This window comes from Microcoleus sp., from assembly GCF_041354475.1.
GTDB lineage: Bacteria > Cyanobacteriota > Cyanobacteriia > Cyanobacteriales > Microcoleaceae > Microcoleus.
In genome coordinates this window covers 1-57,671 of the sequence record NZ_JBGJZU010000005.1, presented here as the reverse complement: position 1 = coordinate 57,671, position 57,671 = coordinate 1, and the positions used below count along the sequence as shown (strand labels likewise).

Genomic DNA, 57,671 nt, shown 5'->3' with positions numbered 1-57,671 from the left:
TTGCGTCCCACGCAGCTACCGAACCACAAGCGGGGTCTGATATCTATAGTCTCAAGACAACGGCTCAAAAAGATGGAGATAAATACATTCTCAACGGATACAAACACTATGTAACCAATGGAACCATTGCAGACCTTTTCATCATTTTTGCTACTGTAGACCCAGCTCTTGGGAAAGAGGGTTTGACGACTTTTATTATCGAAAAAGATACACCTGGTCTCATCCTTTCAGAGCCTATATCTAAAATGGGAATGCGTACAGCAGAAGTACCAGAACTCAGGTTAGAAAATTGTGAGGTACCTGCCGCTAATCGCTTAGGTGAAGAAGGGACAGGGCTAGCCATATTCAATCATAGCATGGAGTGGGAGCGGGGATTTATTCTAGCCTCTGCTGTGGGAACAATAGAACGATTGTTGGAGCAGTCTATTCGTTACGCTAGAAGCCACAAGCAATTTGGTCAAGCGATTGGAAAATTTCAATTAGTTGCCAACAAGTTGGTGGAGATGAAACTGCGGTTGGAGAATGCCAAGTCATACTTATATAAAGTTGCTTGGATGAAACAAAATAAGCAAATGGCTCTGATGGAAGCCTCCATGGCTAACTTGTACATTAGCGAAGCTTGGGTTCAGTGTTGTATGGAAGCAATCGAGGTTCACGGTGGCTATGGTTATTTAACAAATACAGAGTTAGAGCGAGAGCTGCGAGATGCTATTGGCAGTAAATTTTACTCTGGTACCTCTGAAATTCAACGAGTCGTCATTGCTAAATTCTTGGGATTGTAAAGCAAGGTCATCATGCCATATCTACTGCAACATCTGTTAACAAGTAGCGCTCGAACCCATAGCGATCGCGTTGCTGTACAGCAGCAAGAACACACGATCACGTATCGTCAGTTGGACGAGAAAAGTAACCAACTGGCACATACCTTGATAGATGCAGGTATAGAACGGAGAGACCGAGTTGGCATTTACCTCGATAAGTCAATTGAAGCTGTTATTGCTATCTTTGGCATATTAAAAGCCGGTGCCACCTATGTACCTCTAGACCCTTACGCTCCAATAAAGCGGATTACCTTTATCATTAACAACTGTCAGATCAAGTTCCTGATTTCGACACAGCAAAGAATAGATGCTTTAGGAACCAACTCCCTAGAAGAGTTGCAGAGTCTCAACAGTGTGATTCTGACAGATGAAGACGATCGAGCAACGCAGTGGTTGGGAAAAATTGTCAGATGGTCAGAGGTTTTACAAGCTTCTTACAGTCCACCCCCAGAACCAAATCTGACTGAAAACGATTTGGCTTATATCCTTTATACATCTGGCTCGACAGGAACTCCGAAAGGGGTGATGATTAGCCACCGAGCGTCTCTTACCTTTGTGAATTGGGCCTATGACACATTTCAGGTAACAGCAGAAGACCGTGTTTCCAATCATGCGCCGTTTCATTTCGATCTTTCCATCTTTGATATCTTTACAACTATCAAAGCTGGGGGCACGACAATTTTACTCTCAGCCGCTTTATCGGTCTTTCCAATTAATCTGGCTAAATTCATAGCCCAAGAAAGAATTTCGATCTGGTATTCAGTCCCCTCTATTCTCACAAGTTTGGTCTTATATGGTCGATTAGAGCAACATACCTTCCCCGCTTTAAGAACCATTTTGTTTGCGGGTGAAGTTTTCCCCATCAAATATTTGCGTCAGTTGATGGTGCATATTCCCCAGGCCTCCTATTGCAACCTCTATGGCCCCACTGAAACGAATGTCTGCACCTATTACCAAGTTTCACCACTTGATATTGAACTAACCGAATCACTTCCACTTGGCAAAGCCTGCGCTAATACTGAAGTTTTTGTCTTGAGTACAAGTAATGAATTGGTAGCTAAAGGTGAGGTGGGTGAGCTTTGCGTGCGTGGCCCTGGGTTGATGACAGGTTATTGGGATTTGCCTGAAAAGAGTGCTCAAGTCCGAGTTCCCTTTACTTTGCATCGTAGCTTGGGATCTGAGATGATTTACCACACGGGGGATCTTGTCAAAGAAGCCCCGGATGGCAATTATATCTTTTTAGGTCGTCGCGATCATATGATTAAGAGTCGGGGCTATCGCATTGAATTGGGTGAGATAGAGAGCATTTTGTACAGCCATCCTCAAGTGGAAGAAGCCGCAGTAATTCCCATTCCCGATCATGAAATCGGTAATCGGATCAAAGCTGTTGTGGTGCCACGTAGTAGTAACAATCTCACAGAAGGGATGGCTTCGGAAGTTCCTGATGTCTCAATACAGGCTTTAAAATTGTTTTGTGCAGATCGGCTTCCCAAATATATGGTTCCCGATTTGTTTGAGTTCCGTAGTTCCTTGCCCCACACTTCAACTGGTAAAATAGACAAAGTTCAGTTATCTCAAGAAACACAGCAATAACAGGAAACAATACAATGACAGAAGAAAAGATCGAACAAATGCTCAAAGAGTATATCACTCAAGAGTTGGCATACGACCAACCTAACTTGGTTCTAACTAATAGTTTAAAGATCGTAGAGCAACGGATCGTGGACTCAATGGATCTCTTTCGGTTGGTGCGCTTTGTCGAAGAAGAATTTGGAATTTTTTGGGAGCCTGAAGAACTCGTATTAAAAAACTTTGAAACGATTGACCATATCAAAGCTTATATACTTGGTAAATTGGCGTCACAGGTATGAAGGAAGAAGGTATTATTCCCTGAGACAAAAGTAAACATAGGATTTAATCGTTCATTTCTTTGTAATTGACTCCAACTCCACATTGGAATTTTCTGACCGTTCGTGTCTATCCTAATTTGCAATAATCTTAACCCTTCTCAAAAAAATCAATCATGAACAAAATCACTCATCCTAACCATGATTCTGATATCGAAAATCCTCAGAAGGAACCAATCGCGATCGTTGGGATGGGATGCCGTTTCCCAGGAAATGCCGACACCCCAGAAGCATTCTGGGAACTGTTGCGTAATGGCGTAAATGCTGTAACAGATATTCCCTCTTCTCGCTGGGATCTAGAGAGATACTATGACCCTACTCCTGCACCGGGCAAGTTTTATGTGCGTTCTGCGGCTTTCTTAGATACAAATGAGATAGAACAGTTTGATGCCGAATTTTTTCGGATGGCATCGCGAGAAGCGGCGAACTTAGATCCACAACAACGCTTGCTTCTAGAAGTAAGTTGGGAAGCTCTCGAAAACGCGGGAATTGCACCTACATCTTTGGCGGGTAGCCAGACAGGTGTATTTGTCGGTATTCACTGGGATGATTACTCGGCAGAACGCTTTTATATGGTGAATCCTAGTGAAATCAATGCTTACCCTACATTGAGCAATTTACGAAGTTTATCAGCAGGGCGAATTGCCTATGTATTGGACTTGCATGGGCCAACAATGCAAATTGATACAGCTTGTTCCTCAGCATTAGTTTCCGTCCATTTGGCCTGTCAATCCCTGCACGATCGCGAGTGCAATCTGGCTATAGCTGGTGGTGTCAGTCTGCTACTCTCTCCGAAACTAACAGTTGGCTTCTGCCAAATGAAGGTTTTAGCCAAAGATGGTCGCTGCAAAACATTCTCGGATTCAGTAGATGGATTCGTACAAGGAGAGGGCTGTGGTGTTGTTATTCTCAAACGTCTCTCCGATGCTATTCGCGATCGCGATCCGATCTTGGCCACGATCAGAAGTACAGCAATCAATCACGATGGTTACAGTTTAACCCTGACAACACCTGCTAGTGCCGCACAGGAAGCAATGCTGCGCCAAGCCGTAGAAAACGCGCACATTGAGCCGCATCAGGTGCAATTTGTGGAGACACACGGAACCGGAACGCCTTTAGGCGACCCAATTGAAGTTATAGCCTTAGCAAAAGTATTAGGTAAAGATCGTCAAGATCCATTAGTAATTGGATCGATGAAGACCAATATGGGGCATTTAGGGGCAGCCGCAGGTGTAGCTAGTTTAATGAAAGTTGTACTTTCACTTCAGCATGACCAGATTCCCCCCAACTTACATTTTGATAGACCTAATCCGCGTATTCCTTGGCAGAAATTGCCAATTACTGTAGCAAATGAACTGATGCCTTGGCCAGAACATGAACCAAAACTGGCAGGCCTAAGTGCATTTGGTATGAGTGGAACCAATGCCCATGTAATTGTTGAAGCAGCCCCACAGCTACCGCAAGTTGAGTCTTCTGGCGAGGGAATTGAACCTTTATACCATCTACTTACTTTATCTGGTAAGAGCGAAAAAGCTCTCACCGATCTCGTCCATCGTTATTTAACTTTCTTGGACAAGACAGAGGATTCTATAGCAAATATTTGCTATACAGCCGCCGCTGGACGCACCCATTTTGCCAATCGGTTAGCTATTGTGGCTAACTCGAAAGCAAATATATCCCAACAGCTTGATGCTTTTATCAAGGGTAAACAAATTACAGGCACGATCCAAGGTGATACTTACCAAGGAACGCCTAAAATCGCTTTCTTGTTTACTGGACAAGGTTCCCAATACGTTGACATGGGACGCGAACTTTATGAAACGCAACCTACTTTTCGCCAAGCGTTGCAGCAATGCGATGAAATTCTGCGTTCTTATTTAGACCGACCCATTGCGTCAATACTTTATCCCGATCAACCAGAAAACATCATCGATCTCACTGTCTATACGCAACCTGCGATTTTTGCCTTTGAATACGCTCTCTTCCAGTTGTGGAAATCCTGGGGCATCGTACCTGATGTTGTGATCGGACATAGTGTAGGCGAGTATGTCGCGGCTTGCGTGGCAGGGGTGTTTAGCTTAGAAGATGGCTTAAAGCTGATTGCAACTCGCGGACAACTAATACAGCAATTGCCCCACGAAGTGCATGGCAAAATGGTCAGCGTTATGGCAAGCGAAGACCTCATAAATCTAGCGATCGCGCCCTACGGTACACAGGTGTCTGTAGCCGCAGTCAATGGCCCGCAGAGCATAGTCATCTCCGGTCATAGTAATGCCATAGATGCGATAGTCGCCGAGCTGAAAACCAAGCAGATCAAAACCCATGAGCTAACAGTTTCTCATGCGTTCCATTCACCGCTAATGGAGCCAGTATTAAAGCCCTTTGCTGAAGTCGCTGCACAGGTGACATACTCTGTACCCACAATACCCCTGATATCTAACCTCACAGGCGATCGAGTAACGGACGATGTAGCAACCTCTGATTATTGGACTCGCCATATTAGTCAGGCCGTGAGATTTGCCGATGGCATGAATACCCTACAAAAGATGGGGATAGAATGCTTTGTAGAAATCGGGCCTAAACCAATTCTCTTAGGTATGGGAGCTAGTTGCCTGGTTGATGAGGAAAAACGCCTTCTATGGCTACCTAGTATCCGTCCTGATACAGAATCATCCACTGTAGTGGAAAGTTTAGCTCAATTGTATGTTCGCGGTGTCAATATCAATTGGAAAGAGTTTTTCCAAGCCCAACACCGTAGCAAAGTGGTATTACCAACTTATCCCTTTCAAAAAGAGCGCTGTTGGATTGATGTCAGACAAGAGCGTATTGCCAGAAAGAGCAGTGAAATCTGTGCACATCCCTTACTACAAGAGAGGATTTATTCATCCGTACTCAAACAAGGAGAAGTTCAGTTTGAGGCTTACCTTTCTACCGACGATCTGCCCTACTTAGCAGAACATCGTGCTTTCGGTCAAGCAATTATGCCAGCTTCCGCCTACTTTGAGATGGTTTTGGCAGCGGGAAATCAACTTTTTGGAGACCGTGCGATCGCCTTTGAAGATGTAGCAATTGAAAAAGCTCTCAAGCTAGAAGAACCTCAAACATTGCAACTGGTCTTGACCCCCGATCCCGAAGGCTATTCATGGCAAATTTTTAGTTTGGTCTTCATTAACGAAGAAACAACTTGGACGCGCTACGCAGCAGGAAAGATTAGCGTAGGGAAAGAGCTCCCAACTCCAGACAATAAAGCAAATTTAACTGCTTTACAAGCTGACCTCCAAGAACACAAGGACATAAAAGCTTTCTATGAGCAAGTCGCCACCCGAGGGATGGTCTATGAGGGAAGCTTCCAAACTGTGCGTCGCTTGTGGCGTTCTGAAGGAGAAGCCCTCGGACAAATTCAACTGCCCAAAAATATTCTCAACCATCCCTATCATTGGCATCCGGCTCTGTTAGATGGATGTTTCCAAATCCTTTTAGCAGCTCTGCCTACTGACTTTGCAGAAACTTATTTACCTGTTGCCTATCCGCATTTTACATTTTGGCAGCATCCTACCCGCGAGGTTTTCAGCTACGTTAAACTTCATGGAGAGCCCGGTCAAGAAACCCTGAAGGCAGACTTGCAGTTAATTGGGAAAGATGGTCAAGTTTATGTCGAAGCGATCGGTCTGCAACTGAAAAAGGCTCGGTTGCAAGCATTACAGCAGAAGCAACCCTGGAAAGATTGGCTTGTGCAAGTTGCCTGGAAAGAAGTCCAAAAAACAGCAGGAACTGCAAGCACAACAAACAAAGGCGATTGGTTAATTTTGGCAGATCGCACTGGTGTAGCCGAAACCTTAGCTGACTTGTTGAAGGGAAGCGGACAGCGATCGCACCTCGTCTATGCCAAAACAACTGATGGGAACTCCAAGCCAGAGCAATATGCTATTAACTGGACAGACCCAACCGACTGGCAGCAATTGTTGGCGAGTAAATCCTATCAAGGCGTAGTCTACCTTTGGAGCCTTGATGAAAATGACTCCTGCGATTCAAGCTGCGAGCAAGTATTGCATCTAGTTCAATCTCTGACTTCAGCAAAGACTTCCCCTCGATTGTGGTTGGTTACGCAAGGGGCACAGTCGGCGCTCAAGGATGATACAGTTGCTTTCTGGCAAACACCGATCTGGGGACTAGGTAAAACGCTATCTCTAGAACACCCCGAATTTTCCACCACCTGTTTAGACTTACCATCCGATCGTCACTCCGATGAAACGGTTGAAACGGTTAAGTCTTTACTCCAAGAACTACTCGCACCTGATCTAGAAGACCAAATTGCTTATCGAAACGGGACACGCTATGTAGCTAGATTAGAGTCTTTCCACCCCACACAGGCACCAAGCATTGCTCCTGTAGCGTTGAAACTGACCAGCTACGGCACGCTCGACAACTTGACTTTGGTTCCCGCTTCTGCCCCAACGTTGGCACCTGATGAAGTCGAGATCAAAGTTCGGGCAAGTGGACTTAATTTTAGAGATGTGCTGCGTGCGTTAGGCATGATGCGCGAAGTTGAGGAGTCTTTAGGTATTGCTGCAACAGCCAGCGATATATTGTTCGGCTTTGAATGTGCAGGCACGATCGAGCGCGTTGGCAAACAGTCGTCTGACTTTAAAGTAGGCGATGCCGTCATTGCCTACACATCAGGTAGTTTGGCAACTACGGTTAAGGCTAAAGCAAAATTGGTAGTTCCTAAACCATCCGAACTCAGTTTTGAAGAAGCAGCAACGATTCCTGTTACTTTTTTGACAGCCTATTACGGCCTAGTCAAATGCGCTCAAATTGGCCCAAATGATCGAGTATTGATTCATAATGCGGCTGGAGGTGTAGGTCAAGCGGCTGTTCAATTAGCCAAGCTGAAAGGAGCAGAAATTTTTGTGACAGCTAGCCCCCCCAAGTGGGATTTTTTAAAGTCCCTTGGTGTTAAACATATATACAGCTCGCGCAACCTTGATTTTGCCGAACAGATAATGACTGACACCAATGGAAAAGGCGTGAATGTCATCCTCAACAGTCTAACTGGCAAGTTTATCGATCGGAGCTTTGACGTACTTACCCAAGGAGGGCGCTTTGTAGAAATCGGTAAACTTGGCATTTGGGATGAGGAGAAATTGCAATCACAGCGCCCTGATGCTACTTATTTCCCCTTTGATTTAGGAGAGATGGATGGGGCCCAAATTTCTTCAATGTTTCTGGAATTGATGACTATCTTTAAGGAAGGTAAGCTCAAACCATTACCGGCCAAAGTTTTCCCAATTACCGAATTTGTAAATGCTTTCCGCTATATGCAGCAAGCTAAGCACATTGGTAAAGTGGTGTTAAGTTTTCAGACTCCAGAAAATGTAAGGGTTCGCCCAGACAGCAGTTACCTAATTGCGGGAGGATTGGGAGCATTAGGATTAAAGGTGGCTGAGTGGCTGGTAGAACAAGGTGCTAAACATCTAGTTCTGACAGGACGAAGCAGTGTCAAACAGGCAGCAAATGAAGCTATCAGAAAATTAGAGCAGGCAGGTGCTAAAGTCTCGGTAATTAATGCCGATATTTCTAATCAGGAGGATGTCCAAAAAATACTGAGTGAATGCCCTAATTTACGTGGAATTGTTCATACCGCAGGTGTTTTAGATGATGGTTTGTTGAAGGAGCAAACACCTACTCGCTTCAAAAAAGTCATGGCATCCAAAGTACAAGGAGCTTGGAACTTGCATACCTTGACTCAAGATTTATTCTTGGACTTCTTTGTATGTTTTTCCTCCGCTGCCTCTTTGTTGGGGAATGCAGGTCAAAGCAACTATGCCGCAGCTAATGCCTTCCTTGATGGTTTAGCTCATTATCGGCGATCGCAAGGTTTACCAAGTTTAACCATAAATTGGGGGCCTTGGGGTGAGGTAGGAATGGCAGCAGCTTTTGCTAGTCGTTTGAAAGCCCAAGGTTGGGGTATTATTCCAACTGAACAAGGCTTGCAAGCATTAAACTACTTGGTCAAAGACGAAGACTGCGATCGAGTAGGGGTACTGCCTATGAACTGGTCGAAATTTTTGGAACGACTACCAAAAATTACGCCATTCTATGAAAACTTCCAGACAACTGTTACACCATCTGAAGAACGACCAGCTTTAGTTTCCCAACTAAAAGCTACTCTGGCTAACGAGCGCCGAACAATTTTGATGGATCATGTTCGTTCCACCATTAGAAATGTAATCGGATTAAATGCCAGTACCAGGATTGAGCCGCGCCAGTCTTTATTCGACTTAGGGCTTGACTCCCTAATGGCGGTGGAATTGAGAAACTATCTGGAAAAAAGTGTCGAACATTCTTTGCGCTCAACTCTACTCTTTGACTATCCAACCTTAGAAGCGTTGGTGAATTACCTGCTACAAGAGGTTCTAGTTCTAGAGGATATGAGTGTCCAGCAAACAGAAGACCAAACGACATCAACCCAAGTATTTGAAGAACTTCCAGAAGAGGAAGCGGACATTTTACTTGCCAGCAAGTACGAAGAACTCAATAAACTACTAGGTAATATTTAACATGACACAAACTCCCGCCAAACCAACAACAGTACAGTTGCTCAACGCCCTGGAGGAAGCACGTACCAAACTACAGGCAGTTCAGCAAGCAAAAGAAGAACCGATTGCCATCATTGGCATGAGTTGCCGTTTTCCCGGTGCAAAAGATCTAGATTCTTTTTGGCATTTGCTATCGAATGGCGTAGATGCAATTCAGGAAGTACCTTCCAACCGATGGAAGATTGATGCCTGCTACGATCCCAATCCAGATGCGCCAGGAAAGATGTCTAGCCGTTATGGTGGCTTTTTATCGGAAGTGGATAAGTTTGACGCTCACTTCTTTGGGATCTCGCCTCGCGAAGCAATGTCTCTTGATCCGCAGCAGCGGCTACTGCTAGAAGTAAGTTTTGAGGCCTTAGAAAATGGCGGTCAGTCATCAGAAAAGCTATTTGGCACTCCCACTGGCGTATTTATTGCCATTAGCACCTTTGACTATGCTATGCGCCTGTCGGAAGCGCCATCGCAAATCGATGCTCACTTAGGCACAGGAACCCTTTTGAGTCCAGCAGCAGGACGCTTGTCTTATAGTTTGGGACTGAAAGGAGCAAGCATGGTAGTAGATACAGCTTGTTCTTCCTCCCTCGTGGCGGTGCATCTGGCTGCAAACAGCTTGCGTAACAAAGAATCCGACCTAGCTTTAGTCGGAGGTGTGAACTTGCTGCTAGGACCAAGCCTCAGCATCAATTTCACAAAAGCCCGGATGCTTGCTCCCGATGGTCGTTGTAAAACCTTTGATCAGAGTGCAAATGGGTATGTCCGCAGTGAAGGTTGTGGTGTTGTTGTTTTGAAGCGCCTTAGTCAAGCCATCCGCGATGGAGACAACGTTTTAGCATTAATTCGAGGTTCCGCCCTCAATCAGGATGGGGCAAGTGGGGGCCTCACCGTACCTAGCGGCCCTTCTCAGGAAGCAGTAGTTCGTCAGGCATTGAAAAATGCCGGTGTTAAGCCGAAGGAAGTTAGCTATATTGAAGCGCATGGTACGGGTACTTCCTTGGGAGATCCAATTGAAGCAAATGCTTTGGGTAGCCTCTTTAGCGATCGGGAAGAACCCTTGATTGTAGGCTCCGTTAAAACTAATATCGGACACCCAGAAGCAGCGGCTGGTATAGCAGGTCTGATCAAAGTTGTTCTCTCCCTACAACACAAAGAGATTCCGCCTCACCTGCACTTTGAGAAACCGAACCCTTACATTGCTTGGGAGCAACTACCGATCAAAGTGCCCACTGAATTAACTCCTTGGTCAACAGTCAATAAACAACGAATTGCTGGAATCAGCTCCTTTGGGTTTAGTGGCACCAATGCTCATATAATCCTTTCCGAAGCACCGCCAGTTGCAGCAAAAAGCGAGGGAGAAACAGCCCTACGCCCCCAACATCTGCTCACCCTCAGTGCCAAAACCAAACCCGCACTCGAACAGATGGTTCGCAACTACTCAGAACACGCTTCCGCTCATCCCAACTTAGAGTGGGCTGATGTCTGTTACACAACTAATACTCGGCGCACTCATTTCCACGAACGCTTAGCTGTGGTTGCCGACTCAGTTTCTCAAGCACAGGAAAAATTATTAGCTCATCTGGCAGGAGCGGAAACCACTCATCTGTACGGAGGCAGCAAGAGCGAAAGTCAACCTCAAATTGCCTTTCTATTCACAGGTCAAGGTTCCCAGTATCTAGGGATGGGACGGAAGCTATACGAAACACAACCAACATTTCGGAAATCCCTAGAGCGCTCTCAGGAAATTTTAAATACCATCGGCAATCAGGAGCGATCGCTACTCTCGATCCTCTACGAAAATGACGACAATTCCCTTTTAGAGCAAACTGCTTACACCCAACCAGCCTTGTTTGCCATAGAGTACGCCCTAACCGAATTATGGAAGTCTTGGGGCATTGAACCAAGCGCAGTCATCGGTCATAGCGTTGGGGAATATGTCGCGGCTTGCGTAGCAGGGATTTTCTCCTTAGAAGACGGCTTGAAAATGATTTCAGCCAGAGGCAGTTTAATGCAAAAACTGCCATCCAACGGCGAAATGGTATCGCTATTAGCTTCTGTTGAACAAGTAGTAGAAGCACTGCAAGGACTTGACTCAGTAAGCATCGCAGCCATCAACGGGCCTGAAAGCGTCGTCATTTCTGGTGCAGGGGAAGCAGTACGTCGGGTAGTGCAGGAATTAGAAAGCAAGGGAATTAAAACTAAGCGATTAAAAGTTTCCCATGCCTTCCATTCAGCATTGATGGAGCCAATGCTGGCAGATTTTCGCCAAGTAGTGCAAGAGGTAACATTCCACCAACCAAAACTCAACTTTATCTCCAATGTCACGGGCAATTTTGAGCGCGTTTTACCCACAAACCCGGAATATTGGGTAGATCACGTCCTCAAACCAGTGAAATTTGCCTCTGGAATTGAGACATTACACAGAGAAGGAGTAGAGATATTTGTGGAGATGGGGCCTCAGCCAATATTGCTGGGGATGGGTCGTCAGTGCTTGCCATTAGGGTATGGAACCTGGCTGCCGACGCTACAGCTAGAGCAAAGCGATTGGCAAGGACTGCTTCAGGCAGTGGGTCAATTGTATGTACGGGGTGTGGCGATAGATTGGGAGAGCTTCCACCGCGACTCTAGCCACCGCCCAGTGGGAGTACCAACTTATCCTTGGCAGCGAGAGCGCTACTGGATTGATGCTGCACAAAGACAACCACAGACGGAATCGGGAATGCAGAACGGGCATCATCCTCTACTGGGTCAACGAATTCGGAGTGCAGCGCTGAAAAATCAACAAATAGTTTTTGAAAGTCAACTCAGCTCAGATTTCCCTGCATATTTAGCGGATCATGCTCTCTATGAGAAAGTCATTTTCCCCACCGCTGCTTATGTGGAGATAGCGTTAGCAGCAGGAGCGCAAATCTTCGGAGCAGGGTCGCTGGAGAATCATCCACAATTAGTAGTTGAAGAATTTCTGATTGAGCAGTCGCTAGTTTTGAATCCTGAAGAAACAGTCTCGGTTCAATTAGTATTAACATCCAACGAATCCGGGTATGAATTTGGGATTTTCAGCCGCAAAAACTCAGATAATGTTGATGAGAATGAAACATGGACTCGCCATTCCCAAGGTTATCTTTTGAGTGCCCAAGCTCCGGTGGCAAAAGCGCCGCTAGATTTGGCTGGTGTTCAGCAAAAAGTTAACCAAGAGATTGAAATCAAGGGCTATTACCAAAAATTCAGCGATTTGGGAGTAGAGTACGGCCCGAACTTCCAAGTAATTGAGAAGTTGTGGCGTTCTCAGGGTGACTCACCAGAAGTCCTCGGTAAGATTAAATTACCTGAAATGGTAGAGAGTGGTGTAAATGACAGCTTACATCCGCTGCTGTTGGATGGTTGCTTGCAGCTTTTGGCGGCGGCTCTTGAAGATGGCCCTGATAGCGATACCAAGACTTATTTTCTAGTCGGTTTAGAGCGTCTAAATTTCTTCAAGCAGCCTAGTACAAGCATTTGGTGTCACGTTCATCAATCATCAAATCAGGGCAACTCTGGTTTGCTGACTGCTTTCGATTTACATTTGGTTGATGAGAATGGAATAGCAGTAGCCGATCTGATTAATTTACAGGTGCGGCGTGCTAATCAAACTGCGCTGCTAGCCAATCAAACAGATGATTGGTTATACAGAATTGGTTGGGAAGTAAAACCGCGTGTCTTGGCAGAAAGCTCGTCATTTGCTAAGACGAATAACAAAACCTCTAAAGCAGGCAGTTGGCTGATTTTCAGCGATGGGGGAGAAGTAAGCAACTCCTTAGCTGACCTTCTCAAAAAACAGGGCGATCGCTGTATTTTAATTTCACAAGGAGCGTCTTTTTCATTATTAGAGGGCGATCGCTATCAAATCAACCCCTCCGAACCAAAAGACTTCCAGAACCTACTTTCCGCAATAGTCAAGAAAGAGCAGTCAGTCTGCCGTGGGATAGTTTACTTATGGGGTCTCGATCGCAAGCTGGAGATATCAGATGTGCCAACAACAGCACTGGATCTATCTTCTAGTCTGTTGTATTTGGTTCAAGCATTATCTGCAATTCCTCCCCATCATTGGGGCAAAAAGATGCCTCGTTTATCCTTGGTAACTCGTAATGCCCAAGCAGTGACAAAATCCCCCTTACAAGTAGAACAATCGCCATTGTGGGGCTTAGCCCGCGTCATTGTTTTAGAACATCCCGAACTAGAAACCGTCTGTATCGATCTTTCCTCGCACCAAGTTAATGAGAGCGAAATCCTGCTCAAAGAAATCCTCTTCCCAGAGCAAGAAGAGCAAGTAGCTTTTCGAGATGGAAAGCGTTATGTCGCTCGATTGAAACGTGCTGATGCTAAAACTATCACCCACCTAGCAAAAATTGATTCATCAGGCAGTTACTTAATAACTGGTGGCTTAGGATCATTAGGACTCCAAGTGGCAAATTACCTTGTGGAACAAGGCGCACGCCACCTACTGCTAGTGGGACGACAAGGAGCAGTATCCCCAGAAGCACAAGCAGGAGTCAAGGAGTTAGAAGACAAAGGGGCGTTGGTGAAGATCGTCAAAACTGACATTTCTCAACCCGATAGTGTAGCAACGCTAACTGCCGCAACCGATATCCCCTTACGAGGAGTAGTTCACGTCGCAGGTGTTTTAGATGATGGGATGCTCAGGGATCAAAACCGGCAGCGCTTCTCAAAAGTCATGGCTCCCAAGGTTCAAGGTACTTGGAACTTGCACAAACTGACCAAAGAAATGCCATTGGATTTCTTTGTTTGCTTTTCCTCTATGACCTCAGTTATAGGTGCGCTAGGTCAAGGAAATTATTCTGCGGCCAATGCCTTTATGGATGCACTCTGCCATCACCGACACGCATTGGGATTACCCGCTGTCAGCATCAACTGGGGCCCTTGGGCTACTTCTGGGATGGCAACTCGATTGGATGCAAATATTCAAAGTCGTTGGGAGGCAATAGGTTTTGGAATGATTTCGCCGAGTCAAGGAGCGCATCTATTTGCTAACTTGTTCACCGCCAAAGCACCACAAGTGGGCGCGATGCCAATAAACTGGTCGAAATATACGGTAGAAAGTGCGTTCTTCACTGACCTCCGAAAAACTACCGACCAAAAGAAAGAGCAACAAAAAACTGCACCTAACTTCCTGGAAACGGTAAAGGCTGCTGAAAAAGAGCAACGCCAGGCACTTTTAGTGGCTCACATCCAATCTCAAGTATCCAAAGTCTTGGGCTACCAGAAAGATCGCGTATTCTCTGTTTCGGAAGGGTTTTTTGACTTAGGAATGAGTTCTCTGACATCTGTAGAATTGAGAAACAATTTGCAAAATAGCTTAGGCTGTCGTTTGCCCGCTACGCTAACTTTTGATTATCCAACTGTTAAAAAGTTGGTTGATTATCTGATGGCGGAGTTCATAGAAGAGGCTGATGAAGATGAGGATGTAGATGTCTCCGAGCAGTCTTTCCAGATAGATAGTAAAGCCCTTACATTCCAACCCCTAGAGGAAAATGATGATGCCGATGAAATTGCAAGACAATTTGCAGAACAATTAGGTATGCAATGGGTTAACTAGATGAACCCAAATCTAGATACTCATCGTTTAGATGAGTATCTAGATGATTGAAAATAATGAACAGCGCTATGTTCAGATCAATTCAATGAATGCAGAAGAATTAGGCAACATATAATGGGGTTAATCAGATGAGTGAAAGTAATGAACAACGCTATGTTCAATTGATGAAGGTAGCGTCGCAAAAAATAGCCGATTTACAAGCTGAAGTTGAGCGATTAAAGCAGAAAGAACGCGAACCGATCGCCATTGTTGGTATGAGTTGTCGGTTGGCAGAAGCCGATAATCCTGAAGCATTTTGGGAATTACTTTCCAATGGTGTAGATGCCATTCGAGAAGCCCCAAAGGGTCATCATTCATATCTAGATCCCTATTACGATCCAGATCCAGATATGCCAGGCAAGGTGTATATGCGGCGTGCAGGATTTCTCAACCAATCTCCCAAAGATTTTGATGCTAGTTTTTTCGGGATTTCCGCCAGAGAAGCAGCAAGTTTAGATCCCCAGCATAGACTGGTGATGGAAGTAGCTTGGGAAGCCTTAGAAAACGCTGGATTTGTCCCCGAAAAATTGGCAGGCAGCCAGACAGGTGTTTTTATTGGGATATGTGCCAATGACTACGTTTGGCAACTTGTCAAACAAGACCCTGTAGAAACAGATTTCTACATAGGATCGGGGAACGCCTATAGCCCAGTGGCAGGTCGCCTTTCTTACTTCTTCGACTTTACAGGTCCTTGTCTCGCCGTTGATACCGGCTGTGCTTCTTCATTGGCTGCAATTCACTTAGCAGTTGTCAACTTGCGAAGGGGAGATTGCAACCTGGCGCTGGCTGGAGGCGTACAGCGATATGTCTCGCCGGAATATTGGCTCAACCTTTGCAAATCCCGAATGCTGTCTCCAGATGGTCGTTGCAAAACTTTTGCGGCAGGAGCAAATGGTTATGCTCGCGGCGAAGGTTGTGGCATCATCGTTCTCAAACGTCTTTCAGATGCAGTAGCTGATGGTGACAATATTCTGGCCTTAATTAGAGGCACAGCGCATGGGCAAGATGGACGAACCAGCGGTCTAACTGTACCTAGCGGTTCTTCTCAGCAAAATGTGATTCGCAGAGCGCTTGCCAATGCAGGTATTAAGCCCAAAGATGTCAATTATATTGAGGCTCATGGTACAGGTACTTCTCTGGGAGACCCAATTGAAGCAAATGCTTTGATAAAGGTCTTTCGCCAACGGGAAGAACCTCTGATCTTAGGTTCTGCGAAAACTAATATCGGACACTTGGAAGGAGCCGCAGGCGTAGCAGGTTTGATCAAAATCGTTCTGTCCTTACAAAATGAGCTGATTCCACAACACCTACACTTCAAAGAGCCTAGCCCTTATATTGCTTGGGATGAGATGCCAATAAAAGTGGCAAGCGAACAGATACCCTGGCCAGCAACAGATAAAACTAGGTTTGCTGGAGTTAGTTCCTTTGGTTTTACGGGCATCAATGTCCATGCTGTTCTTTCAGAAGCACCACCAGTAGCAGCAAAAAGTGAGGCAGAAACTTGGAAGCGCCCCCTACACCTGCTCACTCTTAGTGCCAAAACTAAACCCGCACTCGAACAGATGGTTCGTAACTACGAGAAGCACTTAGCTACCCATCCCAACTTAGAGTGGGCTGATGTCTGTTACACAACTAATACTCGGCGGACTCATTTCCACGAACGTTTAGCTGTGGTTGCTGACTCAGTTTCTCAAGCACGGGAAAAATTATTAGCTGATTTAGCAGGAGCAGAAAACACCAATCTGTTTAAAGGTAGCAAGAGCGAAAGTCAAACTCAAATCGCTTTTCTATTCACAGGTCAAGGTTCCCAGTATGTAGGTATGGGACGGGAGCTATACGAAACACAACCAATTTTTCGTCAGGCTTTAGACCGCTGTCAGGAAATTTTAAATGCCATTGGGAAGCAGGAAAAATCGTTACTTTCGGTTCTGTACCAAAGCGATGACAGTTCTCTCCTAGAGCAAACCGCTTATACGCAACCAGCGCTATTTGCCTTAGAGTACGCCCTAGCCTCTATGTGGAAATCTTGGGGTTTAGAACCAACCGTAGTCATCGGTCATAGTGTCGGGGAATATGTAGCAGCTTGCATAGCGGGGATTTTCTCCTTAGAAGACGGATTAAAAATGATTGCTGCCAGAGGGCAGTTGATGCAAAAACTGCCATCTAACGGAGAAATGGTATCTCTGTTAGCTTCGGTTGAACAAGTGGCAGAAGCAATCAAAGATACGAACTTAGTAAGCATAGCGGCTATCAACGGGCCTGAAAGCGTCGTCATTTCTGGGGAAGGGGAAGCGGTACGTCGAGTAGTGCAGGAGTTAGAACACAAGGGAATTAAAACTAAGCGCTTAAAGGTTTCCCATGCCTTCCATTCAGCTTTAATGAAGCCAATGCTGGCTGAGTTTAGCCAGGTGGTGCAAGAGGTGACATTCCACCAACCCAAAGTCAATTTTATCTCCAATGTCACGGGCAATTTTGAGCCTGTTTTACCCGCAGACCCGGAATATTGGGTAGATCATGTGGTTAAACCAGTGAGATTTGCCGACGGTGTGGAGACATTGCACAGAGAAGGAGTAGAGATATTTGTGGAGATGGGGCCCCAGCCAATATTGCTGGGTATGGCACGTCATTGTTTACCATCTGAGTATGGAACATGGCTGCCGACGTTACAGCGAGAGCAAAGCGATTGGCAAGGGGTGCTTCAGGCTGTGGGTCAATTGTATGTAAGGGGTGTGGCGATTGATTGGGACGGTTTCCATCGCGACTATGGCCACCGCCAAGTGGGAGTGCCAACTTATCCTTGGCAGCGAGAGCGCTACTGGATTGATGTGACACATACACAACCTCTGACGCAATCTGGCACCCAGAGCGTTGCCCATTCGCTCGGTCAACCATCACCTCAGCAGCCCACTGGCAAAGATTTTGCCGATCAGGTGGTGTGGGAACCACAAGATAAACCTTTGATAGCTGGTATTCTCGAAAAGAAAGAGGGAGAAGGAACTTCACTCAATTTGGTCGAACAGTTAAAGGCAACTGAGAAAGAGCAACGTAAAGCACTGTTAATTGCTCATATTCAATCTCTATTGTCTCAGGTTTTGGGAGATAAACATGATAGGACTTTCTCCCTATCACAAGAATTTTTCGACTTAGGAATGGATTCTATGACATCCCTAGAGCTAAGAAATCGCTTGCAAAACTTGATAGGCATCCCATTGTCATCAACTTTGTTTTATAAATATCCAACAGCAGAGGCATTAGTTCATTATTTGATTCAAGATGTGCTTGCTACTTTTGTAAGCTTTGATGATGAATAGGGGTTAAGGTGCTCCCCGGAGTCGCTTCCGGGGCAGTGTTTTCGCCTACTATAGCGGTTCTCAGATAGATGAGGTATACAGAAACCCTGTATTGTCAAGCTTTCCAGGTTAAAATTCGTACCTCATCTACCTAAGAAAGGCTATAATTAGGGTTGGCTGAAAAAGTTGTCCGTGATATTGACTGAGCCACTATTTCTGGGGTTAACATGGTTTCACAGTGTCAGTTCCTCAATCACTATGGAACTGGGCACCAGCGTTAGTTCCTCAATCACTGCCGCATTGTTCAATTGAGCAATATGTAAAATTGACTGAGCCACCATTTCTGGGGTTAACATGATTGAACGGTCAAAGTTAGCTTGGACGGTTTCCGTATCCCAAAGTGGTGTATTGACAGCACCAGGACAGATTACACTGACGCGAATATTGTGCGCACGTTCTTCTACAGCTAGGGTTTGAGAAAGAGCCATCAACCCAAATTTGCTGACACAGTAAGCTCCCCATTCAGCAGTAACTTGTTTACCAGAATCGGAAGAAACATTAATTATTATTCCAGACCGACGATCGCGCATACCTGGTAAAATCCCCTGAGTACATTGGAATACGCTCGTGAGATTTAGATCAATAACCCTTTGCCAGTCTGCTAAAGGTGTTTCTAGCAATAACCCAGTATAACCCATCGCGGCGTTATTCACGAGAATATCGATCGGGTTGTAAGTGGTATCGATCGCCCTAATCTGTTCTCGCACTTCGTCAATTTTGGCTAAGTCTAAGGGAAAAGCTTTAGCCTTTACACCAATTTTTCTAGCTGCTTCTGCTACTTGTTCAAGTTTTTCGCCCGAGCGGCTTACCAGCGCTAAATCAATTCCAGCTTCGGCAAAAGCTAATGCTGTTGCCTTACCAATTCCACTACTTGCACCTGTAATGAGAGCACAGCGTTGTGTCTGACTATTCATACAAATCTCCAAATATTCAAATAATTTGACACTCCCCAGCCTAAAAGCGTGGGGATTCTTTGTTCATAGAGCCAACTTGCTCAGACAGGATTTCTCCAACCAGAGTAGAGGTCAATTCTCCCAAAACGTTGCTTGCATTAAGCGCAAAGGTTCCGGTATGCCCTACCGTACCCAATCCTCGACTCAGGATATTTCTAGCTGCGTTAAAATCTCTATCCATTACATAACCACACTGACAAACGTGTGTTCGAGTGGATAGCGTTTTCTTCACAATTGCACCGCAGCTAGAGCATTCTTGGCTAGTATATGCTGGGTTGACAGCAACCGTGACTCTTTGAAATACTTTGCCAAAATATTCAAGCAAAACACGGAACTTATACCAAGATGCGTCGTTAATAGACTTCGCCAGACAATGATTTTTAACCATATTTTTAATTCTCAAATCGACCTAGGCTATCAAGTCGTTTGACGCTCACTACGCACCTTGCAAGTTTGATTGCATGGTCTTTGCGCTGTCTACTTATTTTGAGGTGGCGTTTCCCTAAAATTTGTCTAGCTTTGCCTCGATTCTTTGAACCTTTAATCTTTCTGGAAACACGACGCTGAAAACGTTTGAGGACTTTTTCACCATGAAGGAGGAATCTCGGATTTTCCACCGTGATGCCGTTTGAATCGGTATAATATTCCTTTAAGCCCACATCTAGCCCAATGGTCTTCCCAGAAGGTGCTATGTTTTCCGAACGGTCAACATCAATACAAAACTGAACGTATATACCGTCTGCACGTTTCACCAATCTGACTCGTTTGATTTGGCTAAAGGAGTAGAAGTGTAAGTCCCGTGTTCCTTTTAGCTTAAGTTTGCCAATTCCTTTTTTGTCGGTGAATTTGATTGACTTTCGATCAACAGCCAGTTTCCATCCAGTTGATTTATACTCAACTGAGCGACAATCTCTCTGGAACTGTGGATATCCTTTTTTACCAATAATCGCCTTTTTGCAGTTGTCGTAGAATCTGGAGATAGCAGACCATGCTCGTTCGGCGCTGGCTTGTCTAGCTTGAGAGTTGAGTTCCGAGGCAAACGGAAATGATGCAGCCAAGACAGCGCAGTATTTGTTCAAATCGTACTTGTCTACTTTCTGGTTGTCCATCCAATAGCGTAAACAGCTATTTCTGACAAATTGGGCTGTACGAATTGCTTCATCTACTGCTGTGAACTGACTTGATTTTCCGTAGGTTTTGAACTCAAAAACTAGCATGGCCTTACCTCCTACCTTATACTAGATTCATTGGCACAAGATAGCAGGTATTGCAACAAAGCTTTACAATTAAAGCCGTCCTACAAGGACGGGGTTTTCAACCCAGTTTTCTGGTAAGTAGACCTTTTTGCAGCGTGATCGCAAAATTTATTGCTATACTTTATTTAATCCATATTCCTAATGATGAAAATAGCCTATGTCTTCCTCCGAAATGAACACAAATCCTATTGACGACAGCATCATCGCTACAAAGTCTGGTCAAACCAATCCTTCAATAAAACAGAAGGACATTCAGATCAGAACTGCATCAGCTTCCGACCAGAGATATATTACTGCTGCAATGGTTCTAGCCTTTAACAACGATCCTATTATCCGCTGGATGTATCCTGACCCCTATCAATATCTCACTTATTTCCCACTCCTGTTTGGAGCATATATGAACGAGTCCTTAGCCCACCAGACTTCTTATTATGTTGATGGTTATGGGGGTGCGGTGCAATGGATTCCGCCAGGGATAGAATGGGATGCAGAACCATTAAGGAAAGTATTTCAAGAAGGTATCGCTGAGTCACGCCAAGCAGAGGCATTTGAATTGTTCGATCGATTGGGGCATGATCATCCTAGTCAGCCTCACTGGTATCTGGCGTTTCTGGGTGTGGAGCCAATTCAACAGCGTAAAGGCTTTGGTTCAGCCCTATTGCGGCCTGTTCTGGGACAATGCGATCGTGATAGTATTCCTGCCTGTGTGGAATGTCTTACCAAAAACGTAGCATTCTATAAACAGCAAGGGTTTGAGTTAATTAACCAGTATCAAGTTGGTGATGCACCGATTATTGTCAGAATGATTCGCCAGCCACAATAGCGCGTTGGTGATGCCAAAAAAATTTCCCATCCCTGTAAGGGTAAAGGCTTATGACAACAGAAATGCCAAACAATCGAAGCCCCCATGGTTTAAGAAATGACTGTCTTTCCTATGAGGCAGTAATTGCTCAATCTATAGTCTTAATGTCACCTAGCCTAATCCCATCAACTATATTAAGCTTGATTTTTGCTAGTGCCGGAAATGGGACATGGCTAAGTTTTATCATAGGTATGGTTGGACTTTTATTTGTCAGTTTCAACATTAACCAATTTGCTTGTCGTTCCGCTTCTCCTGGTTCGCTATATTCATATATTATTAAGGGTCTTGGTTCTCATGTCGGAGTTTTTTGTGCTTGGGCTTTGCTGCTGGGCTATTTATTTGGAGCAATGGTAGGATTGTGTGCATTTGCCATCTTTAGTCAAAAATTATTAGGTGATATTGGTCTTACCACCCATGCTTTGACCTTATTTATCCTAGTTACTGTTGCAGCTTGCTATGTAGCTTTTAAGGATATTCGCTTCACTAAAATTCTCCTAGTAGTTCAAGGAGTCTGCCTCGCGTTGATCCTTTTATTGTGCTTAATTATCTTAGTAAAGAAAGGTTTTGTGATTGATTGGAATCAATTGAGCCTGCAAGGAGCGACTCCTGGGGGAATAACAATGGGACTTGTCCTAGTTATCCTCAGTTTTGCTGGCTTTGACAGTGCAACAGCTTTGGGTGATGAAGCAAAAAACCCCCTAAAGACTATCCCTAGAGCTGTGACGCAAAGCATAATTTTTTGTGCTATATTCTACATGATCACGACCTATATTGTGGTGCTGGGTTTTAGCGGTACTAATGAAAATTTAGGTAAAATAGAAACTCCATTAAATTTTCTAGCACATCAGATCGGATTAGACTTTTTAGGAGTACTAATTAGTATAGCTTTCTTACTTACTTTATTCGTTAGTATCTGTGGTGCTATTAATTTCACATCCCGAATATTTCTGTCCATGTCACTTCATGGTTGGTTTCACCATTCTTTAGGAAAAACCCATGATACTAATCTTACACCTCACAATGCGATCGCTTTATCAGGTTTTATTATCTTGATTATCCCCTCCGTATTCAAGGTATATGGCTATGATACGTTTGAGTTACAAAATTATTTTGGTATCATTTGCTCGTTTGGATTTTTGGTAATGTACATTTTGGTTTCCATTGCAGCACCAGTCTACTTGTTCCAACTTAATAAACTGAAACCAATAGATGTGCTATTCGCTATTCTAGCAGTTAGTTTTATGATCCTTCCCTTTATTGGCATAATTGGAATTCCTGGTAGTAGTCTATTTCCAGTTCCAGACTTTCCTCAAAATATTCTACCCTACTTGGTCTTAATGTACTTCATGACTGGGTTTGGATGGTTCCTTTTTCAGAAGAAACGTTATCCCAAAATCGTAGAAAATATGAATAATTCTATTGAGGAAATTCATACCAGGTTTAGTGATGAGGAAAATCTTTAACTAAGCAGTAAAACACCCCCGAAACCGTGTATTAGCATCAGAGAGTGGGTAGTCCCACCTCTTCATCACTCCTTTTATTTTGTAATGTAGCATCAGATGCGATCGCGATTGCCTCAATCACGATCTAATTCTGTAGATATTCTATAGTTTTCTCTAACTGCTAGGAAAATTAGCCACATCCAGATAAAATTAAATTGGTGAAGCTAGTTGGACAAAAATAAACAACGTCATTGCGTTGGCGTTACAGTTTAGGCTATAAAATTAACTCCGTAAGGAGAATCATATAAACAGGACTTTTTTATGAAAATTGGTATTGTTGGCAGCGGGAAGATTGGCGGCCCACTAGGAAGGCTCTGGGCACAGTCGGGGCATAACGTATTCTTTTCCTCGCGAAATCCCGATAGTCTACGCGCACTGGTTGAAAAGGCGGGTAACGGATCGCAGGCAGGAACACCTGAAGAGGCGATCGCTTTCGCAGATGTTGTTCTAGAAGCTGTTCCCTTTTCTTCCACGATGTCGTTGCCGGCAGATGCACTCGCTGGGAAAATGCTCATCAGCGCTTCAAATTACGACCCTCAGCGTGACGGCGAGATTGAGATTGACGCACCAAGTCAAAGCGAAGCCATTGCTCAGAGACTTCCGCAAACAGTGGTCGTTAAGGCGTTCAATATGATGTTTTTCCAAGAGATAGAGGCTCGAGCCAATGGAGAGCTATTCTCTGAGCTAGCCATCTTTTACGCTGGTGATGATGTAGAGGCAATGGCGATCGCCGCGAAGATGATTGAAGAAGCAAGATTTGTGCCTGTAAAAGCCGGATCGCTCGCTGACGGGCGCTACTTTCAAATTGGGGAACCACTCTATGCTCGGTGCTGGTCGGAAGAGGTAGCTCAGCAGGCTCTCGCTCAGGTCAAAGCTCTCAGGGTAAGGGCTTAGACTTTTGAAGCTCAAAAAAGATTATTGCGTAGATATTCTATAGTTTTCTCTAACTACTAGGAAAATTAGTCAGATCCAGATAAAATTAATTTGGTGAAGCTAGTTGGACAAAAATAAACAACGTCATTGCGTTGGCGTTACACTTTAGGCTATAAAATTAACTCCGTAAGGAGAATCATATAAACAGGAGAATAGAGAATCATGGGTGACGCGAATAGAAGTTTTAATTTGGCCCAAACAGACCAAACGGATAAATTTTTAAGTGTAGCACCTGTAAAAGAGGATTGGGGCGGAGATGGGAGCGGACGCTTGAACCTATCAGGAAGGTCTACGGCCATATCGAAAGAGTATGTGCCGCGTCAGTATCAATTTTTCAATACAAATACGGTGCCAGAAGAACCAGGATGGCGAATCAGTGGAATGCCAGATCGAGTCCTACCAGGAAGACGAAGATTGCTGACTTGGCATGACTGTGGTGCATCTACTTCCAGAGTAATCCTACCGCCCAAATTTGCAGCGCCATCCGGGATCTTCACTGCTGACTTGGAAATTTTTATTCTTTCTGGTAAGATCCAAATTGGTGAATGGCAACTAGGTCAACATGGTTACTCCTTTATTCCTGCTGGGGTAAAAGTAGAATCTTGGCAAGTTTTAGGTGAAGAGGAAGCGGAAATCCTGTGGATGGAAAATGGGCCAGTTCCTCTCCAGTACCAAGATGCAGAAACCAATCATCCAGATGCGAGAATAAGTGAATTTATTCCAGCCTTGGATAGCAAATTGTTGCCTTGGGTTAACATCGCGGCAGGAATAAAAAAGAAGTTTTTAAGGCAACATAATAACGGCGGTCAAACCTGGCTATTTGTCGTCTTGCCACACTATGACACTCAGTATGGAATGATTTATTCCTACAATGAAGAGGCTTATGCTTTAGGTGGATATTGCGATCTAGGAAATTACCCATTTGCCAAGGATCACTTCTGCTATTGTCCTAGCTATAATACTCTTCCTAGAGAGATAACAGTTGATGGACTTTTCGGGTTTGCCAGAGTTGATAGAGATGTATCCCAAACTGCCGTAGTGTCTTCATATGCACATATTAATGGATGAATCGGACAGCCGTTGGTTAGAGACCGTGGATATTTTACCTAATTATGTTGACTAATTAGCAATTAGCTAATTGTTTGCTAGATTGTTATATCAAATCCGGTTGCATCGGAATTGTATGGGCGGGGCGGGTTTATAAGATTTGTCGATACTTATCAAATATCTCGGCGAACCCGCCCCTACTCCACTTAATATGATACAATTCCGAATCAAACGGAAATGATATTACTAGTGTGTTAATTCTGAATCCCTTATCTCATAAGACTTCATGCACAAAATGTGTCGCCCTATTTTTATAAGAAAGTGCCTGAAACAGATATTTTCGGTATAAACTACGGTAACACCAATAATTTTCTGGACAATCCCTCCAAAAATACACAGAATTAACATACTAGATTGTTACTGTGCAAAAATTTATAATCAATTAATGGTGAGAATAGCCCATGTCTTCCTCCGAAATGAATACAAATCCTATTGACGACAGCATCATCGCTACAAAGTCGGCTCAAACCAATCCTTCAACAAAACAGAAGGACATTCAGATCAGAACTGCATCAGCTTCCGATCAGAGACATATTAGTGCTGCAATGGTTCTAGCCTTTAGCAACGATCCTATCGTACGCTGGCTTTATCCTGAACCTGATCGATATCTCACTTATTACCCCCGTATTGCTGAAGCATATATTAACCAGTCTTTATTTCACCAGACTTCTTATTATGTTGATGGTTATGGGGGTGCATCGCACTGGATTCCGCCAGGGGCAGAAATGGATGCAGAGCCATTTATGGAAATATTTCAAGAAAGTATCGCTGAGTCACACCAAGCAGAGGTATTTGAATTTTTAAAACAAATGGATCACTGTCACCCCAGTCAAACTCACTGGTATCTGGCAATGATTGGCGTGGAGCCAACTCAACAGGGTAAAGGCTTTGGTTCAGCCCTATTGCGGCATATGCTCAGACAGTGCGATCATGATCGTATTCCTGCCTATCTTGAAGCCTCTAGCCCGCAAAACATCGCATTCTATAAACAGCACGGGTTTGAGTTAATTAGCCCGTCGGTTCAAGTTGGTTCATCCCCAATACTTTCTCCAATGATTCGTCCAGTCAGGGAATGAACATTACTTAATAAGAGGCATCGCTTCCCCTCAGAGATCATCTTCCCACTCACCTATCGAGACATTTAGAGCTTGTCCTAAGTTGACTGAAAAATTTTAGATTTTGGATTTTAGATTTTGGATTGGGAATTTTCGGTACAGGTTCCCCGCCCCTTCAGGGCGGAATTAATCCAAAATACTCGCTGCGCTGCGTACGCTTCGCTAACGCCAATCTAAAATTCTCAAGCTCCACCCTAAAGTGTGGAGTCAATCCAAAATCCAAAATCGCAAATCCAAAATCGCAAATCCAAAATCGCAAATCCAAAATCCGTTGACAATTTAATGGATAAACCTTGACAACGCCGTATCTGTATAAGTAGGGAAATCTGTGTAACCTTCAGCCCCAAACGCATACCAAGTAGACGGGTCTGCCATTGGATTCAGTTCTAAATTGTGGGTGAAGCGCTCTACCAAGTCAGGATTGCTAATATAAAGTCGTCCAAAGGCAATCATGTCACCATAACCAGCCTGAATTGCTTTTTCAGCCGTCTCCTGGGTGTAGCCAGAGTTACCAATCAGAACTCCCGTAAACACTGATCGAAACTCTGCTAGGGTCATAGGTTCACCAAGTCCATGAAAGCCGATGTCGGTCAGTTCATGAAAGCCGGAGGTGTCACCATCCATGACATGGAGGTAGCTCAGATTATAAATATTCAACTGCTTTGCTACATACAGAAATGTCTCCCGAAAATCAGGTGAACCCATTTCACCATCTACACCATTGGGATTAATTCTGACTCCCACTCGGTTGGCTGGCCACACCGTCAGAACCGCCTCTACTATCTCCTGAAGAAACCGAAATCTATTTTCCAGACTGCCACCGTAGCGATCGCTGCGGTGGTTAGTTTTGGATTGCAGAAATTGATCGATCAGGAATCCGTTGGCTGCGTGAATCTCAACTCCGTCAAAACCTGCTGCCTGGGACCGTTCAGCCGCTTTACGAAAATCTTCAACAATCCCCGGAATTTCCTCGGTTTCCAGTATTCGAGGAATTTCATGGGGCTGTTTACCGCTCGGTGTGTGAATTTCATAGGCACTAATCCGAATTGCTGAGGGTGCTACTGGAAGCTGCCCGTTGTGAAAACTGGAGTGGGAAGCTCGTCCGGTATGCCAGAGCTGGAGGAAGATATGTCCGCCTTTAGCATGAATAGCATCAACCACCTGTTTCCAGCCCATGGTTTGCTCGTCGGAATAGATGCCGGGTGAGTTCACCCAACCGTTCGCTTGTTCTGAAATCGTGGTTGCTTCACCAATGATTAGACCAGCCGATGCCCGTTGAGCATAGTATTCAGCCATCAGTGCGTTGGCAATCCGCTCCACTCCAGCCCGCGATCGAGTCAAGGGTGCCATTACCACGCGATTCTTTAAAGGTAGATCGCCCAACATGAATGGGCTTAATAACTGAGGAGAGATACTTTGAAAAGTCATAAAGTTTATTCCTTGTTGAGATGAGATGCAATTCCAGCATTAATTTTAATGCTCATAATGGTACAAAAAGTGGTAATGCCCCTCATTGATCCAAATCCAAAAAAGAGCGATCGCCAAAGTGAGGAGCTCCTTTTAAGACATATCAACTCAAACCCTTACCTAGTAAGTCTTTCAACTTGCTTATCACCCTTTGAGGCTACCCTAAGATAATTTTTGGATGTCCTGACTTTAGATGTAGACACTGCAAATGTTTTTATGGTATTATCTTGCAAGACACCAGCCACAGCATTATGCCTCTGTGTGATTTCCCCAAACGCTCATTGCTGCATAATGCCTGGGAAGGGTACCAAATTATTGAGGAGGAATTATGGATCCTATTTCTAATGAGTCGATTGATGCCAGTATTGAACAGCGCAAGAAAGCGGGAACAAAAAAAAATCGTATCCAGCGCTCTATTAAATGGTTTTCTGGAGGTTTAACAGCAGCCTTAATTGCATCATATGGTGCGGCTGCAATTAAAGCTGAAGCATCGAAATCTACTGCCGTTCAACAAGGTGTTACTAACTTAAAACAGGACGGAATTTCACCTAAGCAAGGTTCAATCCCCTCCGGGATGGAACATCCTCCCTATAAGGTCTCTCGCGGTGAGTTGACAGCCGCACAAAAAAAAGTTTTAGGAACTTGGCGGCTCGTATCGTGGGAAAACAGGGATGAACAAGGGAAAGTCACCTATCCATTTGGGAAAGATGCTCTTGGTTACATTATTTACAGTGCCGATGGACATATGTGTGCAACCCTTTCAGAAAAGAAACGTCCTAATTTTCCTGGAGGAGACATTTTGACAGGAACATTAGAAGAACAGGCAAAGGCAGTACAAACATATATTGCCTATTGCGGTAAATATGAAGTCAAACCAGATAGAGTTGTTCATCTGCCTGATGTCAGCCTATTTCCGAATTATATTGGTACAAGGCAAGAACGTTTCTATAGTTTTAAGGATGGCAAGCTAGTATTGACTCACGCTCCAGAGAAGATGGATGGTAAGCTACAAACTCCTTTTATAATTTGGGAGCGCTTTCCAGAGTAACAGTTTACACGATTCCCAAACGTTACCGGAAAAACAGCTACACATTGATCGTAGATTAAGAGGCACAGATATTCATGTGCCTCATTTTCGGAATTAAAATTTGCCACTCTTGTTTCCAGAGATACTACCAACCACTCGTTCAGAATTTACCACTCTGGCAAACAAGCGTGGCATTTACATATTTAATCGTGTTTCATAAGACCAATACTAATTTATGATATAAATCCAGTCTAACCAACGCCGATAGTAATGTCTTAACTCTTGCACTCAGGTATCTTGCTAGCTGGCATAAACAAATTTTTTACAGCGTAAGCCTAATTTTTCTACCGTACAAGGCATTGTTAAGATATTATATTTAGAGACAAGCTTATTTTCCTTAAGGTAATATTATTTATGAAAACAGAAATACCTAATCTCTGGATTAAATGTCCCCAGTCCAATCCACAAGCCAATTTACGCTTATTTTGCCTACCCTATGCAGGAGGTGGGACATCGATTTTTCGTCTCTGGCCTCAAGAATTGCCGTCAAATGTAGAGCTTTGTGCGATTGAGCTGCCGGGAAGAGAAAATCGCATCAGAGAAAAACCAATTTCAGATATTGAAATTCTGGCAGACAACTTAGTGGAGTTCTTACTGCAACATTTGGATAAGCCATTTGCGATCTTTGGTCATAGTATGGGATCGCGAATTGCTTATAATCTAACTAGAAAACTCCACCAAAGAAACGTCAATCCGGTCTGTTTATTTGTATCAGGCAGCTATGCTCCGCACTTACCTGAATTAAATCCGCCCGTTTATTTGTTATCTGATACAGAATTTATTGAACAAGTAGTCAGGATTTACGCTGCTATACCAGAAGTACTCTTAGCAGATAAAGACCTCATGGAATTGTTCTTACCTATTTTGCGAGCAGATGTGACTGTAGGAACCACATATATCCCTTTCCCAGATGAACCTCTTGATTGTCCCATTTTTGCTTTGGGTGGTCTTGAAGATCCGGAAGCCAGTCATGATCTTCTTGCTTCTTGGCGTGATTACACCCGTTCCTCATTTTCAATAGAGATGTTCCCAGGTGGACACTTTTACCTGAATGAAAATGAAAATAGACAACTTTTGTTGCAGTTTCTATCTAAAACGCTAAAAGACTATTTATAGCTCCCATATCGCATCCTCGACTGTCACCAAGATAAATAGATATATAGCAGTCCTAAATGAGTCGTAAAGTTTTTTACCCCACCCCAACCCTCCCCTTATTAAGGGGAGGGAGTAAGAAATTCACAAATGATTTAGGATTGCTATAGTGAACTGCAAACATAAATCCTCAAAACCACAAACAGGGCATTGTTGAAACCACATTATCTACAAATAAAGGGATTCTTAAGCAATACCTTTGCCAATCTCCAAGGATGAGTTGATGATGCTATAGCTAAAAACGGCGAAGGCATTGTAAATTGATAGCTTGTGACTCAACCTCTAACTTTTCAAACATTCTCTTAAGTGCCAGACCCCATAACTCAATACTCTAACTATGAACCTAGTCCTTCCAGCTCAGTATAATTTTATACCCCGCTACTTCCGATTAGCTGTAGCCAACGTCCTATCAAGTATTATGGTGCCACTGGCCAATATAGCTAGTGTCATGTTTCTGGGTCATCTTGAAGAAATCCGCCACTTTGCTGGAGTCAACATTGCTGGAAACTTGCTTAACTTTCTCTATTTAGCTTTATTCTTTTTACGAATGGGAACCACTGGAGTTACAGCGCAAGCAGTGGGACGAGATGACCGAGAAGGTATGTTGTTAGTAGGACTGCGTAATGGCTTAATAGCTCTAGTGCTAGGTGTCGCTCTCATACTCTTACAATACCCTTTGGGAGAACTTGGATTTGCTCTGATAAATGTTCCCCCAGAGATTAAATCTTCAGGGCTTGCCTATTTCAACACCCAAATTTGGGGAGCACCTGCAATTTTACTCAATTTTGTGTTGATAGGTTGGTTTCTAGGGCGAGAAAAAAATGGCTTAGTTGTGTTTTTGTCAGTCCTTGGAAATGGTGGCAAAATCGCACTTGACTATCTACTTATTGTCCACCTGGGATGGGCAAGTGTAGGGGCAGGAGTTTCTTATGCCACAAGCCAATATTTAGCTTTGTTGGTGGGAGTGATATTTTTTTTCAAGGAATTCCAGTGGATTGAAATCCGAAGCCTATTTGGAAAAATATGGGATATATCAGCTATAAAATCTAACTTGACTCTCAATACAAACATCCTGCTCAGCAATTTAATTCTTCTGGTTGTCTCCTTAACATTCAGCTATCAAGGAGTACAAATGGGAACGTTAATTTATTCTCAAAATGCCTTATTGTGGCTGATATTTAACCTTAATACATATTTTGTAGAGGGACTGGGGTTTGGTACAGAAACTTTGGTCGGAAACTTTAAAGGAAAAGGAGATTCACAACAATTACCACCCATAGCTTTTGTTTCTCTCTCAACTGCTCTCGTGGTAGGAGTGTTTTTCGGCGGAGTGTGTGTGCTATTTCCCGATAGTGTTTTTAGGTTGTTCACTAACCACACTGAAGTCACGTCAAATATAAATATTTCTCTGCCTTGGTTACAAGCTATCTTAGTATTTTGTTCAATAGGTTTTACGCTGGAAGGATACTTCTTGGGTTTAGCACAAGGACATATCCTCCGCAATGTTAGTATAGTTGCTTTTGTAGTCGCTTTTATACCTACAAATATTGCGTTCTTTAAGTTTCCAAGTAACAATCTTTTGTGGTTTAGTGTATCTTTGTTTTATGGAATCAGAATGGTGATGTATATAATAAATTTATTCAGTACATTTGGTAGTAATGTTGTTGATAGTGGTGATTCAATCCCGGCTTTAGAAGAGAATCGCGCTTTGGGTGGTGATTTGTAAGTTGGCCCATAAATGTAGGAGACCGCAATCATAATCACCCAAGACCGCAATCAGGATTTTTTCCAGACCACATCTTTTCGTTGAATCAGGGTTGGGGGCGAGCGCTACCATCCCGAATTGTCAATAAACCGGTGATAATTGCTACTATGTTGAGGAAGGTGTGTGATGCCCATTTGTGACAAGTTAAGAAAAAGTGCAAATTGTCAAGGGGGTAAACCAAAAAAGGTAAAATAGGCTAAAATATCTATCTGGCAAGCAGTTGAGCCATATCGGATGTTAAATTAGAAACTTGCTGAATTCCTTGAATACAAACGGCATGAATCGATTGAAAACTTTGGAATATCCAGCGCAAAGTAGGTCGATTTGTTCCTTTGCCCAATTGATTTTTTACGGTTTTATTAGTGAGTTGCAAATTTTGCCGGAGTAACCTTTGACCTAAAGTATAAACCAACAAACACAAACCCATTATTAAAGTTAAAGCCTCGATTCTTTCTGGGGAATGGTTTATTGATAAATTTTCCAACTGATTGCTATCTGTTTCTGTGCTATAAAAAGATACTGATGGCAACTCTTGTTCATATTTGCCATGTAGATGAAATGAACTTGAGTCGAGGTCAGATGTGTCGGTATTTATCTCGAATTTTTGAGCTGCTTCTAGGGCAATGGTTGTGAATATTTCGGTAATTCCTGCCAAATATAATTTATCTAATACTCTTCCTAAACGGTCATCATTTAAATGCGATGCTTGAATTCCTGAACCAAGTAAATGTTCTATTGCTTTCCCTTCAAAAAATTTAGAAAATAAGTATAGTGGGGCGGAAACCATCCCTAATCCATTGATGATCATGGCTTTAACTACCAGGCCGGGACTGACTATCTCGCCCGGTTGTTCACCTACTAACTGATTGATTCTTTCCACAATTCCTATTTCATCAACTAGACCGGCTATCAAGCCCAGATGATCTAGGTTTTCTACTTTCATCTGGGATGCTTTCTGCATGGGCTGCTGAATCCTGATTTGATCGTTAATCGCGATCGCCAGTTTACACTATTTTTGGTGATGATTGGTTACCCAAGAGCGATCGCAATTAACGCACTTTCGCGGATGCGAGCGGGTTACGGATATGTCATAAACTTGGTCTTTTACCGAGCGCTACCAAAATAATTGAGTATTTTTACTCGCTCTTGTCTCGGATGATTCACTTTTACCCCCTCAATTCGCGTAGGCTGCCCCTTGGGGTGCGGAATGTGGGTTGTATCGGAATGATTTAACCGCGAAGGCGCGAAGTACGCGAAGCAAGAGAAGAGAGAGTTTAATACAGGACGATGAAGAGAGGATTTTATATCACCCCCCCCTGCCCCCCCCTAGGGGGGAAGGAAGAAGGAAGAAGTCACCCCCCCCCTGCCCCCCCCTAGGGGGGAAGGAAGAAGGAAGAAGTCACCCCCCCCCTGCCCCCCTAGGGGGGAAGGAAGAAGATCGAGGTGAAGAATGCTGATACAGCAAGCTTTTTAGCAACCGGGGTTTTTTATTGAGGATTATCTGCCTCCGACAACCACATTTTTAATCCGTAAATGGGGGCCGCCGACACTGACTGGTAAACCGCCTTGGCCGCCTTTACCACAACCGCCGTAGGCATACACTGAGTCATTTCCGATCGCCTCAATGTCCTTGAGCGTTTGAAATACGTTACCACTTAAGGTGACATCGCTCACAGGTTCTGCTAATTTGCCGTCGCGAATCATGTAACCTTGAGCCGCTGCAAAGGTAAACATTTCACCGTTGGTTTGTCCTCCCAGCATCCGCACTGCATAAACTCCTTCTGCGATGTCACGAATCATGTCATCAAAAGAATTTTCTCCCGATTCGATCGCCGTATTAGTCATGCGCACCAAGGGCATAAAAGTAGCACTCAAAGCCCGCGCATTTCCCGTGGGACTTTCGCCCATTTTGCCGGCAGTTTCCCGATTGTGCATTCGAGTGGTTAACACCCCATTTTTAATTAAATGCTTGCACTGGGCGGGTACGCCTTCGTCGTCGTATTTCAATGTTCCCGGTAATCCTGGTAATGTGGCATCATCGATGACATTCAATTGTTCGATGGCGACTGGTTTACCCAAGGTCAACAATTCCTGCATTTTGGGGTTTTCGTAAATGCCGTCTGCTTCCGATAAATGGCCGAAAGCTTCGTGAATAAATACCCCTGATAAATAAGGGTCTAAAATGACTGGATACTGGCCACCTTTGACTGATTTTGCTTCTAGTTGACTGACAGCTCGAACGGCCGCACTCTTAACACGATCTTCAATATTTGTCAAGACATTGTAGTCCGATCGCGAATGAATAGACTCAAACCCTTGGCGGACAATGCCGCCGTCACCACGGGCGATCGCGCCAAAACGTCCGGTGACATCCAATCGCTCTTGAGCGATGGAAGTGCCTTGGGAATTTACAAAATAAGTAATCCCAAATCGATCGCTATAACCGGCGATTGTAGTCTGAATCCGCGGGTCATAATCTAATAACAATTGGTTGTAAGATTCGAGCAATTGTCGCTTTTGGGCTAAAGTAATGGAGCGAGGATCGCTACCTAATTCCACCGCTACATAATCTTGAATCGGGGTGACATCTGCTAGTATAGTTTTTTCGCTACCTACTAAGCGAGACTGAATTACAGCTTCTTCAATACGGTCTTTTAATTCAGCCAAACCATTAAAAGTGACAAAACTCCAGCCACCTTTGTGACAGGCGCGGATACCACCAGCAAGGCTAAAACTGCGGTTGACAGCATCCAACTGAGGCCCACGAAAACTAATGGCTGTTGACTCGCTTTGTTCGAGGCGAACTTCTAGATAATCTACCCGATCGCGGTAGGGTGCGATCGCTTCCATCAATTGTTCCTGCATCTATTTGTCCCTAGGAGTGAGTCGCCTTAGCGTTGTAAAGAATAGCTAACTTTATTTTAATCCGCTGAATCGACTAAAAGCCGATCGCCCCCAAGGGTAAATTGGCAGCTACGCATTTAAAGTGTTGGTTAGGGAGGGAGTGGAAGAGGCAGAGAATGGGAGAATGGAAGCCAATTAGCGAGATCCGACTAAAATAAATCTATCTTAAGACTGAAAAAAATCATTAAATTAGACAGAAATGCCTGACTTGAGGATGAAAAATTGGCAAATTTCACCGTATTTAGCCGCAATTACCGCAGCAGTAGCAATTGTGGCCGGAGTTTGCATTTTAGATCGATCTCAACAGCAGCGGTTTTTACTGGAAAACCGTGCTACTACTCTCAATCAACTCAGCACAATTCGTTCTAATCTCGAAGGTAAGTTGAACTCACGGCTGTTTTTGATGCGCGGTTTGGTGGCGGATCTTTCTAAAAACCCAAACATCAGCGAAGAGGAATTTGCAGCTACCGGGAGAATTCTGCTGGCAAACCAAACTGGCATTCGCAGTATAGGTTTAGTGAAAGGGACTACCATCACTTATATGTATCCGCGAGAAGGAAATGAATCGGCGATCGGCGTGGACTTGAGTGCTGTACCTCAGCAACGAAAAATGGTCGAAGAGGCGATCGCGACTCGCAAAACTGTACTGGCGGGCCCTGTGAAATTATTAGCGGGGAATGTGGGCTTTGTCAGTCGATCGCCCATTTTTCTGACACCACCGGGCGCAGATCCAGAAAGCGGTGATTTTTGGGGGTTAACAGGGGTTCTCATCGACGAAGATACCCTCCTCCAAGAGGCAGGGATCAAAGACCATTCTGCCCAGCTACAATACGCTCTGCGAGGCAAAGATGGCAGGGGTGTCACCGGAGAAGTCTTTTTTGGCGACCCTGCAATTTTCCAGCAAGCACCGGTATTGCTGGAAGTGACATTGCCCAACGGTTCCTGGCAGTTAGCCGCCATTCCCCTGGGGGGATGGCCCCAGAATTCGCCACAGCGGGGGTTGCTGCTTGCTGGTGGTGGTTTGCTGGCAGTTGTGAGCTCTGTGGTGGTCTTTAGTTTGGTGTATGGATCTACAAAGCTGCGAGAAAGTGAGGCTAAATACAGGCAATTGGTAGAGAATGCCAATTGCATTATTGTGCAGTTAGACCGTGAGGGCAATGTTACTTTTTTGAACGAGTTTGCTGAAAGTTTTTTTGGGTATTCACAAGCAGAAATTATTGGCAAAAATGATTTCTGGAATCTGATATCGGAGACAACTTTGTCCAAAAATCAACTCCCTGCCATGATGCGGGAATTCCTGCTATACCGGAATCGATACTTCACAATTCAGGAAAATGAACATATCCGCCGTCATGGAGAAAGGGTTTGGATCGCGTGGCGCAATCAAGCTTTGCGAGATCGGAAAGGGCGTTTGAGAGGGCTGTTGTGTATTGGAACTGATATTAGCGATCGCAAAAAAGCTGAAATCGCCTTACAAGATTCTGAAGCAGAAATGCGAGCTTTATTTGCCGCCATGAACGATGTCATTTTTGTAATTGATATAGAGGGAAGATACCTCAAAAGTGCGCCGACAAATCCCAGCCTTTTGTACAAACCACCGACGGAAGTTATCGGCAAAACTCTCGGCGAGATTATGCCACCAGAAATAGCAGATTTTTTCCTAAATCAAATTCGACTCACCGCCGAAACCAAACAAACCAATTCACTAGAATACAGCTTACCTATAGGAGACAAATACCTCTGGTTTGCTGCTACTATTTCACCTATGCAGTCAAACACATTTCTGTGCGTAGCCCGTGACATTACGGATCGCAAGCAAGGTGAAAGTTGGTTAGCCGCCCAAAAACAAATATTAGAAATGATTGCTAAAAGTGCGCCTCTGGGCGATACTTTAAATGCCTTAGTGAAAATTATCGAGCAGCAATGTAAAGATGTCATGGGTTCGATCTTGATTCTAGCTCCAGATGGCAAACACCTGGTGAACGGAGCTGCACCGAGTTTACCTGAGAGTTACAATGCTGCTATTGAGGGCATGGCGATCGGTCCAAATGTCGGTTCCTGTGGCACTGCTATCTATCGGAAAGAGTCTGTGATTGTTACAGATATTGCCACCGATCCGTTGTGGGAAGATTACCGAGATTTTGCTTTAAGTTTTGGACTGAGAGCTTGTTCATCTACTCCTATTATATCATCGAACGAGCAGCTTTTGGGAACCTGTGCCATGTATTATACTGAGCCACACACGCCCGAAAAATTTGAGTGGAAATTCATAGATTTTGTCAAGAATTTAGCAGGAATTGCCATCGAGCGCAAACAAGCAGAAGAGAGTCTTCAACAATTGAATGAAGACTTAGAAAATAGAGTGTTCCAAAGAACAGAAGCACTGCGCCAAAGTGACGCACGAGAAAGAGAAAGAGCTCAACAACTCGAACAAGCGCTGTTGGAATTGCGCTCTACTCAAAGTCAGTTAGTTCAAACGGAAAAAATGTCTTCTTTGGGTGAAATGGTTGCTGGGATTGCTCATGAAATCAATAATCCGGTTAACTTTATTCATGGCAATATTAAATATGTCGAGGATTATACGAAACAGTTAATGGAATTGGTCGATTTGTACGCCGAAGAATATCCAGAGCCTAATTCTATAATCCTTGATAAAATTGAAGAAATGGATTTAGATTTTGTCTCAGAAGATTTAAATAAAATAGTGAGGTCGATGGAGGTAGGAACAAAACGTATCCGGCAAATTGTTTTGTCGCTCAGGAATTTCTCGCGACTGGACGAATCGGAAATGAAGCCAGTGGATATTCATGGAGGAATTGACAGCACTTTGTTAATTTTGCAGCACCGATTGAAGGGGGTTAATGGGTGGCCGGAAATTAATATAATTCATGAATTCAGCAACATACCACTGGTGGATTGTTATCCTAGCCAACTGAATCAGGTATTTATGAATATTATTGCTAATGCCATTGATGCGATCGAGGAACGGTATCAAAAGTTCTCTGTGGCGGCAGCGGAGGCAAATCCTGGCAGAATTGCGATCGCCACTGAGGTGATTGGTGAGAATATGATAGCGGTGGAAATCTCCGACAATGGTACGGGAATGCCACAGACGACGATCGATCGCATTTTTAATCCGTTTTATACTACAAAAGAAGTTGGAAAAGGTACGGGTTTGGGAATGTCGATTTCTCACTCGATTGTGGTTCAGAAGCACAAAGGCAAAATAGAGTGTTTTTCAGAAATAGGACAGGGTACAACTTTTAGGATTTCAATTCCCATTAGTCTGGTGCCCAATTGACCGCAAACAATAAGCGATTAAAATAGATTCAAGCTGCTGGCGAAGCGGTGCTGCATTGAACCATGATATTTTTAGGAAATTTGACATGATGGGATTGCTCCTAGAAGCGTTGCAGGCAATGGGACACAATGTCCGATGGATGTCTTGGAATTTGTTCTTAGCTTTAGTACCGTTAGCGCTGAGTTTTTGGCTGTTTCGCAAACCTCGATCGCGCTGGCTGATGTGGGGGACAAGTTTTCTGCTGGGGGCTACTTTTTTGCCCTGTCTATCCCTGGTTTTGTTACATCTAAGGTACATTGTCCACGATTTGGGCAAAACTTACGTTTTGGGGGCGATCGCGATTACGCTGACACTGATGGCTGTAGATATCTGGGTACTGCGACAGCGCGGTGTGCGTTCTCTCCGCTGGTGGGGTGGTTTTTTGGCATTCATTGCCTTTTTGCCCAATGCGCCCTATGTTTTAACTGATATCATCCATTTGATCGACCAGATTAAACAGGGACACTCGGTGTGGGTGGTGACTCTAGCTTTGATTCCCCAATATTTGGCGTTTATGATCGCAGGGCTTCAGGCTTACGTGCTGTCGGTGATGAGTTTTGGTTACTATTTGAGCCAACAGGGTTGGGGCAAATTTGTCCTAGTAGCTGAGTTAACTATACACGCACTTTCGGCGATCGGCATTTATTTAGGGCGATTTATCCGGTTCAACAGTTGGGATATCATTACTAATCCCGATGGGTTAGTTAATACTGTGATGAACGATTTGATGGGGAAACGTCCGGTTTTATTAATTGTTGCGACTTTTTTAGTAATTGCCAGTTTGTATTGGGTGATGAAGCAAATTACTTTGGGGATTAGCCAGCGATTTTACCCGAATCAATCCCAGTCAGAGTTTTCCGGTGCCAGCGGTAATTCTTCCGAACCCATCGATGTGAGATTTTAGATTGAAGATTTGACACGGTATCGGACCTAGACCCCCGACTAATTCTGGCAAGTCGGGGTGCTAACACAAGGTAACACAATATAATAATATGTATATATTTTAGCATTGGCGAGATTCCTACCTTGACTACTCAGATTCCTCAGAACTTTGTGCAAACGATCGCCAAGGAGCGCGGTGTCACAGATGCCGAGTTAGAAACTGTGTTTATGGCTCTCGATGGTCAAACTACGTCCGCGATCGCCACCAAGCTTGGCATTAGTGACATCGCAGTTCGCAAAAGACTAGGCGAGGTTTACAAAAAGTTTCAAATTGGCGGAAATGGCCCCGGAAAATTGTCAGAATTGAGGCATCAGTTACTGTTGTCATACCATCAGGAAATCGGTTTGAGGGATTTTAGTCCGACAGGTAAAGGAAGCCTATCAAAAATGGCGATCGCACACCGACAACAAGATTGGGGCGAAGCACCGGATGTTACGGTTTTTTACGGACGGACTCAAGAATTAAACACTTTAAAGCAATGGATTGTCTCAGATAATTGTCGGCTGGTGGCGTTGTTGGGCTTGGCTGGTAGCGGTAAAACAACTCTGTCAGTAAAATTAGTCTCACAGATCCAGAAAGAGTTTGATTTTGTGGTTTGGCGCTCTTGGCGATCGCACCCGACTCCCCAACTGTTTCTCACCAACTTAATTCAATTTTTTTCCCACCACCAAAGAACCGATTTACTACCCGACAACGACAACATCAACGGTCAAATTGCCCTGCTGGTTGAGTATTTGCGGCAGCACCGATGTCTGCTAATTTTCGACGATTTTGAAGCCGTGCTAAAGCCGGGAGAATTAGCAGGACATTACCGTCCGGGTTGGGAGGAATATCGAGATTTAATTGTGCGGATCTCAGAGGTTAATCACCGTAGCTGTTTGCTGGTAATTAGTGCAGAAGAACCTACAGAAATCGCTTTGCTAGCTGGGGAAAAAGTACGCTCTTTCAAACCAGAAGTTTCCCAGGAAATTGCCCAGAATATTTTTCAAGAAAAAGGTTTATCTGCTCAAAATAGTGAGTGGAAAATTTTGCTAGAGCGCTACGGAGGAAATCTATTAGCATTTAAGATTGTAGCCACAACAATTCAGGATTTTTTCGAGGGGAATGTTGGTAGTTTTTTGGAAGCAACGGCATTATTTATTGAAGAACATATCAGCAATCTACTCGCGCAACAGTTAGAGCGAATGTCTACTGCTGAAACCGAGATTACCTATTGGCTGACTATTGCGGAAACTCCGGTTTCCCTCGGAACTTTGCGACACGAAATTTTGGCAAAGTATTCCCTTTCTGATTTAGTGAAAAATCTCGATTCTTTGAGCCGCCGCTCGTTGATTGAAAAAATCCATCAGGGTACAGAAACAGTGTTTGTGCTTCAGCCTTTGATGATGAAATATGTTGCCGATAGGTTAGTAGAAAAGCTTAAATATGAGATTTTGGAGACGATTAAGACGCAAAAAATCGAAAATATGCGGTTGTTGAAAGATTATGATTTTAGCATAAATTTTGCTAAAAAAGTAGGGAAATACGAGGCAACCAGTTATATTCTCAGAATGGTAAAAAATCGGTTGCAAGTTTTGTGTCAGAAAACTCAAGGAGATGAAGAACTTTTAAATATCCTGAACAAACTTGCATCTTTGCTGGCAGAGAAATCGACTTTTGAAGTGGGATATGTTAGAGAAAATATGGCGCTTATTATGGCACAAACTGAGTCTTAAAACTGAGATACCAGACTTTGTGAAGCAGTCTGGTATCTCACAGTCACAGAGTTGGATTATTTGACAATACCCAAAACTGAGGCTGATTCAGAACCTGTAATTTTAACCAAAGCAGGAGCTGTTTGAGCCTGGGCAATTTTGGGAACCAAAAGTTGATTGGCATAAATCCGAGGATTTTCTTGAGCGATTTGGATGTAAGATTCCCGGACTTCTGCATTCACTGCCACAGTCTTGGCATCATAAACTTGCATCGCCATATTGGGATAGAAACCAATGCCAACAATCGGGATTAAAAAGCAAAAGGCGATCGCCACTTCGCGAGGTTGAGCATCGATGAATACTGCATCCGCAGGCAAAACGCAACTATTACCGAAACAAACCGCTTCATCCAGATTATTTCTCTGATTTTGCAAATCTAAATCCTCGATGTCACAAGCGGCGGCTGCTCCAGAATTATAGAAGAGCTGGCGCAGCATCGAGAGCAAATAAATCGGTGTCAAAATCAGTCCTACCGCCGCCAGGAAGACAATCACAGCCCGGAAAGAATCGCTATAGATATCGCTAGTTGCCACACCGACAAATACCGAAAGTTCGCTAGCAAAACCACTCATACCGGGAAGCGCCAAGGAAGCCATAGCGCCTGCGGTAAACAAGGCAAACACTTTGGGCATGACTTTACCAATCTCGCCCATTTCATCCATGATCATGGTATGGGTGCGATCGTACGTAACGCCGGCCAGAAAGAACAATACTGAGGCGATTAAACCGTGGGAAATCATTTGCAACAGAGCGCCATTGATTCCCAAGTCATTGAAAGAAGCAATACCTAGGAGTACAAATCCCATGTGAGAAATAGAGGAATTCGCTAGGCGGCGCTTCATGTTGGTTTGGCCGAAGGAATTCAGTGCTCCGTAGATAATGTTAACTACGCCCAGCACGGCCAGAATCGGTGCAAAGTAAACGTGAGCTTTAGGAAGCAGTTCCAAATTCAGACGAATCAGGCCATATCCGCCCATTTTTAACAGCACACCGGCCAGAATCATGGACACGGGAGAAGATGCTTCGCCGTGGGCATCAGGTAGCCAAGTGTGGAAGGGGAAAATCGCCAGTTTCACGCCGAAGGCAATCAACAATCCCGCATAAAGCAGTAATTCTAAACCCAGGGGGTAGTCTTTCAAGCCTAGTTCTACCATATCGAAGGTGATATTGCCTCCGCCGTAGAATGCCATTGCTAAAGCAGCTACCAGAATGAAAATTGAAGCGCCAGCGGTATAAATCAAGAATTTGGTGGCTGCGTAGCGACGGTTTTGTCCACCCCAAATCGAGATTAGCAGGTAAACCGGAATTAGTTCTAGTTCCCAGACAATGAACAGTAGCATGATGTCTTGGGCAACGAATACTCCTATCTGTGCCGAGTACATCACCAGCATTAGGAAGTAGAAGAGTCGGGGTTTGCGATCGACCTCCCAGGCTGCAAAAATTGAGAGAGTCGTCACCAGTCCAGCCAACAGTACCAAGGGTACTGACAATCCGTCAACCGAAACAGACCAATTGAGGCCCAGAGAAGGTATCCAGGGGTATTGCTCTACGATTTGGAATGTAGAGATTGTGGGATCGTAATGAGTCCAAAACACCCAGCACATGAGTACAAAGTCTGCCAAACCCACGCCCAGGGCGTACCACCTAATTGTTTTGCCCCCTGTATCGGGTAGAAAAGGGATGGCGACGGAAGCTAGGAGGGGTAACAGGACTATCGCGGTCAGCCAAGGAAATTGATCCGCTATCATAATGGGAATAAATACTTACTGGAAGATGACTAAGATTATAATACAAAATTTAATAAAAATTTAATATTTATTGATAATTTTTTTTTATGACACCCATGGGGGGTTGTCATATCACCAATTGCGACAAAAGTCAAGTAGACAATCCCCACGCGCGTTGAGGCGCGGGGATTCTTGGTTCTACTTTAGGGAGTTGGGGGTGAAAATTTGATATCCGCCCAAGATAATTGCCTGCTTTGGTTGGTGGTGCTTTCGAGTTGTTCTTTCAGTTTGGCAACATTAACGGTATCCTCTGTTGCAGAAATATTGCTTTGGGCGATCGCATCTTTGACTCGCTGAATATTGAGAGTCGGATTTGCTTTGACAGCTTCGACAGCGTTTTTCAGATTCCGTTGATAGTGAGCGTTACCAATGGCTTCTTCTTTAGAGCGCGAACTGGTTTCAAAGCATTTGTCCAAATCGCCATAAATGCCAGTACGCCTGGATTTGGTGTAATATTGGCGTTCTGTGTCTAGGAGTTTTGCCATTAATTCCAGGTGCATTTTGTCCTCGCACATTTCTTCGAGCACAGTCCATTCGTCGCTACCGAGGAGTTTTCTTTCGGCGCTGGGGCGGCTGTCTTCAAAGGGTTGACCGGTGACTTGTTCGTAAATGCGGGGTAAAGAGTCATCGAATTCGTGTTTTTCTTCCAGCCAAATGCGGCGGATTTCACTAAGTTCTTCCGGGGTAATTAGGGTGATGTCGCGCATTTCTACAGGTGCGGTTTTGCGTATTTGAGTTTGTGCTTCCAAGACTCGTCTGAGCCAGTGTTCCCGCCAGAATTTGGTATAGGGGCCGGGGATGGGTTCGACGGAGGTTTTGTTGTCGCCCATGTTGCGCTCAAACAATTCTACTCTACCGTAGATGCGACGGAAGTCTCTTTTTGGGCGATCGTCTTTTATGTCTAATTCGTTGCGAATATCCAGCAGAGGCTGCATCCATTCTTTTTCCTCATCGTTTTGAATCATTGCCTCCATAGATTTGTCTTGGTCTACCATTGTACAAACCCAGCAACCAAAGCGAGAATCACCACAACTAGGCGTAGAAGTATCAACGACTAGAGGGCATTCGTTATCTGCTGTCGCACCGCGATACATCGTAAACAAATCTTTATTATCCCCTCCCCAAGGGTTAGAATACTGCATGAGATAAAGCCAAACTTCATCATCACGCCAGTCTTCAACAGGAGTATAAATTAGAGAATTAATTAAACGAGAATTAGGACTCAAGCGCTCGCGCACTCTACCTGCTTCATGTTTTTTCATTGTGGCAGCGCGTTTGCTACTTTCAGCCTTTCGAGTGCCTAAAACCACAATAGTTTCACCGTGATATCTAACCATTTCACGGATAAAATGGTTAACAGGTTGAATTTTCATGCGATCGGTACACCACCGAAATCCATTTCGAGGTGCTGGATAGCCTCTACCAATTAAGCATACCCAGAATGTTTCTTGAACAGAAGGATGAAGCAAATGGGGTTCAACAGGCATTTTTTGCAGCTCCGCTGCTAACTTAACCTGTTTAATACAATTGCGAACCCAGGTAGAAATTATCGGATTTTCAACCAGCGTATCAGTTGTAATTAAATGAATTGTTTTTGTTCGCTTGGACAGTGGGAGTCCTGCGATCGCATTCCAGATAAGCTGCAATACTGCACTCGAATCTTTCCCAAAAGATACACCTAAAATCCACGGGATTTCATCGCTACAGTACAACTCCTGAATTTCTTGAGTTAACTTTTCTACATCATCCACTAACTGCTTAACGCTGCGCGGTGGGAATAGTGGCATCTGCTGAGCTTGTGTCATTTTACCAATCTCCCCTTGCCAAGCAGCAACACTTGTGCTGTGAATTCCACCCTGTGACGCAACATAATTGTTTGCCCTTGATCGTTGAGCTTTGAGCGTAATAGTCTTCCTAACTACTATACTCCTTCATGATTTACAATTAAATATTAACCTTTAAATTAATTTACAAGCTATGACTAATGACAGCCCGACTCAGCCGCCACTCAAGCAGCGACTAGATGAATTCCTTGAGCCGTACTTCGCCAGATACCATCGTCAGAAGTGCTATCCAGGCTTAATATTTGAACAGGGAAAGCGAAAAATGATACAATTCAACGTGCCTGCGGATGACTTGCCTACTCTTCTCCAGGCACAACCTTCTACAAATAACGAGCCTGAGTCTGGTAAAAACCGTCCAGAGATTAAGGGCCATACTGAGGAAGTCAAGGAGTACATTCTCAAGCGCGTTAGAAAAGACCAACCTTGGATTCTGGGCACACTCACTGCAAATGTCGATCCAGAGAAGATTCAAATTATCGAACTAAGTCGGGGAATTTGCTTAGTAGTCATCCCTCGTGGTGTTAAGTTAGATATTACCGACGGACAGCACCGCAAGCGAGCGCTTCACGAATTGATTGAGAGTGCCAACGGGGAATTAATTGGAGATAATGATTTCCCAATTACGCTAGTATTAGAAGGCAACTTAAATCAGTGTCAAAGAGACTTTAGAGATATGGCGCAAACAAAAGCGCTAGATAAATCATTACTCTTGTCCTTTGGGGAAATGGAAGGTAGAATTGGTATTTGCAAACTGTTAATTGAACAAGTGCCAATTTTTAAGGGCAAGACAGAGAAAGTTAAAGGTTCTCCATCATCTAAAGAAAAGCGAATATATACAATGAACTATCTCGCAAAGGCTGTTAGTTGCGCTTTTGCTAACGATCCGAATAACGAGCTGAAAGATTACGCTCTATCAGAATGCTCGGCAGCTATAATTAGTTGTCTCAATCAATTTTTTACAGAATGCAGTCTAACTCAATATATTTATGAGACAGAAGCTGATGATTTGACTGTTAATCAAATTGAAAAATTTAAAGAAAGTTGTTTATTAGGCAGGAGTGTGGGAATAGAAATATTAGGAAAGTTACTCTACTGTACTTATGATGCTGATAGCTATTGCTTCGATCCAGAACGAGTATCAGAAGTTGCTCAACTTGATTGGTCAAGAAACAGCCATCTTTGGGAGGGAAATGTGGTTTTGTCGGACAATAGCCCAAATAATCTTGTTCGTAACTATAGAATAACAGCTAGTGTTAATGCTGTGAAAATGGCAGTCAATAAAGTAAAAGCCCATCTAGAATGGATTTAACCTATATTATCCACCTTGATTGTGGCACGAGCGTCCCGCCCGTGCTCCCTCAGCGGTTCCCAAACCCAACCGATTTTTCAAATAATCCCTCATCCAACCCACACTAGCCCTCGACTTAGAAATCCCCCCTCTCAACAAAATCCCACCTTCCCAATCAGGATTAGAAATCGACCAATCAACATCGCGCAAAAGGGCCAAACGTTCCTCCCAACTCTCAGGAAAAACCGATCGCAAACTCGCGCCAACTTCCCCCAAACTCTCCAGCACCACACTACGACAATGCACAAAATCCCGCCGTACTTCCCCCGCTGCAACTTGCTTGTGCAAAACCAACTGCCAATCGGGAATAAAACTGCTAACCGCATTCCAATAACTAACCGCTAGTTGTATTTTTTGAACAAACTCTGCCTCTTTTTCCTGTTTTGTGGCGCGGTAACGAGAGGGTTTTGCCTGTTGGCTGGCCTCAATATTAGACAGCAAAGCCATGATAGCACGATCGATCGCACTCAGGGTAAACAATTTGGGCGATCGCCCATTCAAAATCCCCCTCTCCATCTCCGTCAAACAGCGGAAAACTTCAACCTGCTTCACCACCGCCTTCACCAACCGCGCGCGATCGTCCCGATGATTGTAAAGCAAACTCAGCGACGCTTCCAAAGGCACCTGAAAACTATTCAAATCAGCAAACCTTTCCTGTGACTTCTCCAATCCAATATCCAGAAACAAAATCAGCGCCACCGTCTCATATCCCAACTGCGGATTTTGCTGCAAAGCCATTTCAAAAGCCGCCCTACGATGCTGTCCATCATTAATCGTAAACTTAGCATCCATCGGCACCCGCAAGCAGCCTATTTTCCGTTCTTGTCCCTCATTTCCCACCGCTTCAAACGTAATATCCGCATCAATCGAAGCGGCGATCGCCCCGCAAGTATAACTTGTCGAATTCCTCACCAAATAATCAGCTATTTCGGGAATCCGACTTTGATTCAGGGTACGACTAGCCCGCATTTCCGGTGGCAAATCTTCAGATTCAAAGGGGAACAATTTGGGCAAAAAACGCACCGGGCACATCGAAACATAATATTCGCGGCCCCCTTGAATTCCCCGGATGACCGGCAAAATGTATTCAAAAGAAAGAGTAGACATAATTTAGAATTGGGTATCGGGCAGACAAATTAAGAATTAATACTTATTGACTTGAGTTTATATTTGTGATATAGGCTGACCCTCGCTCCAGATAAATTAAGTATTTCACAATATTTTTTTAAAAACAACTATTGACACAAAAATTTAAACGTGATATTTTTTGAAAAAATACCATATTTATATAAAAACCACCGATGAACACTAACCCAGCGGATGAGCTTGTTAATAAGATATTAGAAAAAGAAAATAGCGATCGCCAAGAAATCGCACTGTTATTAGATAATTACCTAGGAAAGGACGATCGCATTTTCGTCCAAAAAACCCAAATGGGAAACAGCGAAGCCTACATCGGTTCAGTCACCCTAGAATGGTTAGATTCCCGCGTGCGTTTCGCCTCCCAAATGCCACTTTTTCGCCACAAATTCGACCTCCAAACTAACAACATCCTCCGCGACGACGAAACCATCGATGAAATCATCCAGCGTCCCCTAGATTGGTCCCGCCAAGCCGCCCTCACTCAATATCTAGCCGCCCGCAAATCTCACAAATTTCCCGCAGTTTTAGTGGTAATCAGTCCCCCGTGGGTGGACAATCCTCAAGCCGAGGAATGGGATAAAAATAAAGTCGCAACTAAATCGGCTGCGGAATTCGTATCCTTTGATAAAAACCAAAATTTAGGGCTGTTGAATGTTTCTCAAAAAATTTCAATTTTTGCCTTAGACGGCCAACATCGGTTGATGGGAGTTCAAGGTTTAATGAACTTAATTAAAACCGGGAGGCTGCAAAGATACAACAAAAACAAAAAAGCCGTCGGCGCGGCAATTACCCTGGAAGATTTAGCCGAAGAATATCAAGTAGACCCCGAAAAAGTCTGCGATTTAGCCCAGGAAAAAATCGGGATTGAGTTTATTCCGGCGGTGGTGGCTGGGGAAACGCGACAGCAAGCACAACGGCGAGTGCGATCGATATTTGTCCACGTTAACTTAATGGCGGTGACGCTGAGTCAGGGTCAATTAGCCTTATTAAATGAGGATAATGGATTTGCAATCTGCGCCCGCAAAATTGCCGTCACCCATCCATTATTAAAAGAGCAAGATAGTAGAAACCCCCGCGTCAATTGGGACAGCGCCACCGTCGCAGCCAAATCAACTGTACTCACTACATTGCAAGCCCTGCAAGATATGTCGGAACGGTATTTAGAATACAAATTCCCCCATTGGAAGCCGGAGAAAAAAGGTTTGATTCCCATGCGTCCCGAAGAAGAGGAACTAAAAAATGGCATTGAAGAGTTTAGGAAACTGTTCGATAATTTAGCAACTTTGCCCAGCTATCAAAGAATTGAAAGCGGCGAAGAAACGGCAGAATTACGCCGATTTAGTTTTGAAAAACCGGGGGGCGAGGGCAATATTTTGTTTCGTCCAGTTGGTCAAATTGCCTTAGCTAATGCTTTAGGAATTCTCACATTTAGAAAGAAACTTTTGCTGAAATCAACTTTTGACAAACTCCGCAGATTCGATGTGGATGAAGGATTCAGCCACATGGACAATCCTGAGTCTGCGTGGTACGGGATTTTGTACGATCCGAATAAAAAGCGAATGCTAGTTTCTGGGAAGGATTTAGCGGCGAAGTTAATGGTATATTTGGTAGCGGGAATTCAGGACGATATGGATCGGGCTCATTTGCGGCAAGCAGTTGCCCAAGCGAGAACTTTTGAAGGTAAAGCTATTAGTTTTAGTGGCAAATTTGTGCGGCCGCAAGAGGTGGGATTGCCGCCGGTGCTGAGTTAATTTTTTACTGGTAAAAGTAGGATGAAATACGGGATACGGCACTACTGTATTCCTAGCTTTATTCACCTGCTGCTATTTCTTGCTGCTTCTAATTTTCGACGGATTGCAGCTTGAACTTTCGCATCAAAATCTGGATCGCCGGGACTTGCAATAATCCTCAGCGGATGCTGATTTATTCTGTCTAGGTACGCCTGAAAAGCTGCTCTATCTCCACGATGTTTCAGAAAATACTGTTTCAATTCAGAGTTAGACATTGCATTATAGTTAACTTGGCTCATCAGCAAACTCCCCATTTGGTAAAATTTGGAACTCAAGCTCTTCATCGTAGCCAGCCAATATGTACACGTTATGAGTGCGATCGTCAACACAAATAAGATGGATGGGCTGAAGCATTGTATAGGTTAATTGATAACAGATGCGATATAAACTCTCTAGCTGGGCATTAGTAGGCATTAGGGTTAAGCATTTCACCTAATACTTATATTAACATATAGCAGTCCTTGCAGGAGTCGTAAAGTTTTTTACCCCACCCCAACCCTCCCCTTATTAAGGGGAGGGAGTAAGAAATTCACAAATGATTTAGGATTGCTATATGACTCAAATTCATTGTAACAAAACTAATTCCGCTGCTATGGGCAAATGATCTGACTCTGTTGCTTCTAAAACTGAACTATATTTAGCACCCCAATGCTTTGAATACCAAATATAATCAATCCGGCAAACAGGATAATTTAATTTCCAATTCAAGCTTTTAATCAAGAACTTAAGTTGCCAACCGTGAGGCCAGGTAAAACCAAACCCGAATCCCGATTTTCTGAAAGCATCTTGCATGACTTTTTGCACATTGTGATAGTCTTGAGTTTCCTCTGTCATATTAAAATCACCCGCGACAATTACGGGCAAAGTTTCTGTCTGGACTCGCTCTACTAAATCTTGAATTTCTGGAGCGCGTTTGGCATATTTGTAAACAGGAATTCTGACTAAAGGCAATATTTTAGATTTCCGAAACCAGGGTCCTGTGGCTTGCATATTATAAATGACTATCTCTTGTTGGTTGAAGTTAATAATTGCTCGCTGCTGGGTTTCTGGATGACCAGCTAAGTTCAATATTTCGCTGGATACAATTGGATATTTACTGAGAATCCCTACTGGGGGAATGCCAATTTGATAGGGGTAGTCTACTTTTAACCAGGTGAAAGCTCTTTCGATATGCTTCTCGACGATTTCTTGTAGAAAGATAATGTCAGGTTTTTCCCTTTCAATTAGTTTAATTAAAGTTGGCGATTGTGTGGTATACCAACCGAGGTTATGGGATAAAATTTTGAGACCGGGCTGCGAATTTGTGATGTTGACTCGTGCGGGAGAAAAGTATTTGACGTGCAGCCAACTTATGAGGATAATACAGGCGATCGCCGAAATTATCGTAAACCATCTTTTTTGGATAATTGAGAATCCGATGATGGGAAGCAGGAAAGTTGGGAAAAAAATCAAGGGTATAAAAGTGCTAATCAAGGCTATAACCCAGAGCCGATCCCAAAATATTAGTTTGAAAATTAAATAGCCAATAATTAATGCTAAGTAGCTGTAGGCGAAAATCTTTGCAGATTGCTTGAAGCATCTGTTGATGATATTTTCTGGTAGGTGATTCATTGAAAAGCTATTAGAATAAGAACTTGCTTAAATCGAATTCTTCATTTGACCGATGTTGATTATCTTTTTCCGTGATTAAAAATAACAACAGTCTGTCTGTATAATCCGCCGCACCCCGAAACTCTTCTCGCAATATTTCCAGCCCGCCGTTAGCATATTCTTCAAAAATTTGCAAGCGTTGTGCTTCCAATTCTCCGTCGAGATGGGAGAGAATTTGAGGATTTTTAGTTTCGGCGATCGCAATTAGTTTAATCACCATATCATAACCCCTAGACACAAAAATATCAACATCGATCGCCCCCGGTTCTCGTTTAGAAATTTCCCCCAAACGTAAACGTTTTTTCCGCTTATTTCCCAAGGATGCAGCAAAGGCGATGACATCGGCGTAAGTCTGGAAAGGACCAGTGTTGTTATCAGATAAAGTCAAAGATTTGACTAACTCCGCTTTATCTTTAGCAATTCTAATTTTGTTAGCAGCCATTGCCATGATTTGTAGTTTTTAACTATTATATATTTTGGCAAAACCAATCGTCAAATTATAATGATGAATTTAGTATTCAGATTACTCACAATGTCCGCAACAACATGATTTTTTGTGCAAAACCGCCTCTTTCTTCCCGGCGCTTGACTTGTGCTTTCAAAATGCGATCGCCCGAAATGCCACTACTCGCCATCAGCGCATCTATCACCTCATACAAATCAGCCAATTCCGCCACCAAATCTTCCCCCTCAGCCTCCGCCACTTCCCCAGCTTCTTCCATCAATTTTTGCCGCAAAGCTTGACAGTATTCGGCTTCGGACAAAACAGTAACTTCGCATTCAATACCATTTTCTCGAATAATTTCAGGAATGCGATCGCGCACCAACTTATGATACTCTTTCCCCACCTCAAACACTCCTTTAACCTTGACTAAAATTTTGAATCAACCAGCGATTAATTTCTCCATCATCTTGAGTTTGACTCCGATTCAAAGCTTCCTCAACTAACGCGATTTCTAGCCCAGGTAAAACCCGCGACTGTTGAATCCTGCCACTACCTCCGCCATTAATTGCAAAGGCAAAAACCTCCCGCGTGTTTGCACGTTCAACCCAATATTCGCTAATTCCTGCGTCTTCATAAAGCAACCGCTTGTTACCCAAATCATCACTAAAAGAAGATGCGCCAATTTCTATTACCAAATTAGGCGGATCGTATTCATTCAAATTAACAGGTGAATTACTGTCATTAGGAGGAACCCTCAAATCCGAACCTATGTAGTAAGCTAGATCGGGTTGAAACTCACGAATACCTACTTTGCGGAAACTGGCATTAGCAAATTGAACTACTCGGATATTTTTCAATGCAGCAAACAGAATAACTACATACGGGATAATTGAATTATGACGCGCGTGCAATAGCCCTACTGGTGACTTTTCTATCCTCATTTGTTCTCGATCGTAATAAAAATTGCCTTTTTCCCAAGCTGAATCCTCAGCGAAGGCTAGAAACTCTCCCCATGTCGCTTTCACCCAAATATCGGTTTCCAAAACCTGTGTAATTCCCGAATTAGAAGCCATAATCCACCTCTAAAATTTCCGTATATTCAAACTCATTGGGACAGTGCCTAACTAAAGGATAGCGCATCCCACCCAATTCGATCGCATCTTCTTCACAATCAGCTTTCGGAGAATTGTATACAAGTACATATTCTCTACCGATGCAGCCTTCCATCTCTTGGGCTACTTCCCCCCGCCACTGAGTTTTAGTTACTAAAACTATTAATTGATTTGCTAATTTCGGCAACTTATTCGCAATTTGTTTCCGATAAATTTCGTCCAAACTACCAAAGGGAGAATCCATGACAATGGGAAATGTACTGCTATCCGGGCCCATCAAAGTATTTTTTTGACTCCACTCCCGCACCCCCTCAATAATTCCCCCAATAAACGACAAACTGAGAATTTGATTTTCCCCAGTAGAAGCAGCAACCAAAGCTGGTTTACCCGAAGTATTTTCTACTAATGTCAATTCGTATTTATCGCTTAATTTTGGAATATAAGGAGTAAAAGAAATTTGACTAAAAATATCTTGAATTCGGTTTTCTAGCTGAGAACAAAACTGCTTTTCCAAACGCGATCGCACTTCAGTTAGGCGATCGATCGCATCCTGAGTAGCAGCAATCCGCCGCTGAGCCAAAATTTGCTTCTCCTCATTCATTTGCTGCTTGTCAATTTGCTTGTTTAAACTCGCCATCTGCGCCCTCGCACTCTCAATTAGCTGCTGGTTAAAGCCAGTTTCTCGGTGCAAATCGCCAATGGCAATTTCAATTTCATCCAAGCGCTTTTGCAAGCCACTGACATCGGTATCAGGATAATTTCGCAGCTTGTTGTGAATATCATCTAACTGATTTTCCACGCGAGAAAGTTCGCTTCTGCTGGCCTTAATATTAGCTTGATGATTATCAACTTCTTCCCAAAAATCAGCAATTTGTCTGTCAATTTCATTGACGCGATCGCTAATCCGAATCGTAGTTTCTTCCACATCACCAACCCCCGCTTTATCCATCCAACCGCTCACCTCTGCATGAGCTTCCGAACCCTCGATTAATTCCGCACCACAGATGCACCTTTCCCTCGCTAACAACTCTGACAGAAACGGCTGCTGAATCCCCGACAGCAACTCACCTTTTGTTCGCAAACCTCCAACAATTGCTTGAAAATCCCCCGCCGCTTCCGATAAAAATACCACATAACCCCGCACAGAAACCGAGCGTTTAATAGCATCTAAACACCTGCTAATCTGTTGTTTCAGCAAAGCTTTCTGCATTTCCAATTCATCTCGAAGCCTTTGCATTTCCCCAGCACCGCTGAGTTCCAACAAATTCCCGCTAATGGCTTTTTTTAACTCCCCTTGACTCGCCAACTCCCCCTCAATCTCGACTTGACGCTTGGCAAGTTTTTCAATTTCTAATTCGCATTTATCTTTATCAGTTAATAATTTTTTGCTTTCGGCATTACCAACTATTTTTAAATCAGTTTCTAAAGACTTTTTGGCATCTCCTAAATGCCGAATCGAACGATTCAACACTTCTACGCCCACCAACTCCTTAGTAGCTTCAGCAATTTCTGCCTTGTTGTCTTGTCGGACAATTTGTTCGATTCTTTCTCCATCAAAAAAGAAATATTGATGCAAACTTTCCGGCAAAATCCGTCCGATAATATCCTCAGCGTGCTGCGCCGTCGGTATCCAGCGCCCGTCATCTTTGGCTACAGTCAGTGACAATTCGCTGTCGCTTAGTTCAACCGAGTTTTCACTTTTGTAAGCGCGACAAATACGATGGGCTTTGTAGCGGGTGCTGTCGTGCTCAAACACAATTTCTGCCCAGCAAGATACTTTTTTCCCTATTTCTGCCTCAGCTAGAGCGCGCTTGTTTACTAATTGCTCTTTCGCAGCAAAAGCCGCGCTAAATTTTTCGTAAAGTACCCAGGTAAACGCATTCATCAAAGCAGTTTTTCCCGATCCATTATTGCCGTGAATCACGGTAGTATTTTGCTTGCCACCAGCCAGCTTAATTTCGGGAGTTTTGCCGTAAAACTGTCGAAAATTGCACAAAACAAGGGAAATTAACTTCATATAACCGCTTCCTTAATTATTTTCAAAATGTCATCGCTGATATAGCGAGGAGATTTCATGTATAGCTTATCTTTCTCAATTTCCAATACCCGCTCAATAATTTGCCGCACTTCCGGCGGCGCGCTAATAATCGGTTCCTGTACGTCGCTGAGATTGTTTTCTATTTGATAAGGAGAGCGCTTTTCAGCTAATATTTCTGTTGATATTGTCGGAGTCTGGCTGTTTCCATATTTATATGTACTGCTCTGATTTTCTATCCAACTTTCTCTCAAATTTTCCATCAAATTAAACCTCAACTTTTTCCCTATTCTTAAAAAAATCACTAAACGGGTGCTTAAAATAATTATATTATCAGTAAATTCACTTAAATCAAGGTAAGATCCGAAGGGCTAAACAGTAGACTGTACAATCATTGTTCGCCTCTATCTTCTAATTATTAACATAAACCACACCCTAATAAATGTCAAATATCTAACAAACCATACCGCTTCTGAAGTTGTAGCAATTTCACCCTAGCTTCCCCAGCGTTGTCAGCCAAATCGGCAAATTCTAAGAACCGCTTTAACTCCTTTCTGAGCAAATTGCGTTCCACTTCTAAAGTTTCTCTACCTAAATCGGGAGGCAAAACTATCATGTCAAATAAAGTTGCTCTTTCCTTTCCCGGATGCGGCCGCAAAATTCGCCCGCGACGCTGAATAAACTGGCGCGGGTTGGTGCTGCTGGCTAAAATTACGGCATTGCGAATTGCTGGAATGTCAACCCCTTCATCTAAACACCGAATCGCTACCAAACCTTGCAATTCTCCGGTTTCAAATTGTCGGCGCAATCGTTCTCTTTCTGCTAAAGGTGTGGCGGCAGTATAAGTGTTAACTCGGTAGCCTAATTCTGCACCGAGTAACTTCGTGGTTTCTGTTAGTTGACGGTTGTTATGTTTGCGCGTTGCCCCTTCCATCGCACCGTCGCCACAGTAGAATAAAGTGTGTGCAGTATCGAGACGGTGAATCATTAATTCTCGCAAAGCTATTAACTTATTACCAGCCGCCCCAATTAACCTTGCTCTCTGGATTAATAAAGTTGTTAAAGCATCGTTTTCTGCTACTTTTTCATCTCCCGAAAGTACCCAGCCAATTTTTTTAGTTAAGTAGGAATATTTTCGGCTTTCGGTGGCGGTTAATTCTACTAAAATGGGATAGTATAAATAATGTACTAATGCTTTTTGGCGGATGGCATCTCGCAAGGTGAGCTCCGGCTGCAAAACAGGACCGAAATAATCTAAAATAGCTTCGGTTCCCTGTTCGTCAAAATATCTTTCTGGGGTGGCGGAAAGGGCGAGGCGTAGCCCAATATTCCGGGGTAAACTTTGTCCTAAACGGGGCGCGCCCAAGTTGTGAACTTCGTCTCCAATAATTAGGGTTTTTTCTGGGAAATAGCGCAGTTGAGATTGCAAGCTATCGGACATTAATGTGGCGTTAGTAGTGATAATTGTCAAAAATAGCCGCTCGCCCGATCGCACTTCATACAAAGCCGTACTTAATTGATTTTGCCAACTGCGGCCTTCTTCAAAAGCCAAAATAGGTTTTAAACCAAATTTTTCCGATTCGCGCCCCCACTGACTCACTAGATGGCAATAGGGGCAAATTACCAGGAGGACTTCCAGGTTAATTTTTTGGTATAATTCAGTGGCGATCGCCAGTGCAGTAATCGTCTTACCGCTACCCGTAGCCATCTTCAGCGTACCACGCCCCTGATTGGCAAACCAATTAGCCACCGCAACTCGCTGATATGGCCGCAATTGTAGCGATGGCGACATTTTCGGAAACCCGAATTGGGGATTATTGGCGATCGATAGATTCACTTTTAAATACAGTTAGATGCAATATTATCCTGATTCAACCGTAACTAATTTCTCATTAAAACTTTAACATATCAAACAAATTGGCGGCCGACAATTGCAAACCAGACAGCACATCGAGTACAGGTAAAACATCTTCATTCTCTTTAATTTCAAGTTGCTGCTGAGGTTTAAATACAATGACTAATTTTTCTTCCGGGTCAATCAGCCAACCTAATTTAGTGTTATTTTTGAGGCAAAACAGAATCTTATTAATCACACGAGTAGAAGTTTGCTCCGGTGATAAAATCTCAATTATCCAATCCGGCGCAATTTCAAACCTATTTTCAATTTCTCCTTGAGAATTCAGAGGAATACGATGCCACTCGAACACTGCGATATCTGGAACAATAGAACGTCCGCCAAAAGTGCAGCGCAATTCAGGAAACGCATAAGCTAACTTCTGCGATTTACCAACTCGGTTAATCACAGATGGAAACTCGAATTGTAATGTACTATGTTTTCCTTGTGCCATATCTTTTTGATAAATTTGACCATCAAAATACTCCCTAGCCGGCTTAGTTTCTGGAAGCAGCAAAAACTCTTCCAGAGAAATCTTTGACGGAGACTGAATTAACATTACCATAAGCCATTAACCCCTCAACAACTCAACTTCCGCCTGAAAAATCTGCATCGCCGTCAGATTCCCAATCTGGACAACTTTCTGATTCCACACCGCTAGGGTGCATCGCACAAACCAACAAATTTCCCCCATAAACTTGACCGTGATAGTTTCGACAACCGCGACAAGCCTGCTGTTGTATCGGGGAAGGGTCTACATAAGTCACAAAAGAAGAATCTATCTCATCAAAATCCTGCTCGAATTCGCGGTAAACCTCAATAATCGGTTCTATTAATTCATTGAAATAGCCATCCAACTCATTGAAATAACCATCTATCTCATTAATCAGATTATTCTGTACTTGTTCTGTAAACTCTTCCGAAATCTTGGTCAACACCTCCAGCATTTCAGCAAAATCTTCATTCATATCCGTGAAAAAATGCTCTACTTCAGACGCAGCATTTTCGATTACTTCAAAAAAACCTTTTGACCAATCTTCCATGAATTTGTAAGGTTACTTCAGTTTGTAGTGAGGACTTTAGTCCTTGGAAAGAATTTGATGGTGAGTTACACAGCACTGACGCAAAAACTGCAAAGTGCTGATACCCTATTCACAATTCTATTACCTCTTGCCTCAGATCCGTCCACATTTGATTTGAGATTATGGGGTAGATATTCAAAAAGGGAACTCAAGAGCTTGACTCTAAGTTCCCTTTATGATTTGATATCGCACTGTTTGCGGTTTAATCTCGCTTCAGCCGTCGCAATTCGTCTTGTAAATTCTGTACCTGTTCCCGCAGCTTGTCCACGCCGTCAACTTCTTTAGCATCTTTTGCCGAAGCGTCTTCTTCAGAAACAATCTCAATCCGTCGCGGTTCCGTCGTGTTTTTATTCCCCGCCGGTTCCACTGACTGGGGCTGCTGCTGAGCCTGTTGCACCATATCATCAACAAAGCGACGAGCTTCTTCCGTGGACATCTCGCCCCGCTTCACCAATTCTTCCGAGAGCTTTTCAGCTTCAGCACGCAACTCATTTAGCTTGCTACCTGCTTTTTCGCCAGCGTAGGAAGCTAGCCCAACGCCTAGGTAAACTGCTTTTTGTAAAATATCTCCAAAACCAGGCATAGAAGCTACACCTCAAAAAACTGGGTGAACCGGATACCACGCCTATCACAAGCATCCCGTGTTGCTGCTACCTTCCGGTCCTGACAAGATTTGGGCGTTGTAATCGCGTGGGTCCAGTTCATTTATGAGTATAACACAGTTATTTATTCTTCAACCACACACCAGTGATAAATTTCATAACTAACGCAACCGTTCTTCACCAGGGGGTCTTGAGCGACGATCGCCTTTGCCTCATCCATCGAACCCGCCTCAAACATCAACATACCACCGCCTCTCCTTGCCCAGTAGCCAGTTTTCGCTCGGTGTCCTTTTGAAATCAAGTCTCGGACGTGTGACCTAAAGGCAGTTTACACGACTTCAACGGACATAGTAGACATAACGGACAAACTCAGATAAAATCAAAAGTATTCTTCCACGAGAATGCCATGCCGTATGTCACACCAAGAGAAGCAGCTAACGCTTTGGGAGTTAACCCCAGAACCCTTGCCCGATGGTCAGAAGATGGCCTCATCAAG

Annotated in this window: 37 protein-coding genes, 1 other RNA gene and 3 pseudogenes (1 of these 41 running past the window's edge); 19 read left to right on the top strand and 22 right to left on the bottom strand. The window is 43.7% G+C overall.

What is annotated here, in order from left to right; translation table 11 throughout:
• From ACBR23_RS03115 to ACBR23_RS03090, 6 genes are all read left to right on the top strand, one after another.
• Nucleotides 1–782 carry the 3' portion of an acyl-CoA dehydrogenase family protein gene (locus ACBR23_RS03115; protein WP_340522716.1) on the top strand. 364 nt of this gene lie to the left of the window's left edge, so 782 of the gene's 1,146 nt are visible here — the last part of the coding sequence; the start codon falls outside the window, past its left edge; it ends in the stop codon at nucleotides 780–782.
• Nucleotides 783–794: 12 nt separating this feature from the next.
• Entirely contained in the window at nucleotides 795–2,414 is a 1,620-nt protein-coding gene (locus ACBR23_RS03110) for an amino acid adenylation domain-containing protein (RefSeq protein WP_371118700.1), read from the top strand.
• Between the two features lie 14 nt (nucleotides 2,415–2,428).
• Complete coding sequence (locus ACBR23_RS03105; RefSeq protein WP_340522711.1) at nucleotides 2,429–2,692, top strand: acyl carrier protein; 264 nt, start codon at nucleotides 2,429–2,431, stop codon at nucleotides 2,690–2,692.
• Nucleotides 2,693–2,844: 152 nt separating this feature from the next.
• Nucleotides 2,845–9,288: an SDR family NAD(P)-dependent oxidoreductase gene (locus ACBR23_RS03100; protein ID WP_371118699.1), complete on the top strand. Its 6,444-nt coding sequence runs from the start codon at nucleotides 2,845–2,847 to the stop codon at nucleotides 9,286–9,288.
• A gap of 1 nt (nucleotide 9,289) precedes the next feature.
• Nucleotides 9,290–14,914, top strand: coding sequence for a type I polyketide synthase (locus ACBR23_RS03095; RefSeq protein WP_371118698.1), 5,625 nt, complete (start codon nucleotides 9,290–9,292; stop codon nucleotides 14,912–14,914).
• A 128-nt stretch (nucleotides 14,915–15,042) separates the two neighbouring features.
• A complete protein-coding gene (locus ACBR23_RS03090) occupies nucleotides 15,043–18,264 on the top strand; it encodes a beta-ketoacyl synthase N-terminal-like domain-containing protein (protein ID WP_371118697.1) in 3,222 nt (1,073 codons plus the stop codon).
• A gap of 212 nt (nucleotides 18,265–18,476) precedes the next feature.
• Here the strand turns inward: ACBR23_RS03090 and ACBR23_RS03085 are convergent, their stop codons facing one another.
• Nucleotides 18,477–19,217 (bottom strand): SDR family oxidoreductase, encoded by a 741-nt coding sequence (locus tag ACBR23_RS03085; RefSeq protein WP_371114621.1) that lies wholly within the window; start codon nucleotides 19,215–19,217, stop codon nucleotides 18,477–18,479.
• Nucleotides 19,218–19,257: 40 nt separating this feature from the next.
• A pseudogene (locus ACBR23_RS03080) lies at nucleotides 19,258–20,473 on the bottom strand (RNA-guided endonuclease InsQ/TnpB family protein).
• 196 nt (nucleotides 20,474–20,669) lie between these two features.
• Here ACBR23_RS03080 and ACBR23_RS03075 point away from each other — a divergent pair.
• The 5 genes from ACBR23_RS03075 (at nucleotide 20,670) to ACBR23_RS03055 (ending at nucleotide 25,992) form a co-directional block, all read left to right on the top strand.
• A complete protein-coding gene (locus ACBR23_RS03075; RefSeq protein WP_371114620.1) occupies nucleotides 20,670–21,335 on the top strand; it encodes a GNAT family N-acetyltransferase in 666 nt (221 codons plus the stop codon).
• 50 nt (nucleotides 21,336–21,385) lie between these two features.
• Nucleotides 21,386–22,837, top strand: a complete 1,452-nt coding sequence (locus ACBR23_RS03070) for an APC family permease (protein ID WP_371114619.1) — start codon at nucleotides 21,386–21,388, stop codon at nucleotides 22,835–22,837.
• 300 nt (nucleotides 22,838–23,137) lie between these two features.
• Nucleotides 23,138–23,770 carry an NAD(P)-binding domain-containing protein gene (locus ACBR23_RS03065; RefSeq protein ID WP_341737267.1) on the top strand — a complete coding sequence of 211 codons (633 nt, stop codon included), beginning with the start codon at nucleotides 23,138–23,140 and terminating at the stop codon, nucleotides 23,768–23,770.
• Between the two features lie 201 nt (nucleotides 23,771–23,971).
• The gene (locus tag ACBR23_RS03060) at nucleotides 23,972–24,877 is read left to right on the top strand and encodes a DUF4437 domain-containing protein (protein ID WP_371114618.1); all 906 of its coding nucleotides are present in this window, start codon (nucleotides 23,972–23,974) and stop codon (nucleotides 24,875–24,877) included.
• Nucleotides 24,878–25,317: 440 nt separating this feature from the next.
• Nucleotides 25,318–25,992, top strand: coding sequence for a GNAT family N-acetyltransferase (locus tag ACBR23_RS03055; protein ID WP_371114617.1), 675 nt, complete (start codon nucleotides 25,318–25,320; stop codon nucleotides 25,990–25,992).
• Nucleotides 25,993–26,310: 318 nt separating this feature from the next.
• Here the strand turns inward: ACBR23_RS03055 and ACBR23_RS03050 are convergent, their stop codons facing one another.
• Nucleotides 26,311–27,459 carry an alkene reductase gene (locus tag ACBR23_RS03050; protein WP_371114616.1) on the bottom strand — a complete coding sequence of 383 codons (1,149 nt, stop codon included), beginning with the start codon at nucleotides 27,457–27,459 and terminating at the stop codon, nucleotides 26,311–26,313.
• A gap of 367 nt (nucleotides 27,460–27,826) precedes the next feature.
• Here ACBR23_RS03050 and ACBR23_RS03045 point away from each other — a divergent pair, with 367 nt between their 5' ends.
• The 3 genes from ACBR23_RS03045 to gntT all read left to right on the top strand — a co-directional run bounded on the left by ACBR23_RS03045 (nucleotide 27,827) and on the right by gntT (nucleotide 31,463).
• Nucleotides 27,827–28,546, top strand: coding sequence for a lipocalin-like domain-containing protein (locus tag ACBR23_RS03045; RefSeq protein ID WP_371114615.1), 720 nt, complete (start codon nucleotides 27,827–27,829; stop codon nucleotides 28,544–28,546).
• 393 nt (nucleotides 28,547–28,939) lie between these two features.
• Nucleotides 28,940–29,701: a thioesterase II family protein gene (locus tag ACBR23_RS03040; protein ID WP_371118696.1), complete on the top strand. Its 762-nt coding sequence runs from the start codon at nucleotides 28,940–28,942 to the stop codon at nucleotides 29,699–29,701.
• Between the two features lie 373 nt (nucleotides 29,702–30,074).
• On the top strand, nucleotides 30,075–31,463 hold the full coding sequence (gntT, locus tag ACBR23_RS03035; RefSeq protein ID WP_371118695.1) for a guanitoxin biosynthesis MATE family efflux transporter GntT: 1,389 nt from the start codon (nucleotides 30,075–30,077) through the stop codon (nucleotides 31,461–31,463).
• A 577-nt stretch (nucleotides 31,464–32,040) separates the two neighbouring features.
• On the opposite strand, the pseudogene ACBR23_RS03030 reads toward gntT, so the two are convergent.
• Together ACBR23_RS03030 and ACBR23_RS03025 are read right to left on the bottom strand one after the other, a co-directional pair.
• Nucleotides 32,041–32,463: pseudogene (locus ACBR23_RS03030) on the bottom strand (DUF4277 domain-containing protein); the annotation flags it as partial.
• A gap of 536 nt (nucleotides 32,464–32,999) precedes the next feature.
• Nucleotides 33,000–34,367, bottom strand: coding sequence for a TldD/PmbA family protein (locus ACBR23_RS03025; protein WP_371118694.1), 1,368 nt, complete (start codon nucleotides 34,365–34,367; stop codon nucleotides 33,000–33,002).
• 253 nt (nucleotides 34,368–34,620) lie between these two features.
• On the opposite strand from ACBR23_RS03025, the gene ACBR23_RS03020 reads away from it, so the two are divergent.
• From ACBR23_RS03020 to ACBR23_RS03010, 3 genes are all read left to right on the top strand, one after another.
• Nucleotides 34,621–37,707, top strand: coding sequence for a PAS domain S-box protein (locus ACBR23_RS03020; RefSeq protein WP_371118693.1), 3,087 nt, complete (start codon nucleotides 34,621–34,623; stop codon nucleotides 37,705–37,707).
• An 85-nt stretch (nucleotides 37,708–37,792) separates the two neighbouring features.
• On the top strand, nucleotides 37,793–38,650 hold the full coding sequence (locus ACBR23_RS03015; RefSeq protein ID WP_371118692.1) for a DUF1361 domain-containing protein: 858 nt from the start codon (nucleotides 37,793–37,795) through the stop codon (nucleotides 38,648–38,650).
• 122 nt (nucleotides 38,651–38,772) lie between these two features.
• On the top strand, nucleotides 38,773–40,404 hold the full coding sequence (locus ACBR23_RS03010; protein ID WP_371118691.1) for an NB-ARC domain-containing protein: 1,632 nt from the start codon (nucleotides 38,773–38,775) through the stop codon (nucleotides 40,402–40,404).
• A gap of 56 nt (nucleotides 40,405–40,460) precedes the next feature.
• Here the strand turns inward: ACBR23_RS03010 and ACBR23_RS03005 are convergent, their stop codons facing one another.
• Together ACBR23_RS03005 and dndC are read right to left on the bottom strand one after the other, a co-directional pair.
• Entirely contained in the window at nucleotides 40,461–42,191 is a 1,731-nt protein-coding gene (locus ACBR23_RS03005) for an NAD(P)H-quinone oxidoreductase subunit 4 (RefSeq protein WP_371118690.1), read from the bottom strand.
• A 182-nt stretch (nucleotides 42,192–42,373) separates the two neighbouring features.
• Complete coding sequence (gene dndC, locus ACBR23_RS03000) at nucleotides 42,374–44,035, bottom strand: DNA phosphorothioation system sulfurtransferase DndC (protein ID WP_371114607.1); 1,662 nt, start codon at nucleotides 44,033–44,035, stop codon at nucleotides 42,374–42,376.
• A 172-nt stretch (nucleotides 44,036–44,207) separates the two neighbouring features.
• On the opposite strand from dndC, the gene ACBR23_RS02995 reads away from it, so the two are divergent.
• Nucleotides 44,208–45,383, top strand: coding sequence for a DNA sulfur modification protein DndB (locus tag ACBR23_RS02995; RefSeq protein ID WP_371114606.1), 1,176 nt, complete (start codon nucleotides 44,208–44,210; stop codon nucleotides 45,381–45,383).
• A 6-nt stretch (nucleotides 45,384–45,389) separates the two neighbouring features.
• Here the strand turns inward: ACBR23_RS02995 and dndB are convergent, their stop codons facing one another.
• Complete coding sequence (gene dndB, locus ACBR23_RS02990; protein ID WP_371114605.1) at nucleotides 45,390–46,529, bottom strand: DNA sulfur modification protein DndB; 1,140 nt, start codon at nucleotides 46,527–46,529, stop codon at nucleotides 45,390–45,392.
• Between the two features lie 194 nt (nucleotides 46,530–46,723).
• Here dndB and ACBR23_RS02985 point away from each other — a divergent pair, with 194 nt between their 5' ends.
• Entirely contained in the window at nucleotides 46,724–48,316 is a 1,593-nt protein-coding gene (locus ACBR23_RS02985; protein WP_371114604.1) for a DGQHR domain-containing protein, read from the top strand.
• Between the two features lie 62 nt (nucleotides 48,317–48,378).
• Here ACBR23_RS02985 and ACBR23_RS02980 read toward each other — a convergent pair whose 3' ends face one another.
• From ACBR23_RS02980 to ACBR23_RS02915, 14 genes and pseudogenes are all read right to left on the bottom strand, one after another.
• Nucleotides 48,379–48,594, bottom strand: coding sequence for a hypothetical protein (locus ACBR23_RS02980; protein WP_341737284.1), 216 nt, complete (start codon nucleotides 48,592–48,594; stop codon nucleotides 48,379–48,381).
• A complete protein-coding gene (locus ACBR23_RS02975) occupies nucleotides 48,581–48,769 on the bottom strand; it encodes a hypothetical protein (RefSeq protein ID WP_341732121.1) in 189 nt (62 codons plus the stop codon). The genes ACBR23_RS02980 and ACBR23_RS02975 overlap by 14 nt, the downstream gene beginning before the upstream one ends.
• A 150-nt stretch (nucleotides 48,770–48,919) precedes the next feature.
• The gene (locus ACBR23_RS02970; protein ID WP_371118689.1) at nucleotides 48,920–49,966 is read right to left on the bottom strand and encodes an endonuclease/exonuclease/phosphatase family protein; all 1,047 of its coding nucleotides are present in this window, start codon (nucleotides 49,964–49,966) and stop codon (nucleotides 48,920–48,922) included.
• Between the two features lie 10 nt (nucleotides 49,967–49,976).
• On the bottom strand, nucleotides 49,977–50,447 hold the full coding sequence (locus ACBR23_RS02965) for a DNA phosphorothioation-associated protein 4 (protein WP_341739627.1): 471 nt from the start codon (nucleotides 50,445–50,447) through the stop codon (nucleotides 49,977–49,979).
• A gap of 85 nt (nucleotides 50,448–50,532) precedes the next feature.
• Complete coding sequence (locus tag ACBR23_RS02960) at nucleotides 50,533–50,853, bottom strand: nucleoside triphosphate pyrophosphohydrolase (protein WP_341739628.1); 321 nt, start codon at nucleotides 50,851–50,853, stop codon at nucleotides 50,533–50,535.
• 13 nt (nucleotides 50,854–50,866) lie between these two features.
• Nucleotides 50,867–51,523, bottom strand: a complete 657-nt coding sequence (locus ACBR23_RS02955; protein ID WP_371114602.1) for a Uma2 family endonuclease — start codon at nucleotides 51,521–51,523, stop codon at nucleotides 50,867–50,869.
• Complete coding sequence (locus ACBR23_RS02950; protein WP_371114601.1) at nucleotides 51,513–53,579, bottom strand: AAA family ATPase; 2,067 nt, start codon at nucleotides 53,577–53,579, stop codon at nucleotides 51,513–51,515. The genes ACBR23_RS02955 and ACBR23_RS02950 overlap by 11 nt, the downstream gene beginning before the upstream one ends.
• Nucleotides 53,576–53,860, bottom strand: coding sequence for a hypothetical protein (locus tag ACBR23_RS02945; protein WP_341739631.1), 285 nt, complete (start codon nucleotides 53,858–53,860; stop codon nucleotides 53,576–53,578). The genes ACBR23_RS02950 and ACBR23_RS02945 overlap by 4 nt, the downstream gene beginning before the upstream one ends.
• Before the next feature lie 182 nt (nucleotides 53,861–54,042).
• On the bottom strand, nucleotides 54,043–55,389 hold the full coding sequence (locus ACBR23_RS02940) for a DNA phosphorothioation system restriction enzyme (protein WP_371114670.1): 1,347 nt from the start codon (nucleotides 55,387–55,389) through the stop codon (nucleotides 54,043–54,045).
• Nucleotides 55,390–55,489: 100 nt separating this feature from the next.
• Nucleotides 55,490–56,056, bottom strand: coding sequence for a Uma2 family endonuclease (locus tag ACBR23_RS02935; RefSeq protein ID WP_371114600.1), 567 nt, complete (start codon nucleotides 56,054–56,056; stop codon nucleotides 55,490–55,492).
• Nucleotides 56,057–56,078: 22 nt separating this feature from the next.
• Nucleotides 56,079–56,534, bottom strand: a complete 456-nt coding sequence (locus ACBR23_RS02930; RefSeq protein WP_371114599.1) for a hypothetical protein — start codon at nucleotides 56,532–56,534, stop codon at nucleotides 56,079–56,081.
• Between the two features lie 241 nt (nucleotides 56,535–56,775).
• Nucleotides 56,776–57,156, bottom strand: coding sequence for a hypothetical protein (locus ACBR23_RS02925; RefSeq protein ID WP_341739635.1), 381 nt, complete (start codon nucleotides 57,154–57,156; stop codon nucleotides 56,776–56,778).
• A 23-nt stretch (nucleotides 57,157–57,179) separates the two neighbouring features.
• An RNA gene (gene ffs, locus ACBR23_RS02920) (signal recognition particle sRNA small type) lies at nucleotides 57,180–57,276 on the bottom strand.
• A 23-nt stretch (nucleotides 57,277–57,299) separates the two neighbouring features.
• A pseudogene (locus ACBR23_RS02915) lies at nucleotides 57,300–57,491 on the bottom strand (YciI family protein); the annotation flags it as partial.
• Nucleotides 57,492–57,671 lie beyond the last annotated feature (180 nt).

Bases quoted from the DNA above. Each gene is read 5' to 3' on its own strand.
- ACBR23_RS03110 (WP_371118700.1), top strand. From the start codon at position 795: ATGCCATATCTACTGCAACATCTGTTAACAAGTAGCGCTCGAACCCAT.
- ACBR23_RS03105 (WP_340522711.1), top strand. From the start codon at position 2,429: ATGACAGAAGAAAAGATCGAACAAATGCTCAAAGAGTATATCACTCAA.
- ACBR23_RS03100 (WP_371118699.1), top strand. From the start codon at position 2,845: ATGAACAAAATCACTCATCCTAACCATGATTCTGATATCGAAAATCCT.
- ACBR23_RS03095 (WP_371118698.1), top strand. From the start codon at position 9,290: ATGACACAAACTCCCGCCAAACCAACAACAGTACAGTTGCTCAACGCC.
- ACBR23_RS03090 (WP_371118697.1), top strand. From the start codon at position 15,043: ATGAGTGAAAGTAATGAACAACGCTATGTTCAATTGATGAAGGTAGCG.
- ACBR23_RS03085 (WP_371114621.1), bottom strand. From the start codon at position 19,217: ATGAATAGTCAGACACAACGCTGTGCTCTCATTACAGGTGCAAGTAGT.
- ACBR23_RS03075 (WP_371114620.1), top strand. From the start codon at position 20,670: ATGTCTTCCTCCGAAATGAACACAAATCCTATTGACGACAGCATCATC.
- ACBR23_RS03070 (WP_371114619.1), top strand. From the start codon at position 21,386: ATGACAACAGAAATGCCAAACAATCGAAGCCCCCATGGTTTAAGAAAT.
- ACBR23_RS03065 (WP_341737267.1), top strand. From the start codon at position 23,138: ATGAAAATTGGTATTGTTGGCAGCGGGAAGATTGGCGGCCCACTAGGA.
- ACBR23_RS03060 (WP_371114618.1), top strand. From the start codon at position 23,972: ATGGGTGACGCGAATAGAAGTTTTAATTTGGCCCAAACAGACCAAACG.
- ACBR23_RS03055 (WP_371114617.1), top strand. From the start codon at position 25,318: ATGTCTTCCTCCGAAATGAATACAAATCCTATTGACGACAGCATCATC.
- ACBR23_RS03050 (WP_371114616.1), bottom strand. From the start codon at position 27,459: ATGACTTTTCAAAGTATCTCTCCTCAGTTATTAAGCCCATTCATGTTG.
- ACBR23_RS03045 (WP_371114615.1), top strand. From the start codon at position 27,827: ATGGATCCTATTTCTAATGAGTCGATTGATGCCAGTATTGAACAGCGC.
- ACBR23_RS03040 (WP_371118696.1), top strand. From the start codon at position 28,940: ATGAAAACAGAAATACCTAATCTCTGGATTAAATGTCCCCAGTCCAAT.
- gntT (WP_371118695.1), top strand. From the start codon at position 30,075: ATGAACCTAGTCCTTCCAGCTCAGTATAATTTTATACCCCGCTACTTC.
- ACBR23_RS03025 (WP_371118694.1), bottom strand. From the start codon at position 34,367: ATGCAGGAACAATTGATGGAAGCGATCGCACCCTACCGCGATCGGGTA.
- ACBR23_RS03020 (WP_371118693.1), top strand. From the start codon at position 34,621: ATGAAAAATTGGCAAATTTCACCGTATTTAGCCGCAATTACCGCAGCA.
- ACBR23_RS03015 (WP_371118692.1), top strand. From the start codon at position 37,793: ATGATGGGATTGCTCCTAGAAGCGTTGCAGGCAATGGGACACAATGTC.
- ACBR23_RS03005 (WP_371118690.1), bottom strand. From the start codon at position 42,191: ATGATAGCGGATCAATTTCCTTGGCTGACCGCGATAGTCCTGTTACCC.
- dndC (WP_371114607.1), bottom strand. From the start codon at position 44,035: ATGACACAAGCTCAGCAGATGCCACTATTCCCACCGCGCAGCGTTAAG.
- ACBR23_RS02995 (WP_371114606.1), top strand. From the start codon at position 44,208: ATGACTAATGACAGCCCGACTCAGCCGCCACTCAAGCAGCGACTAGAT.
- dndB (WP_371114605.1), bottom strand. From the start codon at position 46,529: ATGTCTACTCTTTCTTTTGAATACATTTTGCCGGTCATCCGGGGAATT.
- ACBR23_RS02985 (WP_371114604.1), top strand. From the start codon at position 46,724: ATGAACACTAACCCAGCGGATGAGCTTGTTAATAAGATATTAGAAAAA.
- ACBR23_RS02980 (WP_341737284.1), bottom strand. From the start codon at position 48,594: ATGAGCCAAGTTAACTATAATGCAATGTCTAACTCTGAATTGAAACAG.
- ACBR23_RS02975 (WP_341732121.1), bottom strand. From the start codon at position 48,769: ATGCCTACTAATGCCCAGCTAGAGAGTTTATATCGCATCTGTTATCAA.
- ACBR23_RS02970 (WP_371118689.1), bottom strand. From the start codon at position 49,966: ATGAATCACCTACCAGAAAATATCATCAACAGATGCTTCAAGCAATCT.
- ACBR23_RS02965 (WP_341739627.1), bottom strand. From the start codon at position 50,447: ATGGCTGCTAACAAAATTAGAATTGCTAAAGATAAAGCGGAGTTAGTC.
- ACBR23_RS02955 (WP_371114602.1), bottom strand. From the start codon at position 51,523: ATGGCTTCTAATTCGGGAATTACACAGGTTTTGGAAACCGATATTTGG.
- ACBR23_RS02950 (WP_371114601.1), bottom strand. From the start codon at position 53,579: ATGAAGTTAATTTCCCTTGTTTTGTGCAATTTTCGACAGTTTTACGGC.
- ACBR23_RS02945 (WP_341739631.1), bottom strand. From the start codon at position 53,860: ATGGAAAATTTGAGAGAAAGTTGGATAGAAAATCAGAGCAGTACATAT.
- ACBR23_RS02940 (WP_371114670.1), bottom strand. From the start codon at position 55,389: ATGTCGCCATCGCTACAATTGCGGCCATATCAGCGAGTTGCGGTGGCT.
- ACBR23_RS02935 (WP_371114600.1), bottom strand. From the start codon at position 56,056: ATGGTAATGTTAATTCAGTCTCCGTCAAAGATTTCTCTGGAAGAGTTT.
- ACBR23_RS02930 (WP_371114599.1), bottom strand. From the start codon at position 56,534: ATGGAAGATTGGTCAAAAGGTTTTTTTGAAGTAATCGAAAATGCTGCG.
- ACBR23_RS02925 (WP_341739635.1), bottom strand. From the start codon at position 57,156: ATGCCTGGTTTTGGAGATATTTTACAAAAAGCAGTTTACCTAGGCGTT.